The sequence below is a fragment of the Sphingomonas sp. PAMC 26621 genome (genome assembly GCF_000251145.1).
GTDB lineage: Bacteria > Pseudomonadota > Alphaproteobacteria > Sphingomonadales > Sphingomonadaceae > Sphingomonas.
The window spans coordinates 1-56,046 of the sequence record NZ_AIDW01000037.1 but is presented as its reverse complement, the minus strand read 5'-3'; the positions used below and the strand labels follow the sequence as shown (position 1 = coordinate 56,046).

56 protein-coding genes (1 of these 56 only partly in view) are annotated in these 56,046 nt (G+C 63.0%); 37 read left to right on the top strand and 19 right to left on the bottom strand.

From position 1 onward, the window contains the following. Both RI03_RS17925 and RI03_RS17920 read left to right on the top strand, forming a co-directional pair. On the top strand, positions 1-175 hold the end of the coding sequence (locus RI03_RS17925) for an ABC transporter ATP-binding protein (protein WP_010219021.1). 488 nt of this gene lie to the left of the window's left edge; the window shows 175 of its 663 coding nt (coding positions 489-663); its start codon lies beyond the left edge, outside the window; the stop codon is at positions 173-175. Positions 176-384: 209 nt separating this feature from the next. After that, complete coding sequence (locus RI03_RS17920) at positions 385-1,488, top strand: polysaccharide biosynthesis/export family protein (RefSeq protein ID WP_138995720.1); 1,104 nt, start codon at positions 385-387, stop codon at positions 1,486-1,488. A 60-nt stretch (positions 1,489-1,548) separates the two neighbouring features. On the opposite strand, the gene RI03_RS22365 is transcribed toward RI03_RS17920, so the two are convergent. Continuing rightward, entirely contained in the window at positions 1,549-3,675 is a 2,127-nt protein-coding gene (locus RI03_RS22365; protein ID WP_010219019.1) for a glycosyltransferase, read from the bottom strand. 85 nt (positions 3,676-3,760) lie between these two features. Here RI03_RS22365 and RI03_RS22360 point away from each other — a divergent pair, with 85 nt between their 5' ends. From RI03_RS22360 to RI03_RS17900, 4 genes are all read left to right on the top strand, one after another. Beyond that, positions 3,761-5,722, top strand: coding sequence for a glycosyltransferase (locus RI03_RS22360; RefSeq protein ID WP_170318410.1), 1,962 nt, complete (start codon positions 3,761-3,763; stop codon positions 5,720-5,722). Then, on the top strand, positions 5,662-6,528 hold the full coding sequence (locus tag RI03_RS22355; protein ID WP_238542448.1) for a glycosyltransferase family 2 protein: 867 nt from the start codon (positions 5,662-5,664) through the stop codon (positions 6,526-6,528). The genes RI03_RS22360 and RI03_RS22355 overlap by 61 nt, the downstream gene beginning before the upstream one ends. 14 nt (positions 6,529-6,542) lie before the next feature. After that, on the top strand, positions 6,543-7,769 hold the full coding sequence (locus tag RI03_RS17905) for a glycosyltransferase family 61 protein (RefSeq protein WP_170318409.1): 1,227 nt from the start codon (positions 6,543-6,545) through the stop codon (positions 7,767-7,769). 202 nt (positions 7,770-7,971) lie between these two features. Further along, the gene (locus tag RI03_RS17900; protein WP_010219017.1) at positions 7,972-10,167 is read left to right on the top strand and encodes a TonB-dependent receptor; all 2,196 of its coding nucleotides are present in this window, start codon (positions 7,972-7,974) and stop codon (positions 10,165-10,167) included. A 328-nt stretch (positions 10,168-10,495) separates the two neighbouring features. Here RI03_RS17900 and galE read toward each other — a convergent pair whose 3' ends face one another. Further along, entirely contained in the window at positions 10,496-11,491 is a 996-nt protein-coding gene (gene galE / locus RI03_RS17895) for a UDP-glucose 4-epimerase GalE (RefSeq protein ID WP_010219016.1), read from the bottom strand. Positions 11,492-11,554: 63 nt separating this feature from the next. Here galE and msrA point away from each other — a divergent pair, with 63 nt between their 5' ends. Next, positions 11,555-12,097 carry a peptide-methionine (S)-S-oxide reductase MsrA gene (gene msrA, locus RI03_RS17890; RefSeq protein WP_010161860.1) on the top strand — a complete coding sequence of 181 codons (543 nt, stop codon included), beginning with the start codon at positions 11,555-11,557 and terminating at the stop codon, positions 12,095-12,097. Positions 12,098-12,341: 244 nt separating this feature from the next. Here msrA and RI03_RS17885 read toward each other — a convergent pair whose 3' ends face one another. Beyond that, positions 12,342-13,415 carry an L-threonylcarbamoyladenylate synthase gene (locus tag RI03_RS17885; RefSeq protein WP_010219014.1) on the bottom strand — a complete coding sequence of 358 codons (1,074 nt, stop codon included), beginning with the start codon at positions 13,413-13,415 and terminating at the stop codon, positions 12,342-12,344. 38 nt (positions 13,416-13,453) lie between these two features. Between RI03_RS17885 and RI03_RS17880 the strand changes: the two genes are divergently transcribed. From RI03_RS17880 to RI03_RS17870, 3 genes are all read left to right on the top strand, one after another. Further along, complete coding sequence (locus tag RI03_RS17880; protein ID WP_010219013.1) at positions 13,454-15,184, top strand: acyl-CoA dehydrogenase; 1,731 nt, start codon at positions 13,454-13,456, stop codon at positions 15,182-15,184. Beyond that, positions 15,181-16,017 carry an arylamine N-acetyltransferase family protein gene (locus RI03_RS17875; protein WP_010219012.1) on the top strand — a complete coding sequence of 279 codons (837 nt, stop codon included), beginning with the start codon at positions 15,181-15,183 and terminating at the stop codon, positions 16,015-16,017. Before RI03_RS17880 ends, RI03_RS17875 begins: the two co-directional genes overlap by 4 nt. 126 nt (positions 16,018-16,143) lie before the next feature. Further along, positions 16,144-16,551, top strand: coding sequence for a hypothetical protein (locus RI03_RS17870; protein ID WP_010219011.1), 408 nt, complete (start codon positions 16,144-16,146; stop codon positions 16,549-16,551). 27 nt (positions 16,552-16,578) lie between these two features. Here the strand turns inward: RI03_RS17870 and RI03_RS17865 are convergent, their stop codons facing one another. Further along, entirely contained in the window at positions 16,579-16,935 is a 357-nt protein-coding gene (locus RI03_RS17865) for a GntR family transcriptional regulator (protein WP_010219001.1), read from the bottom strand. 39 nt (positions 16,936-16,974) lie between these two features. Beyond that, the gene (locus RI03_RS17860; protein ID WP_010219000.1) at positions 16,975-17,553 is read right to left on the bottom strand and encodes a nitroreductase family protein; all 579 of its coding nucleotides are present in this window, start codon (positions 17,551-17,553) and stop codon (positions 16,975-16,977) included. A 117-nt stretch (positions 17,554-17,670) separates the two neighbouring features. Between RI03_RS17860 and RI03_RS17855 the strand changes: the two genes are divergently transcribed. Both RI03_RS17855 and RI03_RS17850 read left to right on the top strand, forming a co-directional pair. Then, the gene (locus tag RI03_RS17855) at positions 17,671-19,464 is read left to right on the top strand and encodes a peptide MFS transporter (RefSeq protein ID WP_010218999.1); all 1,794 of its coding nucleotides are present in this window, start codon (positions 17,671-17,673) and stop codon (positions 19,462-19,464) included. Between the two features lie 13 nt (positions 19,465-19,477). Then, positions 19,478-20,173 carry an NnrU family protein gene (locus RI03_RS17850; protein ID WP_010218998.1) on the top strand — a complete coding sequence of 232 codons (696 nt, stop codon included), beginning with the start codon at positions 19,478-19,480 and terminating at the stop codon, positions 20,171-20,173. 99 nt (positions 20,174-20,272) lie between these two features. Here RI03_RS17850 and RI03_RS17845 read toward each other — a convergent pair whose 3' ends face one another. Next, complete coding sequence (locus tag RI03_RS17845) at positions 20,273-21,544, bottom strand: dicarboxylate/amino acid:cation symporter (protein WP_026046837.1); 1,272 nt, start codon at positions 21,542-21,544, stop codon at positions 20,273-20,275. 78 nt (positions 21,545-21,622) lie between these two features. Between RI03_RS17845 and glmM the strand changes: the two genes are divergently transcribed. The 7 genes from glmM to folP all read left to right on the top strand — a co-directional run bounded on the left by glmM (position 21,623) and on the right by folP (position 28,026). Next, positions 21,623-22,963: a phosphoglucosamine mutase gene (gene glmM / locus RI03_RS17840; RefSeq protein ID WP_010218996.1), complete on the top strand. Its 1,341-nt coding sequence runs from the start codon at positions 21,623-21,625 to the stop codon at positions 22,961-22,963. Positions 22,964-23,037: 74 nt separating this feature from the next. Continuing rightward, positions 23,038-23,490 carry a nuclear transport factor 2 family protein gene (locus tag RI03_RS17835; RefSeq protein ID WP_010161870.1) on the top strand — a complete coding sequence of 151 codons (453 nt, stop codon included), beginning with the start codon at positions 23,038-23,040 and terminating at the stop codon, positions 23,488-23,490. A gap of 123 nt (positions 23,491-23,613) precedes the next feature. Next, the gene (locus tag RI03_RS17830; RefSeq protein ID WP_010161871.1) at positions 23,614-23,844 is read left to right on the top strand and encodes a DUF1272 domain-containing protein; all 231 of its coding nucleotides are present in this window, start codon (positions 23,614-23,616) and stop codon (positions 23,842-23,844) included. Then, a complete protein-coding gene (gene thiD, locus RI03_RS17825; protein ID WP_010218994.1) occupies positions 23,841-24,962 on the top strand; it encodes a bifunctional hydroxymethylpyrimidine kinase/phosphomethylpyrimidine kinase in 1,122 nt (373 codons plus the stop codon). The genes RI03_RS17830 and thiD overlap by 4 nt, the downstream gene beginning before the upstream one ends. Next, complete coding sequence (locus RI03_RS17820) at positions 24,955-25,551, top strand: ribonuclease HII (protein ID WP_010218992.1); 597 nt, start codon at positions 24,955-24,957, stop codon at positions 25,549-25,551. Before thiD ends, RI03_RS17820 begins: the two co-directional genes overlap by 8 nt. A gap of 182 nt (positions 25,552-25,733) precedes the next feature. Next, positions 25,734-26,864, top strand: coding sequence for a site-specific DNA-methyltransferase (locus RI03_RS17815; RefSeq protein WP_026046836.1), 1,131 nt, complete (start codon positions 25,734-25,736; stop codon positions 26,862-26,864). A 103-nt stretch (positions 26,865-26,967) separates the two neighbouring features. Next, positions 26,968-28,026 carry a dihydropteroate synthase gene (folP, locus tag RI03_RS17810; protein ID WP_010218990.1) on the top strand — a complete coding sequence of 353 codons (1,059 nt, stop codon included), beginning with the start codon at positions 26,968-26,970 and terminating at the stop codon, positions 28,024-28,026. Positions 28,027-28,181: 155 nt separating this feature from the next. Here the strand turns inward: folP and RI03_RS17805 are convergent, their stop codons facing one another. Continuing rightward, positions 28,182-29,639, bottom strand: coding sequence for an aminotransferase class I/II-fold pyridoxal phosphate-dependent enzyme (locus tag RI03_RS17805; protein ID WP_010218989.1), 1,458 nt, complete (start codon positions 29,637-29,639; stop codon positions 28,182-28,184). A gap of 193 nt (positions 29,640-29,832) precedes the next feature. Here RI03_RS17805 and RI03_RS17800 point away from each other — a divergent pair, with 193 nt between their 5' ends. After that, positions 29,833-30,717, top strand: a complete 885-nt coding sequence (locus tag RI03_RS17800) for a bestrophin family protein (protein ID WP_010218988.1) — start codon at positions 29,833-29,835, stop codon at positions 30,715-30,717. A 22-nt stretch (positions 30,718-30,739) separates the two neighbouring features. Here the strand turns inward: RI03_RS17800 and RI03_RS17795 are convergent, their stop codons facing one another. Beyond that, positions 30,740-32,164, bottom strand: a complete 1,425-nt coding sequence (locus RI03_RS17795) for a sigma-54-dependent transcriptional regulator (protein ID WP_010161879.1) — start codon at positions 32,162-32,164, stop codon at positions 30,740-30,742. Positions 32,165-32,338: 174 nt separating this feature from the next. Here RI03_RS17795 and RI03_RS23350 point away from each other — a divergent pair, with 174 nt between their 5' ends. The 10 genes from RI03_RS23350 (at position 32,339) to RI03_RS24175 (ending at position 40,340) form a co-directional block, all read left to right on the top strand. Beyond that, positions 32,339-32,467 (top strand): aa3-type cytochrome c oxidase subunit IV, encoded by a 129-nt coding sequence (locus RI03_RS23350; RefSeq protein WP_170318408.1) that lies wholly within the window; start codon positions 32,339-32,341, stop codon positions 32,465-32,467. 1 nt (position 32,468) lies between these two features. Beyond that, positions 32,469-33,590 carry an NAD(P) transhydrogenase subunit alpha gene (locus tag RI03_RS17790; RefSeq protein ID WP_010218987.1) on the top strand — a complete coding sequence of 374 codons (1,122 nt, stop codon included), beginning with the start codon at positions 32,469-32,471 and terminating at the stop codon, positions 33,588-33,590. Positions 33,591-33,661: 71 nt separating this feature from the next. Further along, positions 33,662-34,069 (top strand): endonuclease domain-containing protein, encoded by a 408-nt coding sequence (locus tag RI03_RS17785; RefSeq protein WP_051007289.1) that lies wholly within the window; start codon positions 33,662-33,664, stop codon positions 34,067-34,069. 9 nt (positions 34,070-34,078) lie between these two features. Continuing rightward, positions 34,079-34,372: an NAD(P) transhydrogenase subunit alpha gene (locus RI03_RS17780; protein ID WP_010218984.1), complete on the top strand. Its 294-nt coding sequence runs from the start codon at positions 34,079-34,081 to the stop codon at positions 34,370-34,372. A 41-nt stretch (positions 34,373-34,413) separates the two neighbouring features. Next, entirely contained in the window at positions 34,414-35,826 is a 1,413-nt protein-coding gene (locus tag RI03_RS17775; RefSeq protein ID WP_010218983.1) for an NAD(P)(+) transhydrogenase (Re/Si-specific) subunit beta, read from the top strand. Between the two features lie 191 nt (positions 35,827-36,017). Further along, entirely contained in the window at positions 36,018-36,311 is a 294-nt protein-coding gene (locus tag RI03_RS24795) for a hypothetical protein (protein ID WP_010218981.1), read from the top strand. A gap of 51 nt (positions 36,312-36,362) precedes the next feature. Further along, positions 36,363-36,980, top strand: coding sequence for a hypothetical protein (locus tag RI03_RS24790; RefSeq protein ID WP_010218980.1), 618 nt, complete (start codon positions 36,363-36,365; stop codon positions 36,978-36,980). A 1,210-nt stretch (positions 36,981-38,190) separates the two neighbouring features. Next, positions 38,191-38,370, top strand: a complete 180-nt coding sequence (locus RI03_RS17760; protein WP_026046834.1) for a hypothetical protein — start codon at positions 38,191-38,193, stop codon at positions 38,368-38,370. Between the two features lie 300 nt (positions 38,371-38,670). Beyond that, the gene (locus RI03_RS23720; RefSeq protein WP_138995718.1) at positions 38,671-39,309 is read left to right on the top strand and encodes a hypothetical protein; all 639 of its coding nucleotides are present in this window, start codon (positions 38,671-38,673) and stop codon (positions 39,307-39,309) included. 827 nt (positions 39,310-40,136) lie between these two features. Further along, complete coding sequence (locus RI03_RS24175; RefSeq protein WP_170318407.1) at positions 40,137-40,340, top strand: hypothetical protein; 204 nt, start codon at positions 40,137-40,139, stop codon at positions 40,338-40,340. Between the two features lie 91 nt (positions 40,341-40,431). Here RI03_RS24175 and RI03_RS17745 read toward each other — a convergent pair whose 3' ends face one another. Then, positions 40,432-41,253, bottom strand: a complete 822-nt coding sequence (locus RI03_RS17745; protein ID WP_010218975.1) for a DNA adenine methylase — start codon at positions 41,251-41,253, stop codon at positions 40,432-40,434. 437 nt (positions 41,254-41,690) lie between these two features. After that, positions 41,691-42,035 (bottom strand): energy transducer TonB family protein, encoded by a 345-nt coding sequence (locus tag RI03_RS23715; protein ID WP_138995717.1) that lies wholly within the window; start codon positions 42,033-42,035, stop codon positions 41,691-41,693. Positions 42,036-42,209: 174 nt separating this feature from the next. Here RI03_RS23715 and RI03_RS22895 point away from each other — a divergent pair, with 174 nt between their 5' ends. Both RI03_RS22895 and RI03_RS17740 read left to right on the top strand, forming a co-directional pair. Next, entirely contained in the window at positions 42,210-42,530 is a 321-nt protein-coding gene (locus RI03_RS22895) for a hypothetical protein (RefSeq protein WP_081504260.1), read from the top strand. A gap of 40 nt (positions 42,531-42,570) precedes the next feature. Next, a complete protein-coding gene (locus RI03_RS17740) occupies positions 42,571-42,966 on the top strand; it encodes a hypothetical protein (protein WP_010218974.1) in 396 nt (131 codons plus the stop codon). Positions 42,967-43,207: 241 nt separating this feature from the next. Here RI03_RS17740 and RI03_RS17735 read toward each other — a convergent pair whose 3' ends face one another. From RI03_RS17735 to RI03_RS23710, 3 genes are all read right to left on the bottom strand, one after another. Further along, on the bottom strand, positions 43,208-43,747 hold the full coding sequence (locus tag RI03_RS17735; RefSeq protein WP_010218973.1) for a DedA family protein: 540 nt from the start codon (positions 43,745-43,747) through the stop codon (positions 43,208-43,210). Between the two features lie 738 nt (positions 43,748-44,485). Continuing rightward, positions 44,486-45,121 carry an SOS response-associated peptidase family protein gene (locus RI03_RS17730; protein ID WP_010218972.1) on the bottom strand — a complete coding sequence of 212 codons (636 nt, stop codon included), beginning with the start codon at positions 45,119-45,121 and terminating at the stop codon, positions 44,486-44,488. Between the two features lie 75 nt (positions 45,122-45,196). Further along, positions 45,197-45,394: a hypothetical protein gene (locus RI03_RS23710; RefSeq protein WP_138995716.1), complete on the bottom strand. Its 198-nt coding sequence runs from the start codon at positions 45,392-45,394 to the stop codon at positions 45,197-45,199. A 144-nt stretch (positions 45,395-45,538) separates the two neighbouring features. On the opposite strand from RI03_RS23710, the gene RI03_RS17725 reads away from it, so the two are divergent. The 5 genes from RI03_RS17725 (at position 45,539) to RI03_RS17710 (ending at position 49,990) form a co-directional block, all read left to right on the top strand. After that, on the top strand, positions 45,539-45,763 hold the full coding sequence (locus RI03_RS17725; protein WP_026046832.1) for a hypothetical protein: 225 nt from the start codon (positions 45,539-45,541) through the stop codon (positions 45,761-45,763). A 217-nt stretch (positions 45,764-45,980) separates the two neighbouring features. After that, positions 45,981-47,012, top strand: coding sequence for a ParA family protein (locus RI03_RS22890; RefSeq protein WP_010218971.1), 1,032 nt, complete (start codon positions 45,981-45,983; stop codon positions 47,010-47,012). A gap of 208 nt (positions 47,013-47,220) precedes the next feature. Then, positions 47,221-47,469 carry a hypothetical protein gene (locus RI03_RS17720; protein WP_010218970.1) on the top strand — a complete coding sequence of 83 codons (249 nt, stop codon included), beginning with the start codon at positions 47,221-47,223 and terminating at the stop codon, positions 47,467-47,469. A gap of 1,041 nt (positions 47,470-48,510) precedes the next feature. Next, positions 48,511-48,795, top strand: a complete 285-nt coding sequence (locus RI03_RS22885; RefSeq protein ID WP_010218968.1) for an HU family DNA-binding protein — start codon at positions 48,511-48,513, stop codon at positions 48,793-48,795. Between the two features lie 919 nt (positions 48,796-49,714). Then, positions 49,715-49,990, top strand: coding sequence for a hypothetical protein (locus RI03_RS17710; RefSeq protein ID WP_010218967.1), 276 nt, complete (start codon positions 49,715-49,717; stop codon positions 49,988-49,990). A 13-nt stretch (positions 49,991-50,003) separates the two neighbouring features. Here the strand turns inward: RI03_RS17710 and RI03_RS17705 are convergent, their stop codons facing one another. The 6 genes from RI03_RS17705 to RI03_RS17695 all read right to left on the bottom strand — a co-directional run. Next, the gene (locus tag RI03_RS17705; RefSeq protein ID WP_010218966.1) at positions 50,004-50,288 is read right to left on the bottom strand and encodes a hypothetical protein; all 285 of its coding nucleotides are present in this window, start codon (positions 50,286-50,288) and stop codon (positions 50,004-50,006) included. A 113-nt stretch (positions 50,289-50,401) separates the two neighbouring features. Continuing rightward, positions 50,402-51,031, bottom strand: a complete 630-nt coding sequence (locus tag RI03_RS22875; protein WP_170318406.1) for a PEPxxWA-CTERM sorting domain-containing protein — start codon at positions 51,029-51,031, stop codon at positions 50,402-50,404. Between the two features lie 114 nt (positions 51,032-51,145). Further along, positions 51,146-53,884 (bottom strand): hypothetical protein, encoded by a 2,739-nt coding sequence (locus RI03_RS17700; RefSeq protein ID WP_010218965.1) that lies wholly within the window; start codon positions 53,882-53,884, stop codon positions 51,146-51,148. Positions 53,885-54,011: 127 nt separating this feature from the next. Beyond that, entirely contained in the window at positions 54,012-55,127 is a 1,116-nt protein-coding gene (locus tag RI03_RS22870) for an acyltransferase family protein (RefSeq protein WP_238542437.1), read from the bottom strand. Positions 55,128-55,273: 146 nt separating this feature from the next. After that, positions 55,274-55,483: a hypothetical protein gene (locus RI03_RS24170; protein ID WP_170318404.1), complete on the bottom strand. Its 210-nt coding sequence runs from the start codon at positions 55,481-55,483 to the stop codon at positions 55,274-55,276. A gap of 271 nt (positions 55,484-55,754) precedes the next feature. Next, positions 55,755-56,046, bottom strand: a 292-nt coding sequence (locus RI03_RS17695) for an IS5/IS1182 family transposase (protein WP_026046831.1), incomplete at its 5' end; no start/stop codon positions are given.

The window sequence follows — 56,046 nt, the reverse complement described above, 5'->3', positions numbered from 1 at the left end:
TGCGCTGATCTCGCGCCGAGACAATGCGACTTTGGTTATGATTTCGCATGATCCAAATACGTTACAGGCATATTGTCGACGGGGTGCGGTGCTTTACGGCGGCGCGCTGGTGCATTATGATACGATTGCCGAAGCGTGCGAAGTCCACCACCGTCTGCAGACTCGTGGAATGTGATGTGGCGTGTACGCAGCACGAAGCGCGGAGTGGTTGCGCTGGCCGGGCCGCGCGACCGGCAACATAAGCCATGGCAATCGTCCGCGTTGCCTCCTAATGGACAGCGGTTTCCGCACGTCGCCTGCACCAACCGGGCTCGAAATATTCAGGACTGTTGCTCGATGTCGTTAAGTTTTGTGGGTCGACGCTTGCCGGGTCTGGTCGGATCGATGGCGATGCTTCTGATTGCCGGTTGCTCGACGCTGCCCTCGAACGGGCCAACCGCGCGCGCGATCGTAAAGCATTCGAAGGCATCCGATGGCAGCGTCCGGTTCCGCATCATCGATCTCGATCTCCATGCGGTCGATTCGATGAACAGCGCCGAACGCGAGCGATTCACGACGCTTCCCGCGCTCGCGCCGTTGGCAATAGACCAGCGAGTCGATCTGATCGGTCCGGGCGACGTATTGACCATCTCGGTCTATGAAGTCGGCGTTTCGCTGTTCGGCGGGGGCGTGCGGTCGGCCCCAGGCGGGTTTGACCCCTCGGCGCATGGCGAGTCTTTCCCCGATACGGTCGTGGATGCAGAGGGGCGCGTCAATTTGCCCTATCTCGGGGCGATCACGGTCGGAGGCCTGACCGCGGACGCGGCGCAGAAGCGCATCGCGGCGGGGTTGCGCGGCAAGTCGCAGGACCCGCGCGTCCTGGTCGCGATCAAACAGAATGTCGCTAATACCATTTATGTGTCGGGTGCGGTGAACAAGCCCGGTCGGCTTGCGCTAACGCTGGGGCGCGAACATCTCCTCGACGCGATCGCGAGTGCCGGGGGCAGCGCGAGTACCTCGGACGATACGATAGTTCGGTTTGTCCGTGGCGGGCGTACCGTCGACCAGCGGTTGGGCACGATCCGCGCCAGCACGCAGGACGATCTGATCCTTATTCCTGGCGACCGGATCGAACTGATTCGCCGCCCGCGTACCTACACCGTATTTGGCGCGGTGACCCGAATTTCGCAGGTCGCGTTCGAAACCGGCGAGGTTTCGCTCGCCGAGGCGCTCGCGCGCGCAGGCGGGCCGAACGATGCGGTGGCGGATCCGTCGGCGATCTTCCTGTTCCGCTACGGCGTGCACGTTGGCACGGAGACCGAGGAGCCGGTAATTTACCGGCTCAACCTGCTCCGGCCCGAAAGCTATTTCCTCGCGCAGCGCTTTGCGATGCACGACAAGGACGTTCTGTACATCGCGAATGCCCGCGCCAATCAGCCAGCCAAGCTGTTCGGGATCATCAACCAGTTGTTCGCGCCGTTCATTACCGCGCGGCAGATCGCGAACTAATCGGTCATCCGCTGGCCGCGCTCTGGTAGGGACGCGGTCAGCAGGTGGACGCGGACGCCGTTACCACCAGACGGCTTCGTCCCGCGTGACGTGCGGCGCCCATGGGTCGGCGCGGGCGCCGAGGTCGATCCTGCGGATTACTTCGGGCAAGGATGGCATCCGATAGCCGTCGAACGGTTGCCCGGTCCGGGTCCAGTGCAAGTTGTACGCCGGATCGTCGAACAGGGCGTTTCCCCAACGTGCGTACAGCCGCCCCAGCTCGTCGAGGTCCCACGCGATCTGCGAGCGGGTGACGTTCATCCCGCGCGTCTTCGATTCGTGGTGCGTGACGCGGATATCGGCGCCTATCACCACCCTGAAGCCCGCTGCACGCACGCGCATGCACAGGTCAATATCGTTGAAGGCGATCGCGAAGTTGAGCGCGTCGAAACCTGCCACGGTATCGAACACGTCGCGCCGCATCGCCAAGAATGCACCGGTGACTGCCGCCGCGCTGCGGGGCTTGCGCCATCGGTCGTTGGGTCCGGTGTCAACCGCGCGACCGATACCTTCGTGGACCGGTCCGCCGCTGCCCATTCCCATGATGATCCCGGCATGCTGAATCGTGCCGTCGGGATACAGCAGTGTCGCCCCGACAATTCCGACATCGCGCGGAGACAGCGCTACGCGCAACGCATCGTCCCAGCCCGTGCTCAGCATCTCGGTATCGTTGTTGAGGAACAGCAGTAGCGGTGCGTCGCCGATATCCGCGGCAAGGTTGTTAGCGCGCGACCAGTTGAATGGCTCGTCTAACGCCAGGGTTGTTGCGATGTTCTTGCGGCGATAGCCATCCAGCAGGCGTTCAGTGGCGGGCTCGATGCTGCGGTTGTCGACGATCGTGATGTCGAGCAGTTCCGCGCGGGTTGCCTTCTGCCGGATGCTGTCGACACAGGCTCGCAGCATCGCAGGCTCGTCGCGCGTCTGAATGACGATCTGGATCCGTGCGGCGGGCGGAAGGGGGGTGGTCGTTTTGTCTGGGGAGGACAAGGACGAGGGTGGCACGGGATCCGCCACCTGACGGTCGGGCGGGGCCAGTTCGGCCTCTTCCGGCAAACTCTGCCGGCTGGCCAGCAGGAGCGGCACGTGAACGACCGCGCCCGTAGCCGCAGCGTTTCGCAACACCTTCCAGGTCCCGCCGGTTCGCCCTTCCGCATCGGGGAGGCGTGCGCGATCAATGAGCACTGCTGCCGGTTCCTCCTGCGGATCGGGGGTCCACTGCGGATCGAACATCGGAAAGAAGACGGGGGCCGCGGACGATCGGCCGTGCCGCCAGTCGGTGACCGATCGGTCGTGATCGCAATACGCGGCAACACATCCCGTCCGCGCCAACGTGAATGCGAACCACCCGATCGCCTGCCGGTCAAGCATCGTTCCGGCCGCAATCAGCAGGACGTGGGGAGATGCGTCGATCGACGGGGCCGCAGCGTCGGTCGCCGCGAAGCGGATCCGGGGTTCGAGCATCGCCAGGCTCGCCACCGAATGACGGAGGATTGCCGGCGGTGCTTGCACGATCGCGCACCAGCGGCGGTCGTGCTGGTCGAGCAGGCTCGACAATGTCGCGCGGATCTCGACTGGAAGCGCTGACGTCGCATCAATCAGCACGGTCAGTGGCAGCGCAAGGGGCGCAAACTCCGGCGGTGGTGCAAGTGCAAGCTGCCGTCGGAATGAGTCGTAGCGCGATGGGGCAAAGACGGGCCCGTCCAGCGTGGGGGCGGGCTGCACTTGAGGATTGTGCGGGCGGGGTACTGCGTCGCTGCCGGTGGGGAGCGACTGCGCTGGAATGCGATCGCGCGCACCCAGCGCAATTAGTTCCTCGGCCGCTCGGGAAAAGCCCGGGTCCAGCAACGCTGCGCGCGTGCAGCAATCGATTGCCGCAGCCCTGTCCCCGATCCGCTTGCAGGCGTGCGAAAGATGGAACCAGGTTTCGGGGGCATCTGGCGCGGCGTCCAACGCGCGGCCGTAGGCGGACACCGCCAGTTCCAGGTCACCCGCTTCCTTGGCGACATGGCCATATTGCACCCATGCCTTGGAGTCCTGCGGGCAGCGATCGAGGTAGGCGCGATATGCTGTGCTTGCGCCAGTCCAGTCACGATGGCGTGCGGCCTGTCGCGCGGCAGTACGCAGCCGGGCGGCTGCAAAACTCAGCATTATCGTATCCCAGACCCCGCCGGTACATTCCAATCTAGTCTAGTGAAGGTTGCGAGCTTGCGCTAGCGCGAGATTTCCGGGCACTTTGAATTCGTACAATCCGGGGAAAGAGGTTCCAGTGAAATGGCCTAATCTGCTGTCTCGTCCGTTTGGTACGAAGCAACTGCGGGGCTCGACGCCATCTTTGCGCGCGCAGGGGGATCGGGCGCGCGATGCGCACGACTGGGCGGAAGCGGCAACGCTGTACAAGGCGCATTTGCGCAGCAAGCCGCACGACAGGGCGATTCGGGTCCAGCTTGGGCATGTCCTTAAGGAGTCCGGGTCGCTCGACGAGGCTCTCGCAGCCTATCATGTTGCACTGACGCGCATGCCACGCGACGCCGACCTTCTGCTCAGCATCGGCCATCTCTACAAGCGGATGGGCGACGAGGAGCAAGCGCTTCGGTTCTATCGGCAGAGCGCGGACCAGAATGGCAATAGCGATGCGCTTCGTGAGATCGATTATCTGCAGCACGGCAGTCCCGCGTTCGCGCCGAAGATGGCGGTTCCGGAGGTAGTGGCGGCGCTTGCGCGATGCAGCGTCGGGCTGGTGCCGATCGAGGCAAGCGATGTCGCGCTCGCGGCTAAGGGGCAACGGTTGCAATTCTCGTCGCTCGATCCCTGGGTGGTGTTCGAGCTGGACGAACGTGTCGCCAGCGCTGGCGGGCTTGCAATCCTGACGATCGACGCGCGCCCGCTCGAAGAGGGCAATCTTCTAAACGGGCAGCTGTATCTCGATTATGGCGATGGCTTCGAGGAGCGGATGGGTCTCCCCTTCCTTTCGGGCTCGGCGCCGACGCCGCTCTTGCTGGTGAATCCGGAACAGATCCTGCGGGTGCGGTGGGACCCTGATCGGAAATCGAACGTCATCTACCAGCCGACGTTAACATTCCGGTCGGTCGCCACCTTTGCCGAGGCAGAAGCGATCATCCGCGACCTCGCATCGGCAGACCTCGACATAACCCCGCTGCTCGAACTTGCGCAAACGTGTTTTGAGCGCGCGCCAATGACGCCGCGCGAATCCGCTCAGGCTTCGCGGACGTTGATGGTGTCGGAATTCGATCTCGATTCCCACTATCGTCGCTGGTTCTACAAGTACGAGCGTCCACTCGCCGAAGATTATGCGGTGATCGACCGGATGACCGCTGCAATGGCGGTGCGACCGACGTTTTCGTTCGTGATGCCAACCTACAACACGCCGCTGCCGTTGCTGCGCTCGTGCCTTGATGCGATGCTAAAGCAAACGTACTCGGATTTCGAGATTTGCATCGCGGATGATCATTCGCCTGATACCGCGGTGGTCGACGTACTCGCCGAATATGCTGCGCGCGATCAACGCGTCAAATATGTCCAATCTCCGAAAAACGGTCACATCTCCGATGCGAGCAACCGCGCACTGAAGCTCGCAAGCGGGGATTTCGTCGTGCTGATCGACCATGACGATGTCATCCCAGACTATACTTTATTTGTAGTTGCTTACTACATAAACAAGCATCCTGATGCCGACGTCTTGTATTCGGACGAAGACAAGATCGACGTGCACAATAATCGGTCCGCTCCGTACTTTAAGGGCGACTTCAGCAAGTTCCTGATGTACGGCCATAACATGGTCAGCCATCTCGGAGTCTACCGCCGTGCGCTGGTACAGGAAATCGGCGGATTTCGGCTGGGACTCGAAGGGAGCCAGGATTACGATCTGCTGTTGCGCTGCTTCGAGCGAAGCAGCGATTCTCGTATCGTCCATATCCCACACGTGCTGTATCATTGGCGCACCACGCCAGGATCACTGCCATTTCGCCCGACCAGAAGGGTTACGCGATTGTCGCCGCGCAATTGGCGATCAACGGCCATTTCGAGCGGACCGGAATGCCGTTCCGCTCAGGGGAAGGGTTCGCCCCCGGATGTACCGGGGTCCGTCCGTCGCGGGCGTTCGATACATCAGTTTCGATCATCATCCCGACTCGCAACGGACTCGACGTACTCAAGCCCTGCATCGATTCGATCGTGAAGACCGTGCCCGAACATGCCGAAATCCTGATCGTCGATAACGGATCGGACGATCCTGCTACGCTGTCCTATCTCGAAAGCCTCTCGGAACAGGGGATCGCGCGAGTTTTGCGTTATGATGAACCCTTCAACTTTTCGCTAATCAACAATTTCGCCGCCGAACACGCGACCGGCGACATCCTGTGCTTCCTCAACAACGATACAGAAATCTTATCTGGAGATTGGCTCGCCCGTGCGCGCGCGTTGTTGTCAATGGACGACGTCGGCGTCGTTGGCGCGCGACTGTTGTACCCGGATGGAACGCTTCAGCATTTCGGAATCGCGCTTGGCATGGGCGATCACCGCGTTGCTGGCACGCCGCATGGCGGCATGAACGGAAATGACCCGGGCTATTTCGGCAAAGCCAGACTAATGCAGGAATTTTCAGCGGTGACCGCGGCTTGCCTGTTTATCCGGCGGTCCGATTTCACCACGGTCGGCGGGTTCGCCCCCGAATTCCGCGTTGCCTATAACGACATCGACCTGTGCCTCCGGATCCGGGCGCTGGGCTTCAAGGTCGTCGGCGATCCGGAAATTCTGCTGATCCACAAGGAAAGCCGGACGCGCGGTAGCGATAAGACGGGCGAGCGCGCGCGGCGGCTCGCCGCGGAGGCCGCCCGGATGCACGATCGGTGGGGTGACCTGCTGCGGAACGATCCTTTTTATTCGCCCAACCTTTCGCTCGACCGTCTCGACTTCGCGCCTGCGGTACCTCCGCGCGTTCCGATGCCGTGGCGGCAAGGCGAGCCGGCCGCAGGCGCCCCATGATTGACGGAGCAAGCGTGGCAGAGCCGATCGACATTGAGCCTGACGTGGGATCAGGCTCGCTACCCTCGATCTGCTGCGCGGCGGACCGGACCTATGGAGCGGGCGCGGTCGCGCCCGGGCTAAGCGAGGATGCGCCTGGTGCGGCAACGACCGACCCGGCCACCTACGGAATCCATTGGGTCGACGAACTGTACGAGACCGCGCGCTACCATTGGCGGTTCCCGGACTCCGGATTCGTTCAACCCAGTCCGTTTACCGAGGATCTGCAAGGCTTTTATGCGTCGATCGCGACGCAGAACTGCCCCGCCTCCGGTTTGGTGAGGTTGGCCGATGCGGTCCTTGCGGGAAGTGTACTCTATGCCAACGCGGCTACCGACCCCGCAATCGTTTATGAAACCTACCGGCCAAACGACCGCGCCGCCGTCCAGATCGCGACGCGCGACCTGATTCTCAACGCCGACCGGACGCGCTTTACGGATCCGGCATGGCGGTGCCTGTTCATTGGCTCGGCGGGATCGTTCAACTACGGTCACTGGCTCGTCGACGACCTGCCGCGCCTGCGTGCGGTGATGGCGCTGATGCAGCACGATGATCGTCCGGTACGCGTCGTGATCCACAGCTATGGCGATGCGATCGACAGCGTCCGGATCGATTCGATCCGCACGTTTCTCGATTCCTCGATTCATATCGATCTGGTCGATCGATCGATTCCATATCATTTCGTCGAACTCTATTACGCCACGCCCGTTACCCGTCACCCGGTGCAGAAGTCTCCGGTCGCGATCGATTTCGCGGTACGTCAGACGCTCGCGCGTATTGCGGTGGACGCAGCCCCTTTGACCGGACCCACGTTGCTGTTTGTCGATCGTGCGGCGCAGCACGGCAGGACCCTGTCGAATCATGCGGATGTTCTTCGACTTGTCGAGCAGCGCGGGTTCACGGTCGTTGATCCGGCCAGCCTGAGCTTCGTTGAGCAGGTCCGCCTGTTCAGCGGTGCCCAGGTCGTCATCGGGCAGATGGGGGCGGCAATGACCAATACGATGTTCTGTCGTCCCTCCACGACCGTGATTTATCTCGCGCCGTCGGGATGGATCGAGCCATTCTATTGGGATCTGGCAGTGGTGCGTGGGCAATATTATCGGGTTCTGTATGGTGATGTCGCAGACCCTACGGTGCCGGCGCACCGCAGCGATTTTTCGATCGTTCCGGCGGCGCTGCAAATGGCGCTCGACGCGCTTTGAGGGCCGCGATGCCATCTGTGTAAGTTGCGGCGACCCGTTCATCTCCCCGCAAGGTAGCGGCCGCCACGCAGGCAAGCGCGTGGCGGGAGCGTCAGGGCCGAATCGTTCCGGGAGACGATGACTCGGCCTTGATACTTTATCTCATCACATGTAGGGCCGCCATCGCACCCGACCAAGCTGTTCTAAAAAGGCCGTCTCCCGCATGATCCGATCCTTTCTGCTGTCCGGCGTCGCTGCGTCTTTCGCCTTGCCCGTCGCTGCCTTCGCCGCCGAGCCTGCGCAGCAGGTCGATCCCGCCCCTGCCACGACGACCGCCGCGTCGCCCGCCGCCTCGCCCGCCGACGCCGCCGCCAGCAAGGGCGCGGGCCCGGACATCGTCGTCACCGGCCGCCTCGATGCGGCGCGCGCGTCGATCCAGCCGAGCCTTGGTGCTACGACCTATTCGATCACCGCGACGCAGATCAAGGCGCTCCCCGGCGGCGACAATCTCCAGCTCAATCAGATCCTGCTGCAGTTGCCGGGGGTGGTGCAGGATGGCGGCGGCCAGTTCCACGTGCGCGACGACCACAACAACCTGCAATATCGCATCAACGGGACAATCCTGCCCGAAGGCGTCTCGGTGTTCGGCCAGACGCTCAGCCCGCGGATCGTCGAGCGGTTCGACCTGCGCACCGGCGCGCTCCCCGCGCAATATGGCCTGCGCACGGCGGGCATCATCGACATCACCACCAAGAGCCATTTCGACAATAGCGGCACCGCGCAAATCTATGGCGGGACCAACGACACGATCCAGCCGAGCATCGAATATGGCGGCTCGACCGGGCAGACGAACTACTTCGTCACCGGCAGCTACAAGCACAGCAACAACGGGATCGACCCGGTCGATTCCGGGCGCACCCCGCTCCACGACAGGACCGACCAATATCAGGGCTTCGTCTATCTCGACCACACGCTGGATGCGAACAACCGCGTCTCGCTGATCGGTGGCTATGCCGACCAGCGCTACCAGATCCCGAACCCGCGCGGGCTGCGCCCCGACAGTGGCTACAGCGTCGGCGGCGTCAGCGATGTCCTGAGCGACGACCTCGACGAGCGGCAGCACGAGCAGACCGCCTTCGCGCTGGCCAGCCTGTTGCACGACGCGGGCCCGCTGACGTTGCAGGCCTCGCTGTTCGCCCGCTATTCTGCGCTGCGCTACACCCCTGACGTGCTCGGCGAACTGCTGTTCAACGGGCTCGCGCAGAACGCCTTCAAGCGCGACTTCACCTTCGGCGGGCAGATCGAGGGCGCGTATCGCCTGGGCGCGGCGCACACGCTGCGTGGTGGCGTGATCATCTCGCGCGACCGCAACAACAGCCGCACCTCTACCCAAGTGTTCCAGGTCGACGATGCGGGCGCGCAGCTTGGCGAGCCGGTCACGGTGATCGACAATGGCGCCCGGACCGAGATGACCTACAGCGTCTATCTTCAGGACGAATGGAAGATCGCCGAGCCGCTGATCGTCAATTTCGGCGGCCGGTTCGATCACTATAACGGCTATCGCGCCGAGAGCGCCTTCTCGCCGCGCGTCAACGCGGTGCTGACCCCGCTCGAGGGGCTCGCGCTCCACGCCGGTTACTCGCGTTATTTTTCGCCGCCGCCGTTCAGCAACGTCGCGACCACCAGCGTGCTCAAGTTCCGCGGCACCAGCGCCCAGGCCCCCGGCGACGACGGCGTCGCCACCCCGCTCGCGGACACGCCCTATGCCGAGAAGCAGGACTATTTCGACGTCGGCGGGCAGTGGAAGCTGTCGCCTGCGGTGACGGTCGGGCTCGATGGCTATTATCGCAAGTCGTACAACCTGCTCGACGAAGGCCAGTTCGGCGCGCCGATCATCCTGACGCCGTTCAATTATGCGCGCGGGACGATCAAGGGCGTCGAGGGCAACATCAGCTACGCCGCGCACGGCCTCTCCCTTTACGGCAACCTCGCCTATGCCAAGGCGCAGGGGACCAACATCGTCTCGTCGCAGTTCAACTTCGACCCCGCCGATATCGCGACGATCGCGCGCCAGGCGATCTATCTCGACCATGACCAGACTTGGACCGCCTCGGCAGGTGCCTCCTACCGGATCGAGCAGGGCTTCCTGCGCGATACGCGAGTCGGCGCGTCGATGCTGTACGGCTCCGGGCTGCGCCGCGACGGCGACGTTCCGAACGGTGGCAAGCTCCCGCCCTATGCGGTGGTCAACCTGACCGCGAGCCACAATTTCGCCGGGCCGGGAATCGAAATCCGCGCGGACATCATCAACGTCGGCGACCATGTCTACGAGATCCGCGACGGCTCCGGCGTCGGGGTCGGCGCGCCGCAGTTCGGCGCGCGGCGCGGGTTCCTGTTCGGGATCAGCAAGACGATCTGAGGGGCGTCACACCAACTTTACCTCCCCGGCGAAGGCCGGGGCCCAGGAGCGATGGCCGACGTCATCGGGCGCGACACCCGCCATCAACCGCTTGCTGCCAGGCCCCGGTTTTCGCGAGACCTCTGCGTAAAGGCAATCGTAGGTTTTATCGTCACCCCCGGCCCCAAAGGCCGCCGTCATGCTGAACTTGTTTCAGCATCCACCGCGCAGCAGGCATCGTCCGGACTCGCGGAGGGCTGGATCCTGAAACAAGTTCAGGATGACGGATGGTTTCGCAGAGGCCATGTCTTCGCCGGGGAAGAGGCAGCCAAGGGCGCGGTAACGCTGCCTACTCCCGCTCGCCCAACTTGCGCTCCCACGCCAGCGCGTCGCGCACGATCAGGTCGAGGTCGGCGCGCTGCGGCGTCCAGTCGAGCGTTTCGAGGATCGCTCGGTTATCCGCGACCAGTTCGCCCGCATCGCCCGCGCGGCGTCCCTCGATCACGCGTTCAAGCTTGCGATTGGTCACGCGGTCGACTGCGTCGAGCACTTCGAGCACCGAGAACCCCTTGCCGTACCCCGCATTGAGCGTGTGGCTGCGGGTCGGCTCTGTGATCAGCACGTCGAGCGCCGCGACATGTGCCGCGGCCAGATCGCTGACATGGATATAGTCGCGCACGCCCGTGCCATCGGGGGTCGCATAATCGGTGCCATAGACGCCGACGGTCTCGCGCTTGCCCAGCGCCGCCTCGACCGCGATCTTGATGAGATGCGTCGCGCCGACGGTCGACTGCCCGCTGCGGCCCGCCGGGTCAGCCCCCGCGACGTTGAAATAGCGTAGCGCCGCATAATTCATCGGATGCGCCGCCGCGACGTCGCGCAGCATCGCCTCGGTCATCAGCTTGGAGGTGCCGTACGGGTTGATCGGCACGGTCGGTTCGCCCTCCGCGACGGGGACCTTTTCGGGCGTGCCATAGGTCGCGGCGGTGGACGAGAAGATGAAGTGCTTCACCCCCGACACCACCGCGCTCTCGATCAGCGCGCGGCTCGCGGCGGTGTTGTTGCGATAATATTTGAGCGGATTGCTCACCGATTCGGGTACGATGATCGACCCGGCGAAATGCAGGATCGCCCGCACTTCATGATCGCGCAGCGTCGCGCGGACCAGATCATCATCCTCGATCTCGCCGCGCACCAGCGTCGCGCGCGGGTCGACCAGCCAGTCGAATCCGGTGGTCAGATTGTCATAGACGACGACCCTGTGCCCGGCATCGAGCAACGCGAGCACCGCATGGCTCCCGATATAGCCCGCGCCGCCCGTCACCAGCACCGATCCGTCCAGCATTGCCGTCCCCCTTTTGTCGCTTCCCGCCGTACCTATCTTAAAGACCTAAACAAGGAGCGTATCATGGCAAGCGAAGTCGCAACGCTGGCGGGCGGGTGTTTCTGGTGCACCGAAGCGGTGTTCAAGGATGTGATCGGCGTCGAAAGCGTCGAGAGCGGGTATATCGGCGGGAGCGTCCCCAACCCGACCTACAAGCAGGTCTGCGGTGGCGACACCGGGCATGCCGAGGCGATCCGCGTGACCTTCGACAGCGATCAGGTGCGCTATGGCGACATCCTCGACATGTTCTTCGCGACGCACGACCCGACGACGCTCAACCGTCAGGGCAATGACGTCGGCACGCAATATCGCTCGGCGATCTTCCCGCATTCGGAAGAGCAGGCGACCGAAGCGCGCGCCGCGATGGAACGGGCGGCATCGGGCTGGCCCGCGCCGATCGTCACGACGATCGAGCCGCTGACCGACTGGTATTCCGCGGAGGACTATCATCAGGATTATTGGGACAGCGAAGGCCAGCGCAATCCGTACTGCATGGCAGTGATCCCGCCCAAGCTGGCGAAGCTCCGCAAGAGCTTTGCGGAACGGTCGAAGACGGTTTCGGCGTAACGCGGACTGTGGGCGGGGGCAGGACGCTCCCGCCGGCTTGGCGTGTGGCGAAGGTGATAAGTGCTCGCCGCGCCCCCTTCTTTTCTTGCTTCCCCGGCGAAGGCCGGGGCCCAGGAGCGAGCCGGTTGGAAGAGAGCGCAGCCCCCGCTTGCAGATCGCCCTCTCCTGGGCCCCGGCCTTCGCCGGGGAAGCGCACGGAGGTATTGCGGCACTCCCCCCCAAACCGGCCTGCAGCGGGCGACGGCTAGTCCCGATGCGCTGCGCGACGCAGGCGATCGTTGATCGCCGTGCCGATCCCGTCGAGCGGGATCGCAGCAATCGCGATCCGCACACGGTCAGAACCATCGGCAAGGTGCAACGCATCGAACAGCTTTGCAGCCGCCTCGGTCATATCGCCGTGCGCCGATAGCGACGTGTCGCCGTCAATCGCGCCGAACCCGATGAGATATTCGTCTGCCTCGGCTTCGGTCGCGTTCAACCGGAGCGGCTTGTTCGGCGCATAATGACTTGCAAGCTGGCCCGGTGCGGTGATGATTGCCGCCTCCCCCTCTTTTCCTTGCTTCCCCGGCGAAGGCCGGGGCCCAGGACTGGCCGGGTCGGAAGAGAGCGCGGCACTCGCTTGCAGATCGCCCTCGACTGGGCCCCGGCCTTCGCCGGGGAAGTGCAATGGGGGTGCGGGGGGATTATCCCCGAACCGCGCAAGATCCTCCGCCGTCACCGGCCCCGGCCGCAACACCTGCAATCCCGCAATAATCGTCGACTCAACCCCAGCCGCCGTCGCGCCATCATCCACCACCAGCGCGATCCGTCCGCCCAGCGACGCCACAACATGCGCCGCGCGCGTCGGGCTGATCGCACCGCTCGCATTGGCCGAGGGCGCAGCCAGCGGCACCCCCGCCGCCGCGATCAGCGCGCGCATCGCGCGGTGCGCAGGGACACGGATCGCGATCGTGTCCAGCCCCGCGGTCACCAGCGATGCGATCCCTCCATCAGGCCGCACCGGCAACACCAACGTCAGCGGCCCCGGCCAGAACGCCGCCGCCAAAGCCCGCGCGGTCGCATCGAACACCGCGATCCGCTCCGCCGCCGCCAGATCGAGCACATGGACGATCAGCGGGTTGAAGCTCGGCCGCCCCTTGGCCGCATAGATTCGCGCGACCGCGCCCGAGTCGGTCGCGTCGGCGGCGAGTCCGTAGACCGTCTCGCTCGGGATCGCGACCGGTTGCCCGGCGCGAATCAGCGCGGCGGCCTCCGCGATCGCTACGGCACCGTAGGGTAAGGTTCGCGTCTGCATCGGCGGGTTTGGCGCGGTCATCATGCGGCGCTATAGCCGCCACAAACCTGCGCGATAAGAGGATGCCGCCCGTGTTCACTCCAGCCACCGCCGACCAGCGTTTCGTGCTCGACCATATCGTCGGGATTGCCGATCTCGCCGCGACCGAACGGTTCGCCGCCGCCAGCGACGACGTCGTCGATGCGGTGCTCGAAGGCGTCGGGCAACTGGCGGTGGGCGAATGGGCGCCGCTGCTCCGGACCGGCGACACGGTCGGCGCGAAATGGACCCCCGAAGGCGTCGTCATGCCCGATGGCTTCATCAAGGCGTATCACGATTACGTCGAGGGCGGCTGGGGCACGATCGGCGTTCCGGAAGAATTCGGCGGGCAGGGGCTTCCGTTCGCAATCCAGACCGCGGTGCTCGATACGCTGGGCGCGGCCAACATGGGCTTCGCGCTCGCGCCTACGCTGACGGTCGGCGCAATCGAGGCGCTCGCGCATCACGGCTCGCCCGAGCAGCAGGCGCTGTACCTCCCGCACCTCGCGACCGGCGAATGGACCGGCACGATGAACCTGACCGAGCCGCAGGCGGGCTCCGACGTCGGGGCCTTGCGGACCACCGCCACCCCGCACGGCGACGGGAAATTCCTGATCAAGGGCACCAAGATCTACATCTCGTTCGGCGATCACGACATGGCGCCCAACATCGTCCACCTCGTCCTCGCGCGCACCCCCGGCGCGCCCGCCGGGACCAAGGGCATCTCGCTGTTCCTGGTCCCCAAATTCCGCCTCGATGCGGACGGAAACCCCGGCGACTTCAACGACGTCCGCGTCGTCTCGATCGAGCATAAGATGGGCCTCCACGCGTCCCCGACCTGCGTTCTCAGCTTCGGCGACCAGGACGATTGCGTCGGCGAGCTGATCGGGGCCGAGTTCGGCGGCATCCGGGCGATGTTCACGATGATGAACAACGCGCGGCTCAACGTCGGCCTCCAGGGCGTCCAGGTCGCCGAGGCGGCGACGCAGGCGGCGGTCGGCTATGCGCTCGACCGGGTCCAGTCGGCGCGCGCGGGGTCGGGCAATGCCGAACCCGTCCGCATCGTCGAGCATCCCGACGTCCGCCGCATGCTGCTCCGCATGAAGGCGCAGACCCAGGCGGCGCGTGCACTCGTCTATTACGCCGCGTCGCAGGTCGACCGCGCGACTCTGAACGAAGCGGGCGGGCAGGAGCGGCTCGATATCCTGACCCCGCTCGCCAAGGCGCACGGCACCGATCTCGGCAACGAGGTCGCGAGCCTCGGGATTCAGATCCACGGCGGGATGGGCTATGTCGAGGAAACCGGCGCGGCGCAGTTCTTCCGCGATGCGCGCATCACCCCGATCTACGAGGGCACCAACGGGATTCAGGCGGCGGATCTGGTCGGGCGCAAGCTTTCGATGGACAATGGCGGCGTGTTCGCCCGCCTCATTGCCGACATGCGCGCCGAGGCGCAGGACAGCGGGCTCAACGCGCTAATCGACGTGTGCGACGAAGTCGGGCGGCGCTTGGCCACACTCGACGCCGACGACAAGCTCGCCGCGAGCTATCCGTTCCTGACGATGCTGTCGGTCGCAGTGTGTGGCTGGCTGATGGAACGGCAGGGCCGGATCGCGGTGGACGCCGAGGGCGACCGTGATTTCCTGAGCATGAAGGTCGCCGCCGCGCGCTTCTACGTCGCGCAGATCGTCCCCGAGGCAATGGGGCTCAAGGCCGCCGCGATGGCGGATGCGAGCGTGCTGTACTCGATCGCGCCCGAAGCGTTCGCGGCATGAGTGACGCCGCGTTCGACCTCGACGCCTATTTCGCCCGCGTTCATCTCCCCGCGCGGCCCTCCGTCGACCCTCTCGGGCTGGGCGCACTCCAGCGCGCGCACCGGCTGGCGATCCCGTTCGAGAATCTCGACATACTGCTCGGCCGCGGAATCGCGATCGACAGTGCGAGCGTCTTCGCCAAGCTCGTCACCGCGGGCCGCGGCGGCTATTGTTTCGAGCATAACCGGCTGTTCCTCGATGCGCTGCACGCGCTCGGGTTCGACGCGCGACCGCTGCTCGCGCGCGTCTGGATCGCTGCGAGCGACGTGCCGCCGCTGACGCACACGTTCAGCCTGGTGACGCTCGGCGAGGAACAGTGGATCGCCGATACAGGCTTCGGTGGCAGCTACACCCCGCCGATGCCGCTGATCGACGGCGCGCAAGTCACTGCGCCCGACGGCGCGCTGTTCCGGCTCGACCGGGCAGGCGACCATGGCTGGATGCTGCTGCGCGACGGCGATGCCGCGACCACCGACGGGCGCGGGACGGGGACGGGCTTCCAGACACAATACAGCTTCGACACGCGGCTGGTGTTTGACGCCGATCTAGGGCTGAGCAACCACTGGACCTCGACCGCGCCGGTCAGCCGGTTTCGCCATGCGGGGATCGTCAGCATCGTGTTGCCGAAGGGGTTTGCGTCCTTGACCGACGCGACCTATCGCGGGCGCGCCGGTGCTCACGAGACCAATGCGGTGATCACCGATCCGCGGGTTTACCGTTTGCGGCTGAGCATGATGTTCGGGATCACGCTGTCGGCGGAAGAGGTTGCGGCGCTCGGGGTGATGGAACGCTAATAGGCTCGGTCGCGTTCGCGGCCTCGGGCAAGAGAATGTTACGATTTCGATATGACTTGCGGCAAGCCTTCCGGACGCGGTAACACGCGCCCGCCGGACTAGCCGGTCCATGGGAGGATCGTTTCGATGAACGTGTCTTTGACGCTGGTCGCGCTTGCCATTGCCATCGTGGGGGACAGCCCCGCGCTCGCCCAGACCGCCAATCCCTGCCCGACCGGAAGCCCCGCGATCGTTCGCACCAGCAAGATCAAGCCGGGGGGCTCGATCGCCGGGTTCCAGAAGGCCGTGGCGGATCACGCCCGCTGGTATGCGTCGCACGGCTACACGGCGGACGCCTTCAGTTCCGGGCGCGTCCTGACGATGAACCCACTGACTCGCGCGATTGCCCCGACGCCGGACATGATCCTGACGCTCCACACCAAGGCGGTCGACGTGCCGGCGGCCAAGCATGATGCCGCCTGGAATGCCTATGTTGCGGAATATAATGCCAATGCTGACATCGTCAGCACGACCTACGTCTGCCTGTCGAAGTAAGCGGAACCGGCTGGATCGCGGGGAGGGTCAGGCCTTCTCGCGCTCCAGCAGATCCGCGACATCGAGCCCGAGCAAATCGATATGCGCCGCGATCCGCGGCCAGCTCGTGTCAAGGAAATGCGCGCGTTCGGCAGCGCGCAGTTTCTCCGCGGCGCCCGGCAGCACGAACATCCCGACGCCACGCCGCACCTCGACATAGCCGTCGTCCTGGAAACTCTGATACGCCTTGGCCACGGTGAGCGGATTTGCGCCATGTTCGGCGGCGAGCGCGCGGACCGACGGCAGCTGGTCGCCCGCCCGAAACTCCCCGCGCAGGATGGCGGCGGAGATCGTCCCGCGCAGCTTGATGTAAACGGGCGAGTCTTCGCTGTTCAGGGCTGTCATGCTGCTTTAATACACCACTAGTGCGAAATGTCCAGTCTCTCAACCGCCCCAATTTGTAACAATGTTTTGCCGATCGGGACGTGGACGCTCGTCTAATTGCCGAGACGGCGTCCCGAGGAACATGAACCCGGCGATCCGTTCGGGATCCGCGCCGAACGCATCGCGCACCGCGGTCGAATAGCTCGGCCAGCCTGTGAGCCACCCGCCGGCATAGCCGAGCGCATGCGTCGCGTGGAGCAGGTTCATGCACGAGGCACCTGCCGACAATTCCTGTTCCCACAAAGGAATATGGCTTTCGGTCTTGGGCGACGAGAGCACGACGACGAGCGTCGGCGCCTGTTCGGCGAACTGCACCAGCGCCGCGATCTCGGTCGCGCCGGCCTGCGGGCGTTCGGCGCGATAGGCGGTGGTGATGACCTCGGCCAGCGCCGCGCGCTGCTCCGGCGCGACCACGACGAAGCGCCACGGCGCGAGCTTGCCATGATCGGGCGTGCGTGCCGCGATCGTCAGGATCGTCTCGAGCTCGGCGGCGTCGGGGCCCGGCGCGACCAGGTCGCGTGGCTTGCCCGAGCGGCGCGTGGCGAGGAGCGAGAGCGGGGTTGTGCGGTCATTGAACATGGATTGCCCTTTAGCGGGACACGGCGGATATTTACACACCCGCGATTGGCGTTAGTCTCGCCCGCAACCAACCGCGCCGCATCCGTCGGCGCCCCGACCGTTTTCAGGAGTTTGTACATGGTGGACACCCCGACCGCGGATACTCCGCGCGAGCCGGATATCACGCATGTCAATCCGGCGGCGGGCGAGACGTGGTTCGGCCACCCGCGCCAGCTCGCGCGGCTGTTCACCACCGAGATGTGGGAGCGCTTTGGCTATTACGGCATGCGTGCGTTGCTCACGCTGTATCTCACCAAGCATTTTGTTTTCGGCGATCGCGCCGCAACGGGGCTCTACGGCGGGTTCACCGCGCTGGTGTATCTGACCCCGCTGGTCGGCGGGTATCTCGCCGACCAGTATCTCGGCTCCAAGCGCTCGGTAAAGTTCGGCGCGATCATGATGGCGGTCGGCTATTTTACGCTCTGCTTCGGCGGGCAGACCGCGGTGCCGTTCGCGACGATCGACGGGCAGCGCTACACTGTCACGGTCGAATCAAAGGCCGGGACCGAGCAGCGCTTCATCACCGACCAGGGCAAGCGCCTGCAGGTGAAGGGCAATGACGACGGCACCGTCTCGCTGCTCGCCCCCGACGGCAGCACCGCGCGGACGATCGCCAAGGACGGCTTCAAGTCGGATGCCGAGCGCAGCCCGCTGTTCGTCACGATCATGCTGATCGCGCTCAGCCTCGTCTCGGTCGGCAACGGCTTCTTCAAGCCCAACATCTCGACAATGGTCGGCGAACTCTACGCGCAGGGCGACCGACGCCGCGATTCCGGCTTCACCATCTTCTACATGGGGATCAACCTCGGGTCGCTCGGCTCGCAGATCCTGTGCCCGATCCTCGCCGAGACGATCGGCTGGTGGGCGGGCTTCGGCCTCGCCGCAATCGGCATGCTGATCTCGTTCACGCTGATCCAGTTCGATGGCGGCAAGCTCAACGGCTATGGCGAGCCCCCGGTCCGCAGCGGACCGGACCGCACGATCCCGATCTTCATCGGCGCGCTGATCGCGGTGCCGGTGCTGTACTTCCTGTTCGTCAACCTCATGAACTCGGTGCCGCCGGTGCCGGGGTCGGGCTTCGTCGGTTATCTCGCGTCGCTCTCGCTGATGGGCAAGCTGCTGTTCGGCACGTTCCTCATCGCGATCCCGGGCATCCTGATCTGGTCGTTCGTGATCGGCGACAAGCGCGAGTTCCAGATGATGCTCGCGGCGATGGTGTTGATCGTCTTCAACGTCGTGTTCTGGACGCTGTTCGAGCAGGCAGGCTCGTCGCTGACGCTGTTCGCGGATCGCAACACCGACCTGCGCCTGTTCGGCAATTTCGCGATCTCCGCGCCGCAGACGCAGTTCTTCAACGCCTTCTTCATCGTGACGCTCGCGCCGATCATGAGCATCCTGTGGACCGGTCTCGCCAAGCGCGGGCTCGAGCCATCGATCCCGGTCAAGTTCGGGATTGCGCTGATCGGCGTCGGGGCGGGTTTCCTGTTCCTCGTGCTGGGTGCGGGCTTTGCCGGGCCGGGCTTCCAGGTCGGCATCTGGTGGCTCGCGGGGCTGTACCTGATCCACTCGCTGGCTGAACTGTGCATTTCGCCGGTCGGGCTGTCGATGATCACCAAGCTGTCGATCGCGCGGATCGTCGGGCTGATGATGGGCGTGTGGTTCCTCTCGATCTCCTGCGCGCAATATGTCGCTGGGATCGTCGCGCAGTTCGCCAGCGTCGACACGGTCGGCGGGCAGGTCACCAACCTCAAGGTCAGCCTCGATACCTATACCGGCACGTTCACGACGATTGCGCAGGTCGCGATCGCGCTTGGCGTGCTATTGCTGGTCCTGTCCTGGCCGCTCAAGAAGTGGATGCACGGGGTCAAATAACCGGGGGTACGGGATGGACGGCACGCAATTGGTTCTCGCGAGCGCGGCGGCGTTCGTCGGCTCGCACTTCCTGCTGTCGCATCCGCTCCGCGCGCCGATCGTGCGCGCGGTCGGTGCGAACGGGTTCCTCGGACTCTATTCGCTCGTCGCCTTCGCGACGCTCGGCTGGCTCGCGCACAGCTACCAGACCGCGCCCGCTACCGCGCCGTGGTGGGCGGTGGGCGAGGGGATCTGGGGTCCGGTCACGCTCGTCATGCTGGTCGCGAGCATCCTGCTGATGGGGTCGCTCCTCGGGAATCCCGCGCTCCCCGGCAAACCCGCCACCGCCGCGCCCGCCACGGCGCGGGGCGTGTTCGCGATCACGCGCCATCCGATGATGTGGGCGTTCGCCTTGTGGGGGCTGTGCCATATCGCGGTCTATCCGATCGCGGCGAACATCATCGTCGCGGTCGCGATCATCGTCCTCGCGCTGGTCGGTGCGGCGCTGCAGGACCGCAAGAAGGAATCGCTCCAGCCCGAGCTGTGGCGCGACTGGGAGCGCAAGACGAGCTACTGGCCGTTCGTCGCGATCGCGCAGCGGCGGGCGAAGTTCGGCGGGTTTCGCCCGCATGACATCGCAGGCGGCGTGGTGATCTGGCTTGTCGCGACCTGGGCGCATCTGCCGCTGGCGGGGATCGCGGCGGGGGTGTGGCACTGGGTGTATCGGTAGGCCAATGTGCTCCTGCGCAGGCAGGAGCCCAGAGTTGCACGCGTTCCTGCCCGTTGCCCTGGATTCCCGCCTGCGCGGGAAAACACCTCGGGTAAACCTCTAAGCCGCCCCCTCGTGCAACAGCGCATCCGCGCTGTCCGTCGCCACCGGCGCACTCCGCGCGCCGACGGTCAACGTCACCGCCAGATCCATCACGACATTCCCCATCGTGCGGAAGATGTCCGGGATCGTCTCGACCGCCACCAGCAACCCGAGCGGCGCGATCGGCACGCCCAGCGTCACCGCGATCGGCGAAATCGCGCCGATGAAGCTGATCTGTCCGGGCAGGCTGACCGAGCCGAGCGACGTCAGCACCGCCACCGCCGTCCCCGCGCACAGCGTCGCGAAGCTCATGGGCACGCCGAACCAGTTGGCGACATAGATCGCGACCGCGAGGTTCATCGCCGGCCCGGTCGCGCGCAGCATCGCCACGGCGATGGGGAGCACAACGCCCGAGGTCGCCACGGGGACGCCCATCTCCTCCGAAATGCGCAACATCGCGGGCAGGCTGGCGAGCGAGGACTGTGTGCTCATTGCCACCGCCAGAACGGGCGCGGCCCCGCGCACGAACCGCAGCAGCGCAACGCGCCCGCCCAGCACCGCGAGCGGGAAGGCGAACAGCGAGACGATAACCCCGACGCTCGACACCGTCACGATGTAATGGAGCAGCGCGCCGACCGCGGCGGTCCCGGTCTTGGCGGCGACCGTCACCGCGAGCGCGAACACGCCGATCGGTGCGATCCAGATGATCCACCCGATCACCACAAGCATCGTGTCGCGGATCGCGGCGAAGAAGCTGGTCAGCAGCGCGCGCTGCTCGGGCGCGATCCGCGCGAGCGCGAAGGCGAAGACGAGCGCGAACAGGATCAGCGACAGGAACCCGCCGTTCGCCGCCGCCGCGACGACGTTGCTCGGCACCATGCCCGCAAGGAATTCCCCGAGCGGCGGCACCGCCCCGGCGGGTGCTGCCCCCGCGAGCGCGGCGCGTAGCGCTGTACCCGAGGCGGTCGGCATCGGCGCGAGTTGCAGGAACAGCGGCGTCAGGATCGCCGCCATCACCGCGCTGAACACCATGACGCACAGGATCAGCGCGATCGCGCGCGCCGCGACCGCGCCGCTCCGCGCCGCCTCTGCGGTCGCGGCGATCCCGGTGACGAGCAGCGAGAAGACCAGCGGCAGCACGGTCATTTGCAACGCATTGAGCCACGCGGTCCCGATCGGCCCGGCCACCGCGACCGTCACCGGCACCGCGCCGGGTGCCCAGCCCGCCAGCATGGCGCCGACGGCAAGCCCGAGGACGAGCGACAACAGGATACGGCTGGATTGCGACATGCAGGCCCTTTTGCAGATGCGCGGCCCGTTTTGGCCGCTTATGAGTGCAACGCACATAACCGAACGGATGCGCGCGTAATGGCAAGAAAATATTTCGGTACCGACGGGATTCGCGGCCTCACCAACACCGCGCCGATGACGGCTGCAATGGCGATGCAGGTCGGCATGGCGGCGGGCGCGCACTTCCGGCGCGGCGACCACCGCCACCGCGTCGTGATCGGCAAGGATACCCGCCTGTCGGGCTATATGCTGGAATCCGCGATGGTTGCGGGCTTCACCAGCGTGGGCATGGACGTCGTGCTGCTCGGCCCGATGCCGACGCCAGCGGTCGCGATGTTGACGCAATCGATGCGCGCGGATCTGGGCGTGATGATCTCGGCCAGCCACAATCCCTATTTCGACAATGGCATCAAATTGTTCGGTCCGGACGGCTACAAGCTGTCCGACGATGACGAGGCCGCGATCGAGGCGTTGATCGATGGGGACATCGATCTCAGCCCCGCGACCGAAATCGGGCGCGCGCGGCGAGTCGACGATGCGCAGGGCCGCTACATCCATTTCGCCAAGTCGACCTTCCCCGAGAACCTGCGGCTCGACGGGATGAAGATCGTGGTCGATTGCGCGAATGGCGCAGCCTACCGCGTCGCGCCGACCGCCTTGTGGGAACTCGGCGCGGACGTCGTGTCGATCGGGGTCACCCCCAACGGCAAGAACATCAACGACGGCGTCGGTTCGACCGCGCCCAAGGCGTTGTGCGAGGCGGTGGTGGAGACCGGCGCTCAGCTCGGCATCGCGCTCGATGGCGACGCGGACCGGCTGATCGTGGTCGATGAAAAGGGCCATATCGTCGACGGCGACCAGCTGATGGCGACGATCGCGAGCAGCTGGGCGCGCGCGGGGCGGCTCAAGGGCGGCGGACTGGTCGCGACGGTCATGTCCAACCTCGGGCTCGAGCGGCATCTCGCGACGCAGGGAATCGGGCTGATCCGCACCAAGGTCGGCGACCGCCACGTGCTGGAAGCGATGCGCGCGCAGGGCTATAACGTCGGTGGCGAGCAGTCGGGGCACATCATCCTGTCCGATTATGCGACGACCGGGGACGGGCTGGTCGCAGCACTCCAGATCCTCGCGGAGCTGGCGCGCTCGGGGGTTCCGGCGAGCGAATTGCTCCACCGCTTCGAACCGCTGCCGCAATTGCTCAAGAACGTCCGGTTCGCGGGCGGCAAGCCGCTCGAAGCGGAGTCGGTCCAGGCCGTGATCGCCGATGCGGAAGCCGAGCTGAAGGGCAAGGGCCGGCTCGTCATCCGCCCCTCGGGGACCGAACCCGTCATCCGCGTGATGGCCGAGGGCGACGATGCGGCGCAGGTCGAGGCTGTGGTCGATCGAATTTGCGATGCGGTGCGCGCGGCGGCGGGGTAAACGCGGGCAGGCATTTCTGCTATATCCCCCCGTGCCCGGACTCGTCCGTGAGTCCCGGCGCGGCGGGGGCGAGCATGAGCATAGTCGAACGCGAACTGGCGAACCCGCAGGTCGAGGCGGCGGCTGTCGGTCATCCCGATATCGCGGCGGTACTCGGTGCGTCGGACGCGGCCGACCAGACGCTCGTAAGCGGCGACAAGGCGGCATTTCTCGCGGTGCTGGCACCGGACTGCACGGTCAACACGCCCGGCAACCGGGTAGCCGGCCACGCCCAGATCGCGGCGTTCTTCGACCAGGGGCTGATCCACTATCGGCGGTATCACAAGCGGATCGAGCATCTCGCGCGGTACGGCGACGCCCATGTCGTGATGATGGGCGAGGAAACCTATGTCCCGCACGACGGCACCGCGACTCCGCCGACGGTGTCGCGGCGCTTCACCGACCTGTGGCGTCGCGACGGCGACCGCTGGGTGATAGCGCTTCGCCAGGCGACGATCTACAAGATCGCGTCGACGGACAATCCCTGACCGTCACCCCGGCGCAGGCCGGGGCCGTCACGTTGCAAAGGCGAAACCGCCGTCGCGCGAACAACCGAACGGCCCCGGCCTGCGCCGGGGTGACGGAGGAGGAAACCCGCGTTAAACCGCGCCATGCTTGAAATGCGCCCTGACTGCGAACGCTGCGGTACCGATCTCCCCGCCGACGAGGCCGGCGCGTTCATCTGTTCGTTCGAATGCACGTTTTGCGCGCCTTGTGCCGAGGCGCTCGACGACCGTTGCCCCAATTGCGGCGGCGAACTGATGGACCGCCCCGCACGCGTCGACGAGGCGCTCGCGCGGCATCCGGCCTCGACCGTGCGGTGGTTCAAGCCGCGCGCATGACGCCGCGAATCCTGATCATCGCTGGCTCGGACTCGGGCGGCGGCGCGGGGATCCAGGCGGATATCAAGACCGTCACGATGCTCGGCGGCCACGCGATGACCGCGATCACCGCGATCACCGCGCAGAACACGCTCGGCGTGCAGGCGGTGCTGCCCGTGCCGACCGAAATGGTGCTCGCGCAGATCGACTCGTGCCTGTCCGACATCGGTGTAGATGCAGTGAAGATCGGGATGATCGGTTCGGCCGAGACCGCGCACGCCGTCGCCGACCGGCTCGAGCCGCTCGATGTGCCGATCGTGTTCGATCCCGTGATGATCGCGACCAGCGGTGCGACGCTTGCCGACCCGGCGACGATCGCGGCGTTTGCGCGGCTGATGCGGATCGCCACCGTGGTCACGCCCAACACGCCCGAGCTCGCCGCGCTGGGCGGCGAAGCGGCGGTGCTCGCGCACGACTGCCATGTCCTTGCCAAGGGTGGGCACGTCGACGGTGCCGAGGTGATCGATCGCCTGATCGGAGCCGACGGCGAAGTCGCCCGCTGGTCCGGGCCGCGGATCGCGACTACGAGCGCGCATGGCACCGGCTGTACGCTCGCCTCGGGAATCGCGACGCTGTTGGGGCAGGGGCGCGCGCTGCCGCTGGCGGTCGCGGTTGCGCGGGATTTCGTGCGGCTCGCGTTGTGCGATGCGCCAAGGCTCGGGCAGGGGCACGGCCCGCTGGGGCAGCAGGCGGTGCGGCTCGACCTTGGGGGCGACCTGCGGTTCAACCAGGTCACGCTCGGCAGTACCGACCATGCCGCGTCGCGTGATTTCTACCGCGCACTCGGCCTGCGCCAGATCGTCGAGAGCGCGGATCATTATGCGCGGTTCGAGACGCCGGGTGGCGCCACGCTGTCGATCGAACGGGGTGCGCGGCCAACGGTGTTCCTCGAATGCGACGATCTCGCTGCTACCGTCGCACGGCTGGAGGCGGACGGCATGACGTTCGACCAGCGCCCGACCGACCAGCCGTGGCTGTGGCGCGAGGCGCGGCTGACCGATCCTGCGGGCAATACGGTCTGTCTCTACCATGCTGGCGAGAACCGGCGCTTTCCGCCATGGCGGCTGCCTGATGCCTAGCCTCAAACACGAAAAGCTTTGCCTCGCGCCCGTCGCCGGGGTGGACGAAGCCGGCCGAGGTCCGCTTGCGGGGCCGGTCGTCGCCGCCGCGGTGATCCTGCCGGCCAAGGGCATCCCTCGCGGGATCAACGATTCGAAGAAGCTCTCCGCTGCCGAGCGGTTGCGGCTGCATGACCGGCTGCAAGCATGCGCGACGGTCGGGATCGGGATCGTCGAGGCCGACGAGATCGACGTGCTCAACATCTACTGGGCGACGATGAAGGCGATGACGCTCGCGGTCGAGGCGTTGGGCGTCGCGCCGGGGCATGTGCTGGTCGACGGCAACCGCCTCCCGCGCTGGACGCACGCCGCCACGCCGCTGGTTTCAGGCGATGCGATCAGCACCTCAATCGCCGCCGCGTCGATCATCGCCAAGCACACCCGCGACACGATCATGCTCGCGCATGCCGAATCGCATCCGCACTACGGCTGGGCCTCGAACAAGGGCTATGGCTGCGCCGCGCATCTGGCGGCTTTGCGCGAACATGGGCCGACCCCGCTCCACCGGAGAAGTTTTCGTCCCGTCGCCGATGCGTATCTTCTGCTCTGAGTCTTTTGCGTCACACACCATCGCTTGAGTCCGCCGATCGACGCGGACTCAACATCTAGAGAGCTTCCGGAAATGTTCCGCATGGCTAACGAATCGACCGCGAATCCGGTTAACGCATCGCCCCTTGACGAGAGTCCCCAGATTCGCAGGGATGCGCGCGACAGCGAACAGGGGCGGCAATGATGGGCGTTTTGGAAAAGATCAAAGCGGGGGGCAAGACGACTCTCCCGCCGATGGCGGAGCTTCCGCTCGACCAGATCCTGCGCTCGGATTGCATCGCCGCGATGCGGGCGTTGCCGGCCAAGTCGGTCGACATGATCTTCGCCGACCCGCCCTACAACCTCCAGCTCGGCGGCGACCTCGCGCGGCCCGACGGCAGCCATGTCGATGCGGTGACCGACGCGTGGGACAAGTTCGACAGCCTCGACGCCTATGACGCGTTCACGCGCGCGTGGCTGGCGGAGGCCAAGCGGATCCTCAAGGACAATGGCGCGATCTGGGTGATCGGCAGCTATCACAACATCTTCAAGGTCGGCGCCGCGATCCAGGATCTCGGTTACTGGATCCTCAACGACATCGTGTGGCGCAAGTCGAACCCGATGCCCAATTTCAAGGGCACGCGCTTCACCAACGCGCACGAGACGCTGATCTGGGCGTCGATGGGCGAGAAGGCGCGCTACACGTTCAACTATCGCAGCATGAAGACGCTCAACGACGAGCTCCAGATGCGCAGCGACTGGGAATTCCCGGTCTGCGGCGGGCAGGAGCGGCTGAAGAAGGACGGGATCAAGGTCCATCCGACGCAGAAGCCCGAGGCGCTGCTGTACCGCATCCTGCTCGCGTGCACCAAGCCGGGCGACGTGGTGCTCGACCCGTTCTTCGGGACGGGGACGACGGGTGCGGTCGCCAAGCGGCTCGGCCGACGCTGGATCGGGATCGAGCGCGAGCCTGACTATATCGCTGCCGCCGAGGAGCGGATCGCGGCGGCGCTGCCGCTCGATGAAAGCCTGCTCAAGACGATGCAGAGCCCCAAGGCCGCGCCCAAGGTTGCGTTCGGCGTGCTGGTCGAGAACGGGTTTCTCACCCCCGGCCGGTTCGTGGTCGACGCCAAGCGCAAGCACCGCGCGCTGGTCCGCGCCGACGGCAGCCTTGAGAGCCAGTGCGGCGCGACCGGATCGATCCACAAGCTCGGCGCGACGCTGCAAAACGCGCCGTCGTGCAACGGCTGGACCTACTGGCATTTCGAGACGGGCGAGGGGCTCAAGCCGATCGATTCGCTGCGGCAGGAATATCTGCTCGCGACCCAGCCCTGAGCGCCCCTCTGTCCGTTCGTTTCGAGCGAAGTCCGAGAAACTCGGCACAGCGCAGGTTTCTCGACTTCGCTCGAAATGAACGGATGAGTGACGGGAGAACATCATGACGCTCCACCTCCGTCCAGTCCAGTTCGTCGACACGCCCGTCGGTCGCGACGGCGAAGTCGCGCGGCTGGCGGGGGGGATGCTGTGGTTCGCCGCCTATGAGGTGATCGAGGCGGGGGAGCGTCGCACGGTGCCCGTCACCGCGCTCGAAAGGCTGCTGCAGGACGATCGCGCCGCGCGGGTCCACGCGCGCATTACCGCCCCGCGCCCCGCACTGACGCTCGGCGCGCGCACGCTGCGGTTCGACCAGCCCGCGGTCGCCGCGATCCTCAACGTGACGCCCGACAGCTTTTCGGATGGCGGGACGCATGCCGACGACCCCGCCGCCGCCGCCTCGGCGGGGGTCGCGATGGCGGCGGCGGGCGCTGCACTGATCGACGTCGGCGGCGAATCGACGCGCCCCGGCGCACCGGTCGTCTGGGAAGGCGACGAGATCGCGCGCGTCATCCCCGTCGTCGAGCGGCTCGCGCGGAGCGGGACGCTGGTCTCGGTCGACACGCGCAAGGCAGGCGTGATGGAGGCCGCCCTCGCGGCGGGCGCGGCAATCATCAACGACGTCGCCGCGCTGCTGTGGGATGATCGCGCGCTCGAAGTGGTCGCGCGGGCGGGGTGCCCGGTGGTGCTGATGCATTCGCCCGATCCGGCTGCGGGCGGGCATGGCGGTTCGGGTTATGGCACAGTGCTGACCGACGTGTTCGACTGGCTCGAGACGCGGATCGACGCAGTCGTCGCGGGCGGTGTCGCGCGCGACCGGATCATCCTCGATCCCGGAATCGGCTTCGGCAAGAGCCTGTCGGACAATCTCGCGCTGCTCAACGGGCTGACGCTCTTCCACGGGCTCGGCTGCCCGATCCTGCTGGGTGCGAGCCGCAAGCGGATGATCGGCGCGCTGTCGAACGAGGCCCCCGCCGATGCGCGGCTCGGCGGGTCGCTCGCGCTGGCGCTCAAGGGGATCGAGGCGGGGGTGCAACTGCTGCGCGTCCATGACGTGGCGGAGACGGTGCAGGCGGTGCGTGTCTGGCGCGGGTTGCGCGACCAGGCGCTGGTGGGGCGCTGAAGCGGTCCCTGAACGAGAACCTGTTTGCTTCCCCGGCGGAGGCCGGGGCCCAGTCGGGATGGTCGAGGTTCTGAAGCGCAAGCCTCCGCTTTCGTCTGTTCCGCTCCTGGGCCCCGGCCTTCGCCGGGGAAGTGCTTAGGGACGGAGCGCGCGCCCTAGCGCACCACCCGGATCGTGCGCTCGCTGGGGTCGATCGGATCGAGGAAGAACGCGCCCGCGTCGCGGTTCGCGATCAGCCACGCGACATGCGCCGCCTCGATCCGCTGCCCGGGAACGAGCCGCGGCACGCCCGGCGGCGCTGGCGCGATCACCTCGGCGGCGATCCGGCCTGCCGCGTCCGCGATCGGAACGTGATCGACATCGCCAAAGAACGCTTCCTCGGGGTCCGCCGCCATCGTCACCGACAGCGTCGAAAGCCCCGGAAACACGCCGGCAGGGGGCAGGTCGGCAGTGCCCGCGGCGACCTGCTTCGCCAGATCCTTGAGCCCGCCGACCAGCGCACGAATATCCGCCGCGGTCGTCCCGATCGACACCACCGCGAGCACATGCCGCGCATCCGACAGCCCGACGCTGACGCGGTGATGCTTCACCAGCCAGTCGTCCACCGCATACCCCGTCACGCCGAGCGCGGAGAGGTCGATCAGCACCTTGGTCGTATCGAGCTGCGTCGCCGCGGGGAGGTGTTCCTCGCCGAACACGCGCAGCCCCCGAATCCGCGCCAGACGACGGCGAAGCTTGGCCGCGCGGTCGAGCACCCCGCCCCAGATCCGCTCGCCATTCAGCGCATGATCGCGCCGGGTCGCATCGAGGCTGGCGAGGATCGGGACCGACGGGCTGGTCGTCTCGAACAGTTCGAACGCCATCCACAGCCGTTGCTGGTCGACCAGCGTCCCCTTGGCGAGCAGCGCCGACCCTTGCGCGAGCGACCCCATCGTCTTGTGGAGGCTGTACACCGCGATATCCGCGCCCTTGGTCAGCGCATCGTCGGGCAGCCGCTCGCAAAAGGCGAACGCCCCGCCCCAGGCGGCGTCGCAGATCAGCGGGATGCCGTGGTCGTGACAGATAGTGGAGAGCGCGCCGATGTCGCTCGTCACGCCGTAATAGGTCGGGCTGACCACGACGAACGCCTTGGCGTCCGGATGCGCGGCCAGCGCCGCCGACAGCGCGGCGGGGGTGACGCCGTGGTCGATATCCCACGCGTCGTCGATCAGCACCGGCACGAGCACCGCATCGAGCCCGGTCGCGAGCGCGTGCGAGCGTTCGGCCTTGTGGACGTTGGTGGCGAACAGCACGGTGTCACCGGGGCCTGCGACCGCCGCGAGCGCGGTGTGGAGGCTTTGCGTCGACCCGCCGGTGACGAAGCGGCAGAAATCCGACTGCCACGCTTCCGCGGCGAGCTCGTGCGCGCGCTGGACGACGTGCCCGCCCTCGGTCCGGTCGTCGAGGCCCTTGGGGGTCAGCAGGTCGGCGGCAAAGATCCGTTTGCCAAGCAGGCGGCGCAGGTCGGCGGGAATCGCGGCACCCTGGTTGTGGCCGGGCGCGCCGAAGCCGTGGATCGGTCGCCGCTCCACTTGCGCCAGGGCTTCGACGATGGGCGCGTGTTTCTGATCCATATCGGATCAAGCCTCCTGCGGCGTCGTCCGTTCCCGGTGGAGAAAAATAACATAATTGTCATTCGCGCGACACGCGGGCTGGGGTAACGGACGTTGCCCGCGCGATCGGCGGGCGTCGTGCCGGAGGTCTCGCCTCTGGACCGAACCGCGCGCATCCGTATCGCGCACCCTGTAGAGTATCCGGAGGAAGTTCATGATCATCGATGCAGTGCCGCGCTACCGGCAGATCGCCGCCGAGGTATGGCGGCCCCTGCTGGTGCTGTTCGTCTGGGACGTGATCGTCACGGTCACTTATTACGTCCTGCCGTTCAAGGCGCCCTCGCTGCCGCTGACGCTGTTCGGCTCCGCGCTTGCGCTGTTTCTCGGGTTCCGCAGCACCTCGGCGTACGAACGCTGGTGGGAAGGACGCGGCCTGTGGGGGTTGATGATCAACGCCTCGCGCAGCCTGTCGCGCGCGGCGCGGAGCTTCCTCCCCGACGAGGAAGCGCGCGATCTCCAGCGCGCGATCATTCTGCGGCAGATCACCTACGTCAACGTCCTGCGCTGCCAGTTGCGCAAGCAGGATCCGCGCGCGGAAGCCTTGCGCTATCTGTCCCCCGACGAGGCCGCGCCATCGCTGGAGCGGCTCAACGTGGCGAACGGTATTCTCGACGGGACCGGGCGGCGCGTCGACCAGGCACGGCAGGCGGGGTGGATCGACACGATCCAGCAGGCGTCGATCGAGCGCGTGCTGATCGATATCGCCAACGCGCAGGGCGGGATGGAGCGGTTGAAGAACACCCCGCTCCCCAACCAGTACCGGTTCTTCCCCGAGTTCTTCGCGCGGCTGTTCTGCATCCTGCTCCCGATCGGGCTCGTCGAGACGCTGGGGTTCGCGACGCCGATCGGGTCGACCGTCGCGGGGCTGATGTTCCTCGCGGTGCTCAAGATCGGCGACGATCTGGTCGATCCGTTCGCCAACACCGTGCACGACGTGCCGCTGACCGCGATGTGCCGCACGGTCGAGATCGACCTGTTGCAGGCGCTCGGCGAGCAAGCCCCCGATCCGGTCAAGCCCGAGAAGGGGATCCTCTGGTAAGACCCCGCCGCGCGACAGCGCGTCAGGCGGCCGCGTTGTCGATCCCGAGTTCGCCGAGCTTGCGGTACAGCGTCGAGCGCCCGATCCCGAGCCGTCGGGCGACCTCGGTCATCCGTCCGCGATAATGGCCGATCGCGAGGCGGATGACATCCGCCTCGATCTCCTCGAGCGCGCGCAGATTGCCATCGGCGTGGAACAGCGTGACCCCGCCCGATGTGGCCATCGGCACCGGCGTCACGGTCGTCTGGCGTTTGCCGCCGAGCGCCGCGATCTGCGGGAAATCCGCCTGGGTCAGCGCCGCGCCGTCGCACAGCACGGCCGCGCGGAACAACGCGTTCTGCAACTGGCGGACGTTCCCGGGCCAGTCGTAGCGCCCGAGCAGCGCGAGTGCGTCGTCGGTGATGCCGAGCTGGCGTAGGCCCGGCTGCTGCGCAATCCGGGCCATCAGGTGACGCGCGAGCGCCGGGATATCGCCGGTGCGTTCGCGCAAGGGCGGGATCGTCACCTGGACGACGTTGAGCCGGTAATAGAGATCCTCGCGGAAGCGCCCCGCCTCGACTTCCTCGCTCAACCGCTTGTTGGTCGCGGCGATGACGCGGACGTCGACCTCGCGCATGTGGCGCGCGCCGAGCGGCTGGATCTCGCCCGATTGCAGCACGCGGAGCAGCTTGACCTGCGCTTCCAGCGGCATCTCGCCGATCTCGTCGAGGAACAGCGTGCCGCCGTCCGCCTCCTGGAAGCGCCCGGTCTTGCGTTCGAAGGCGCCGGTGAACGCGCCCTTTTCGTGCCCGAACAATTCGCTTTCGACGAGGTTCGCCGGGATCGCGCCGCAATTGACCGCGATCATTGGCTTCTTGCCGCGCGGCGAGGCCGCGTGGATCGCTTCCGCGACCACTTCCTTGCCGACTCCGCTCTCGCCCTCGAGCAGCACCGGCACGCGCGCACGCGCGGCCTTGGCGGCGATCGCGAGCGCGGCGCGGAAATCGGGCGCGGAGCCGACGATCTCGTCGAACGCGAGGAGGGCGGGGATCTTCTCGGTCAGCGGGCGCAGTTCGCCCGCGGTCTTCTGCGCGACCGCGGCATCGAGCGCGGCGAGCAGGCGTTCGGGGGCGAGCGGCTTGACCAGGAAATCGGTCGCCCCCGTGCGCATCGCGGCGACGGCCTGCGCGACCGATCCGTTCGCGGTCAGCAGCAGGAGCGGCAGCGCGGGGCGGCGAGTGCGAATTTCTGCGATCAGCGCGGTCGAATCCGCCTCGGGCGACCATTGATCGAGCAGGATCGCGTCGAGCTGCATCCCGTCCTGCGAGCCGAGCATCGCGATTGCCATCTCACCATCGTTGGCGAAGATCGCGCGCCAGCCACGCCGCGCGGCGATCGCTGCGATCAGCCGGCGCTGCGCGGGTTCGTCGTCGATCAGCATCAGCAGGCGTTGCCCGTTACGCGTCATGCTCTTCCCCGAGTCTCGTTGTTCGCGATGAACGCATAAAGACAAGGTGTGAAAGCAGCCTTAAACGCCCCGCGACGGGACGGCCGGGACATCGCCGGGACGATATCGCCGGGGGTTGAGGGGTTGCGTGCCGCGGTCTAAGCAGGACGCAACGATATGGCGAGGAGCGAACCGATGGCGACCGAAAGTGATCTGCAAGTCCACCAGGCAACCTATGGAAAGGTCATCGGCGTGCTGAAATACGGTGCGATCGCGTGCTTCGTCATCGCGTTCGCGGTGGTGTGGCTGATCTCGGGCAAATAGGATGAAGATCGCCGTCCTGCGCGAGACCGCCGAGGGCGAGCGTCGCGTCGCCGCGACCGCCGAGACGGTCAAGAAATTCATCGCCCTGGGGGCGAGCGTCGCGGTGGAAGCGGGCGCAGGTGCCACTGCCTCGATCGCGGATGCCGATTATGCCGCCGCGGGTGCGACCGTCGCGGATCGCGCGGCGACGCTTGCGGGCGCGGCGATCGTGCTCGGGGTGCAGGGGCCGTCCGCCGATACGCTGGCCGGGGCAGCGCCCGGGGCATGGCTGGTCGCCGCGCTCAACCCGTTCGCGGATCGCGCGCGGATCGACGGCTATGCGTCGGCGGGGATCGAGGCGCTCGCGATGGAATTCATGCCGCGCATCACGCGTGCGCAATCGATGGATATCCTGTCGTCGCAATCGAACCTTGCGGGGTACAAGTCGGTGCTCGATGCGGCGGCGGCTTACGGCCGCGCGTTTCCGATGATGATGACCGCGGCGGGCACCGTGTCCGCCGCCCGCGTGTTCGTGATGGGTGTCGGCGTCGCAGGCCTTCAGGCGATCGCCACCGCGCGGCGGCTCGGCGCGCAGGTCTCCGCCACCGACGTCCGCTCGGCGACGCGCGAGCAGATCCAGAGCCTCGGCGCGAAACCGATCTTCGTCGAGAATGTCGCTGGGATCGAGGGCGAGGGCTCGGGTGGCTATGCCGGCGAGATGAGTGCCGAATATCAGGCGGCGCAGGCCGAGCTGGTATCCGGCCATATCGCCAAGCAGGACATCGTCATCACCACCGCGCTGATCCCGGGGCGCCCCGCGCCACGGCTGATCTCGGCGGCACAGGTCGCGAGCATGCGGCCCGGGTCGGTGATCGTCGATCTCGCGGTCGAGAGCGGCGGCAATGTCGAGGGTTCGGTCGCGGGGGAGGCGGTCGTCGTATCGGGTGTGACGATCGTCGGCCATCGCAACGTCGCGTCGCGGCTGGCGGCGGATGCGTCGGCGCTGTACTCGCGCAACCTGTTCAATTTCCTGAGCGCCTTCTGGGACAAGGAGCAGGGCAAGCCAGTGCTCGACGACGAGATCGGCGACGCGATCCGGCTGACGCGGGACGGCAAGGTCGTCAGCGCGCGGTTGTTGGGATGATGCGGGAAGATCTCGGTCCTCCCCGGAACGGGGAGGGGGACCGTGAGCATTCAGCGAACGGGGGAGGGGGCATGCCGAGAATGCTCCGCCCGGAAGTTGCGGTCGCGCGCAAATTGCGGCGCGATCTCAGCTTGCCTGAAGCCTTGTTGTGGCAGCGGCTGCGCGGAAAACAAGCCGGCCTAAAGTTTCGGCGACAGCATCCGGTCGGCCCTTACGTCGTCGATTTCTACTGCCCGTCGCTAAAAACGATCATCGAGATCGATGGCGAAGCGCATAATCGCGAAGATCGGCCCATCAGAGACGCAGCGCGCGCCTTCTTTATCAAGGAAAACGGCTTCCAGATTGTGCACGTTTCGGCGCTGCGGGTTCTGAAAGACCCGGACGCGGCGGCCGAAGCGATCGTCGCTTACGTCGCCCGCCCCCTCCACCATTTGCCGGAAGAGGCAAATGGTCCCCCTCCCCGTTCCGGGGAGGATTAAGGACAGCATATGGACTTCATCTCGATCCTGTCGATCTTCGTCATGGCCTGCTTTGTCGGCTATTATGTCGTATGGTCGGTCACGCCTGCGCTTCACACGCCGCTGATGGCGGTGACCAACGCGATCTCCTCGGTCATCATCGTCGGCGCGCTGATCGCATCGGCGGCGGAAGGGTCGGTCTGGTCGAAATGGCTCGGGCTGCTCGCGGTGGTGCTCGCGAGCGTCAACATCTTCGGCGGCTTCGCGGTGACGCAGCGGATGCTCGCGATGTACAAGAAAAAAGAGCGGCCGGTCGCGAAGTGATGCGGCATGGACGGCATATCGGGCGGGTAGGGGCTTAAGCGATGGAACATACGGCACCGGTCAATCCCTGGGTCGCGCTTGCGTATCTCGTCGCAGGCGTATGCTTCATCCTCGCGCTCCGCGGCTTGTCGTCGCCCGCTACCGCGCAGCGCGGCAACCGGCTCGGCATGATCGGCATGGCGCTCGCGGTCGGGACGACGCTGTTCGCGCATCATCTCGCCTCGCCATTCGAGATCGGGATTGCGATGGCGATCGGCGCCGCGATCGGAATCGTCACCGCACGCAGGATCGCGATGACTGACATGCCGCAGCTCGTCGCGGCGTTCCATTCGCTCGTCGGCATGGCGGCGGTGCTGGTCGCGGCGGCGGCGTATCTCAACCCCGGCGCGTTCGGGATCCTCGGCGACGACGGGCAGATCCTGACTGTTTCGCGGATCGAGATGGGGCTGGGCATTGCGATCGGTGCGATCACCTTCTCAGGGAGCGTGATCGCGTTCCTCAAGCTCAACGGCAACATGTCGGGCAAGCCGATCCTGCTGCCCGGACGCCACGTCATCAACATCGCGGTGCTGGTCGCGATCCTCGGCCTCGTCGGCTATTTCACGCAGGACCAGAGCGCGTGGGTGTTCTGGACGATCACGGCGCTCAGCTTCGTCATCGGCTTCCTGCTGATCGTGCCGATCGGCGGCGCGGACATGCCGGTCGTCGTCTCGATGCTCAACAGCTATTCGGGCTGGGCGGCCGCGGCGATGGGATTCACGCTCCACAACAGCGCGATGATCATCACCGGCGCGCTGGTCGGATCGTCCGGCGCGATCCTCAGCTACATCATGTGCAAGGCGATGAACCGCAGCTTCATCAGCGTCATCGCGGGCGGCTTTGGCGGCGACGCGGCGGCGGCGGGTGGGGAGGCGAAGGAACAGCGCCCGTGGAAGCGTGGTTCGGCCGACGACGCGGCGTTCCTGCTCGGCCAGGCGGAGCAGGTCATCATCGTCCCCGGCTACGGCATGGCGGTGAGCCAGGCGCAGCATGCCTTGCGCGAAATGGGCGACAAGCTGAAGGAACACGGCGTCCGCGTGAAATATGCGATCCATCCGGTGGCGGGGCGCATGCCGGGGCATATGAACGTGCTGCTCGCGGAAGCGAACGTGCCGTATGACGACGTGTTCGAACTGGAGGACATCAACAGCGAGTTCGCACAGACCGACATCGCCTTCGTCATCGGTGCGAACGACGTGACCAACCCCGCCGCCAAGACCGACAAGACCTCGCCGATCTACGGCATGCCGGTGCTCGACGTTGAAAAAGCCAAGACGGTACTGTTCATCAAGCGCTCGATGGGCGGGGTCGGCTATGCCGGCGTCGACAACGATGTGTTCTACATGGACAATACGATGATGCTGCTTGGCGATGCCAAAAAGATGGTCGAGGAAATCGTCAAGTCGCTCGACTGAGCAAGACGACCCGGAGATCCTTGGTCCAGAGTTGGCATGCATCGCTCCGAACTGGAGGGAAGCGGCGGCGTCTTTTCGTAAATTGACTGTGCATGCCACCATAATGGTGCAATCATGACTGTCGGTCCGCTCGATATTGCGTAATTTACACATAAATCGGCTGGACAATACCGCATCTGGGGGGAGCGGGGATGATGCAGGCGCTTACCGCACTCGAAGCTTCCGCCACGGCCGGCGCGGATCCTCTGCGCAGGAGCGACCCGTCGATCCTGCTGATCGCGGACGCGGACGGGGGTGCCGATGGCCGCGCCGCCGCGATCGCGACCGGCGCCCGCTGGCTCGGCGAGGTTGCGTGGGCGGATGCGCGCGCGCGGCTCGAGCAGCAGGGGCTGGTCAGCGTCGTGCTGGCCGAGACGCAGGGCGTGTCGGACGACCTGCTCGAACAGATGCTTCCGGCCTTGCTGGCCTTTGCGGAAAGCGGGTAGACCAGGCTGGTCATTGTACTTGAGCCAGCGCAGATCGATCTGGTCAGCGCAATGCTCGGAATGGCCCCGGTCGACCTGTTGTGCGCCGCATCGATCGGCGACCGGATCGCCGCGCTTTCGATCGCGCTTCATCAGGCGCTGCCGCGGCTGCACGATGTCGGCGGGACGAGCGAGACCGCCCGCCTGCTGCGGCTGAACGAGGAGATCGCGCGCATCGCCGAGACGCTGACGCGGCTGATCCGCGGCGACGATGACGTCGGCGTTCGCGGCGTGGGCGAACCGGGTTCGAGCTATCGAGCCGCGAGCACTCCCGCCCGTGCCGAAATCCGCGTGCGCGACGTGCGCGACGCGATCCGGGCGCGACGGTTGCGGGACCAGGTGTTCGGCACCGGTCTGTTTGAGGATCCGGCGTGGGACATGCTGCTCGACCTGTTCGCGGCGGAGCTCGAGCGGGTTCAGGTGTCGGTGTCGAGCCTGTGCATCGCCGCAGCCGTCGCGCCGACCACCGCGCTGCGCTGGATCGCGCGGATGACCGAGGCGGGGCTGTTCGAGCGCCGCCCCGACCCGTTCGACCGCCGTCGCGCGTTCATGGCGCTATCCGCGCGGGCTAGCGCGGGCATGCGCTCTTATGTGGAGGCAGTGCGCCAGGCGGGGACCGGAATCGCGTGATCCGCTGATCTTCCGCCCGACCGTCGCAGAACAATGGCGTAGTCGCGGCTGATGGGGGCGGTCCCGAGTGCGCTACGGCACCGCGGTTGCGCAAATCGACCCTATCAGAACGACTGCGCCAACTGCGGACACGATGCCCAGAGCTGCGCCCAACCGGTCATTGCCTGATACCAAGCTACTGGCCGCAGCAGCAATAACGATCACGGCGAAAGCCATTGCCGGGACTGCCCATATTAGAGTTTCAGCGCCCACTTCTGTTTCTCCCCCACTTCGATACTTATCACGAAGTTGCGTTCTGAAGAGCGATTTTACAGCGCCGTTACGGACCGCGGTGGGACAGGGAATTCGATGCGATCATCTCGCCCCCCGCCTCGACCGCCAGCGGACCATGCGCGTCGCGTTTGCCGCGGAATGAAGCGAGTTCTTTTATTTGCGTTGAGAGCCGCGCTGGCGAAGCACCTGAGAGTCACCCCGATGGACTTCAGCCACGCCGTGCCGAGCGTTACGCCGTGCTCGACAACCGGTGATTGCAGCGTCTCGAGCCTCTGGTCGGACGGGCCTGGTTCATCACCCCATAAGTACCGGCAAAAACAAACGGGCCCGGTAACGCTATGGCATCGCCTCCGCTGTGACCATTACGGGGTTCGGGAACAGCTCGGGACTGCTATCTCCGCACCCCTCCGCTCGTTTCCGTTTGGCTCCTGGCCGTTTGCAAAATCGCAAGCTTGCTCGCAGCGAAAAGCGCGCTATTACGCGGGTTCCCTGTCCGGGGGGCGATTAGCTCAGTTGGTAGAGCGTCTCGTTTACACCGAGACAATACGCCCCTTTTTCGGCGGATTCTCGTCGTTAAGGGGCGTGAACAACCGCAGAACAGCCCCAGAACATAGCCGGTTTTGCTGTCCATCCGCGGGCCATCTTTTCGGTACAGGCGGCTATTCCAAGCCTAGTCTCCGCGCCCTCACGCCCCTCCCATCCCCAACCGAGGAAACCGGATCATGAGCGAGGGAGATTGGATCGAATGGAACGGCGGCAGATGCCCTGTGTCGTTGCGAGCGTCCGTCGAAGTCCGGTTGCGGAATGGGCGTGTCATGGGTCCCAAGCAAGCGGGGCGCGTCGATTGGGAGCATCGGATAGACGAGTCACCTACGATTGGGCACTTAGACAGTGTTGCCTACCGTGTGGTGACCCCATGAATGCCGAGGCCAGGGACATGACCCCGGTCGAGATCGTCACGCTGCTACGCCGAAAGCGGCTGCGGGTGCTGCGCCGACCATCGGGCTATCTTGCGCGGTTCGCGCGCGGCGCGGGGCTGGCGCGGCTGCCGGTCGACGAGCAGCGGCTGCTGGCGCAATATTTCCGCGTCGATCCGCGGCTGTTCGGCGAACGGTAAGATTGGGAGCAGTAAGGCGTCGGGGGGACTGGTCAGCGGTTTTGCTTGCGACAGCAGCATTGCTTTTGACTTTCTGCGCATGCGCTGCTGCCCTTCTGGCCACCCAACCCGCAGCCGGTGGTGTGGTAGACGCGTCACCATTCGCTGCGCCGGCGGAACCACCATAGCCCCCCGACGAAATATTGCACGACGCAGTCACATCGCCGTGGCGGCAGAGATAAAAACTGTTGAGTTTGTTGGAAAAACTATCAGTCTTGCGAAAGGCGGAAAAGGTCCGACGGCCTGAGGTGGAGAGAACAGATGCCCTTTACGGTTCACGATGCGGACTTTCACCGAAACCCAGCTGGCGATGGGCCCCTTGATCCAGATGGACCCGAAGGTTACCAAAGTCAGGATGTCCCTATACCCGAGCCGCATTGCCAAGCAATCGGGCGATTCGTGGCAGCCTGCTGCACGATCGAAAAGCGGTTTTATTACTTGGTTCAAGGTTTGCTGGGCTTAGAACCAGAGTTGTCACGCGCCGTATTTGGGCAGCCAAGCTATAGTCAGCTTATAAGTAGACTTACGACGATCTTAGAGATTAAAAGTCCAGAAAAGCTCAAAAGTGAATCTGGGCAATATATTTTAAGCAGCGTTAGATATATTATGAGTGTTAGAAATATCGTAGTTCATCAGGATCTCGCTTACCGAACCGGGTGGATTAGATATTTCAAAGATAATGCTAAAGACTTTAGCTATCCAAATAATCTAATTTACCCAATTAAATTAGTTGAGCTTGATAACCTTTCCAAGTTCGCTGGATGGGTTCAAATCGCTCTTGGATTCTTTTCTGGTTCTCAACAAGAGTTGGATGAGTGGTCGAGGCGTTCGAAAGAATTTTTCGACAATAACGATTTGCCTGAACCCCCTGAAAAGAGAGTAAATCGCCTCAAGGCTTGAGCAAGTGGGCGGTGCCAAAACCGTCTACAGGCAAGAGATTGTTGCCAAGATTTTTTCAGCCAAATCGCCGCCGCCCGTGCTTCATCGCGCGGATGACGAAGCGCGACACGACCCTGATCACCGCAGTCCAGCGATGTCCCCGTGACATGTTTGGCGACATCGACTGGTCACGGCAGGGCCTACTATCAAATCGTCGGTCGCCGGCACCGCCTGAGACAGCTGGGCAGCTCACCGCCCGCTATCTCCACATCGACGAGGGCAGCGATCGCGTCCTGCTTGAGACGTTCGGGATCAAGTTCGATCAGTCTCGCGGCATCAATGATCCGGTATCGCTCAGCCTGCTAGGTGTCCGACGACAGCAGGATCAAGCGGCTTGCCCAGCATGTCTTAGCAGCATCGCAGGTCGGCACAAAGGCGCTGGCAGCTTAAGCTTTCCCACTTGGTACTGCACCCCTCGTAAAGTGCGACACAAGACGCATTCAGCAATTCGGTATAGCATTACGCTATGATCGAAACGCGGCGGAAAACTCTTAATTCGTTATTTACCATAGAAACTATCAAATCTCATACACGCCTTGGTTTACATAAAGTTAATCACGCCGACAGACCCGCTTGGCGACTCTTGCGAGTCCGGTTACGTGATGAACTGATTGTCCCTGAGACGACGAAACCCCAGCGCCTGGCAGCGCCGGGGTTTCTGATCGGGGGCAACTCTCGCGGGCTTCTGGTCCGGACGCGGGAGCGGGATAAACCCCGGGGTAGGCGGCTACGTCTATACCTTGGACGACTCCCGTCAATACCGGTCGTTTGCCAACAAAGGATTAATCATGGCAAACAATCTCCCCCAGCGGCCGCAGCGCCGCCCTCGCTTCCCCTTGTCCGATGAGGCTATCGCTGACATCTGGGCCCGCCTCCGGGCGGGTGATCACCAGCATGACATCGCAGCTGATTACGGTACCAATCCGGGCCGTGTGTCCGAGATCAACACCGGGCGGCGAGGCAATCATGTGACCGGATTGCCTCAGCGCTAATCCGTTAGACCGGTGAAACTCAATGGGGTCGGGCGCGCAAGCGGCCGACCCCCTCTTTCTCTCCGCTAAAAAAGCCTTCACCCGCGGACAATCAGTTCCTTCGCTCGCTTGCCGCCGCCGGTCGATGCGGTTGAATGGTGTAGGTCGTTTCGGCCTCGGCGAGGTCAAAACGACTGAACACTTCGCGCGCGCCATCCATAGCATTGATTGTCAGAATGAAGCGCCCAGCGATTCCAGCCAACTGCTCTGCCAGACGCTCAAAGTCGGACCGTTCGAACACGCCCGGACCATAATCGCCCTCGCACCCCCAGTAGGGCGGGTCGAGGAAGAACAGCGTTTCCGGGCCGTCATAGCGCCGGATCAGATCTGCATAGGGCAGGCGCTCGATCACAACGCCGGTCAGCCGCTGGTGAAGCTCGTCGAGCATTGGTGCGAGCTTGGTCACGTCGAAGCGTGCCGGCGTCCGTCGATCAATGCCGAACGATCGCCCGTCGACTTTCCCGCCGAACGACAGCCGCTGGAGATAGAGGAACCGCGCGGCGCGCTCGAGGTCGGTCAGCGTTTCTGGCGCGGCCGCGCGCAGCCGGTCAAACTCGGCCCGGCTGGTGATCTGCCGTTTCAGCACATCCATGAACTGGGGGTAGTGCCGCTGCAGGATCCGGAAGAGTGTGGTGACGTCTGCGGAGATATCGTTGATCACCTCTGCTCGGGGCTGGCGCGTGCGCTTGAGAAACACCCCGCCCATGCCGACGAACGGCTCGACATAGGTGTCGTGCGGTGTCGCATCGATCAGGGCGCAGAGGCGGCGCGAGAGATTGCGCTTGCCACCGATATAGGGGGCAGGGGGAGAGACAGGTCGAACCGCCTTCGACGGCAGATCGACAGTTAGCGTTTTTGAACGTTCGTGGCCCATCTATGAGGCTGGACCACATACGCTATCTTGTAGGAAAGGGCTTTCTTGACGGACGGAAAATTCCGCGTTGAAGCTGCGTAGGGAAGACGGAACGTCCTATTTTGTTGGTTAGCTGCCGTCACCGGTCGGATCGTCGTTGCCTCCAACACGGACCAAGAATGAAACCAGCCAACCAGCGACAGCGCAAACAGCGGCTATAGCCAAACCGTTGAGCAGCTTTAGCCAGCCCCAGCTTATCGCGCACGGCGGACCGATATGCATGTCGCAAGAACGCTCGCCGAGTAGCAATACGGCCCATATCGGCAGCCCGACTAAGACAGACAGCGCGAGTGAAACGAAGCATCCCGCTCGGTTTGGTTTTCGGTGCGCCATGCCGCGATTATGCGTCGTCTAAGGCGATTATCAATGTCCGAAACTGGGCGCTTTCGGTAGGGCAGCTATGCTGGGGCTGAACAACTTGCCGGTGTATTGATCGACTTGGCGTCACCGAAGGACACCGGCATTGGGAACCATGTGTCCCGCAATTGCTCGGCGGGCGTTGATACTGGCCAATGCAACTGGCGCACCCAATCTAACATATCCCGGTCAGCTTGCGGATCGCCCATGCTCTTGAGGAGGTAAGCCCCACTGACGCTCCCTTGTTTAGAAATGCTGACGCAGACGATGCCCGATCTGTTCAGCAGTGTTGCAGGTACGGGTGGCAGTTCTTCAGCCGTGGCGGGACAAGCGGACAGCCCGAGAGATGCGGCAACGATGACGAGTGCGGGGATACGAACGACCATTACCGGACCCTGGCATGACGCGTGAAATGACTGCAAGTGGGCGTCTCCGATCCGTCCGCTTAGCCCCCCGAAAGCTGCCAGTCGCCTTTAAGGAACAGCCGGCGCGCCGGCGGTTCCTGAACGTCGCGACCTGGTTGGATTGCGGATATAGCTGTCGCGCGCCAAAAGGCTCCGATGCTTCACACTCGCGATCTTGCCGACACCATTGAAGTCGATGGTTTGACCTATGAGTGGGCGGTCCAGCGGGAGCCGCAATGGTGCACGGCGGATGGCTGGCGGGGGTTAGTGTTATCCATTCGCCAGAAGGGCGGGCAACGCGAAGCGTTGCTGGAGTTTCCAATGCCCAAGTCTGGAAATGGATCGCCGCACCGCAGGCGACCACCTATCAGCAAGTCGGTAGTTGCCAACAGCGTCAGCGCTGCCTTGGCGGCAGGCTGGGAACCGACTTCACGCGGTAAACCTGAAACCTACATGGTCGATGCCAACGGCTGCTAATTGTGGAAAGCGGACATGGCTTCATATATCGAATTCGGTTATGGCTGCATCGGTGAGACGAGCTAATATCGTAGCGGCGGTCATCGCCATATTCGCTTTGGCTGCGGGCATGGCCTGGCTCGCAAGTCCTTTTCAAAGCATTGGGCAACTCGGGTTCGTCGGTGGAGTGTTTCTTTTCAACGCAAGCCCCGTGTTGGTCGCTTGCTCCTGGGCGGTAATAGCGCGCGACGGTTTGATCCCGCCTCTGGCGCTGCTGTTTATAATTGGCTGGTCGTTCTACGAAGCTCACGCAGTATACTGGAATTTCGCGGAGCCAGATTCGCAGAGCGGGTTAGTCTTCCTCGCATTGCCCGGCATCGGGCTCATGACGCTGTTCGTGGCAGCCTTGATCGGAGCGGTCGCAATACAAATGCGTAGACGTTCAAACGTCCGCTAATGGGCGGAAGACGACCGACTGAAGACCGTCAATCAACCGTGTATCAACCGCAGCGCGATTACGACTACACCTGCCATCAACAGCATGATTAGCGAAACCGCGGCAAACCAAGCTCCCACCGTACCGAAACAGTCTTCAACCCAGGGAATCAGGGTCTCGGTAAGGGCGTAGTAAGCTTGGTCCATCCGTCGAGCCTAGCACGCAGGCCAGTGACCGCAACTGAGCGTTAGCGACCGAGCAATCACGCCCGCCCGCGACGTAGCGCCACAATCAGTACCAGCGCTGAAACGCCGACCATGCTAACAGCGATGCCCGTTCCATATCGCGCCTCAATCGCTTCGAATTGTGGTCCGACCCAATAGCCCAGGGCCGTAAACAGGGTGCCCCAGCCGATCGCGGCGACGACATTCAAGGGAATGAACACGCGGCTCGATAGGCGCGAAGCCCCGATCGCGACCGGCGCCACCGCGCGCAAACCATAGGCAAAGCGGAACAGCAACACAAACCACACCGGGTGGCGCTCGATCAGGAGAAGCGAGCGGGCAAAGGCGGGACGCTGCGCCACACGCTGGACGAGCCTACCCTGCCGATAATGTCGACTGAGGTGAAACCAGAGCTGGTCAACAAAACAAGACCCCCCGATTGACGCCAACGCAGCGGCATACGGCGAAAGCCAATGCCGGTGGGTAAGCACACCGCCGGCCAGCGCAAACGGTTCGCCCTCAATGCCCGCCCCCAAAAAGATGGCGATGACGCCATAGTGCAAGATCAAGTGTTCCAAGGCAATTGTCCTCGCAGACGTCTTAGCGGAGCCGAAAGCTCCGATGCCGCGCTACTGAGGCTTAACGTCCAAGCCAAGCGCCTTGGGACGGCGAGGGGCGTTACGCTGGAGTACTCACCGTTTCCCGCTGTAAGTCAGCCGCATAGGCATCGCCGATATCTGAAGTCCGCTCTTGTGGCGGGCAAAAGCAAGTGTATAGCCCGCGTCAACCGCTTCGCTTCCCCAAAGACTGCTGCGGCCAGGGCTGCGATTCCGGTACCATCCGAACCGCAGCCCGCCTTCATCCTATTCGTACAATGTTCTAGTCGGATCGCCGCGCACCGTGCTGCACCGCCTGTACGGCGAAGCGCGACACGGCCCTGATCAAGGCGGCCCTTCAGCTGCTTGCCGATGCAGTTTCGTGCCACCCGACTTACGATTTGCCTTCTCAATGCGCCAGCGGATCGACGCCCCGATCGCAGAGGGGGATCAGATCACCACTTGTCGTCGTTCGCGGCAGCATTCCGAAACAACCTGCTTTCCCAAGTCGTCTGCGTACAGACGCAGCGCCTGCTGTGATCGTCTATCGTAGATGTGATCTGCGGTGCGCCTGACGCGCTCGAGCTCAATGAGCAATTCGTCACTATGTGACATCGGTAATCTCCGGCCCCCGCCTTCGATCGCGAGAGGATGCTCCTTTTTGGTTAACGATTCGTAAACGACACGCCACTTGGTATCGGCGTACGTGCGGTCACGCAGTCACCTTTCGCTCCGTCGGGTTGGGAACAGCGGGCCTCTGACAGCCATCAGTTCAGCAGGGTAAGGCTGTTGCAACGCGACCACATCGTCGTAGCTGCCGCGCAGCCAGCGCTCATGGTCAGCTTGTTCGAGAACCGTGATCATCGCTTTCGGATGGATCGGTGCGACAAGCTCATTCGGGTTGCAGGTCACCATCGTGAAGCCATTGCCCTTCGCGGTCGGCTGCCAAAAGCCGGCGACTGCAAAGAGGGGCTGGTCGGTCACCTGAAACCACATCTCACCCTTCAGTGGCTTCTTGCCGTCGCCCAGGTCGTGTGTCTCTGGCGTCCATTCGCAGAACTCGCTGAGCGGCACGAGGCAGCGGTTCTCCGGCCGCGCGGCAAGCGCACGCCACTGGGGCAGGGCGAGGTTGCGCACGTTTGTCATTGGCCACGCCGCGCCACCGCCGAGTACGTCCCAACTCATGACGTCCAGGCATCGGCCGCGGTCAGTTTCTCGGATCACGTATGCCCGGCTACGCGGCATCAGTTCGCTTGGATTGAAGCGGTTGTCCATCGGCCGATCGGGGGTGAAGATCGTGCCGAAGTGCGCATGGAGCGTCTCCGGCTCGTGGCTATTGCGGGCGCGGTTACACATTGCGCGAGCCTGTAGCAGGACGTGATAAGTGTCGAGGTAAACCGGTGATCAGTCAACTGACCGAAGCGCTCGCGCCTACTTCTCGACGGGTTCGTCCGTGGCACTGCTCGGCGCCAGTAGCGCCGCCTTGGCAGCAATGCGTTCATCGCGCGTAGCTAGTGCGGCATACGCTTCTGCCGATCTCTGTTCTCGGATCCGGACGTTTTCAAGCGTGGCTGAGTTCGCTGCCGCTTGTGCCAGCTCTGCATTTTCGCGGTTGGATTTGAAAGTCATTCTAATTTTCCCCTTCCTCAGTTGAAGGGGCGTACACGTCAACGGTGTCGGGCTCCAGCAGCGTCCTTTCAACGTGTTCTGCGAAATCGATGGTGGCTGCCGGTCCACCATTGTGTCATTGGCCGCGTGCAGCGGTTAAGACAATTGAAGCAGGTGACTGCCGACTATCTCCACACCAACGAGGGTAGCGATCCCGTCCTGCTCGAGACGCTGGGCATCAAGTCCGATCAGTCTCGAGGAATAAACGACCCCGGCGTTGCGCAGGCAGCCAAGGTATCGAACGACAGCAGTATCACGAGGCCTGCCCACCTTGCCATTTCAAATGCGCAGGCGTGGAATAGTCTGGCGCAACCTGCGGGGGCAGCATGATGGCATGTGGCGAACGAATGGCGATGACGATGCCGAATTCGGTCGCGCCCCCCCGCTCCGTAGGGTATCTATTCGACAGGTCTACCGCCGCAATTAGGCGCCCTCAGTCACCGCTATTGCCAAACCCCTCGGATGATTGGACGTTGCTATGATGCCGAATCGATCGGGCAATCGGCGAGCACCCAACGGGATGCCGCTAAAATATGGGGGGGGCTTCATGATCCCAATAATCTCGTTGTTTAACCACAAAGGCGGCGTCAGCAAAACGACGACCGCGTTCAATCTTGGCTGGGCTATGGCCGAGCGTGGAAAGCGGGTGCTGATCGTCGACGGGGACCCTCAGTGCAATTTGACTGGAACGGTCTTGGGATTTGACGGCACCGACGACTTCAGTACGTTCTACGACGCACGGCCGAACGCAAACATCAGTGATGCTCTCAGACCGATATTCCAGGCTACCGGTCAGCCACTCGTCCCGGCCGAAATCACGGCCACGGGTAACCCTAATCTTTTTCTGCTGGCCGGCAATATCGATTTAGCGGAGAACGAAACACAGATCTCGGTTGCGTTGTCCACCAGTGCTGCCATCCCAGCGTTGCAAAATATTCCTGGTTCTATAGGCGCTTTGCTTCGTATGACGGCGCAGGAAAACAACATCGATGTCGTAATAGTAGATATGAGTCCTAGCGTCGGAGCATTGAACCAATGCTTTCTGATGAGCAGCGACTATTTTATAGTTCCGACGTCGCCGGACTATTATTGCCTTCAGGCAATGTCATCATTAGCAAGAGTTCTTCCTCGATGGAACTTTGAGGTTGCCGCGTTTCGCAATCAGAGCTTCCTATACCCATTCCCAGTAGAGCCCCCAAAGTTTTGTGGAATTGTTTCGCAGCGCTACCGCCCAAGACTTGGAAATCCTGCAGTGTCTTTTCAACAATGGATCGATAAGATTAAAATTGCAGTAAATAATCATTTGGTTCCTGCTTTAAGAGCAAACGGAATGTCAATCTCTGAAGCTCTTTTTCTCGCTGCAAAGCCTTCCGATACTCCGTATAATCTAATAAATATTGCTGACTTCAACTCCCTGATAGCTCAATCTCAGAAGTTTAGCACACCGGTATTTGCTTTGTCCGATGCTCAGATTGAACAAGCAGGAGTAATCTTAAAGACCATGAAAGAAAGCCGAGACGGCTTTAAAAGGTCTTTCACAGCCTTGGCAGAAACAGTTGAAACTATCGTCGGAGTCTGACTTTATTGCCTCAGAGTATACGCAAGTATTTAACATTCGTATCCTGCCAACGTAAAATAGTCTATAGTTCAATTAGGTCGTTAGTCTAGCGGGGGTGGCGTGGTGACCCACGGCACCCGCGCTTGCCGCTATGGCTGATGCCGTCGCGGTAGCGGACGTGTTCTTGATTTCGTAGGCGCTCGTGGAATGATGAAACGAGGATGGCGGAATGAATCCTATCGTCGCCGCCACACCCGACCAGGTGCACGAGACGCTGCGATCGCTGGCCGTAGAGCACCGCGTGACTCTCGCCGCGCTGTCGCGCATGCTGCGCCGGCTGTCCGGTTATCTGTCGCAGTTCGCGCGCGGTGCTGGTCCGACGCGGCTGCCGGTCGACGAGCAGCAGCTGCTGACGCAGTATTTCCGGGTCGACCCCCGGCTGTTCGGGGAACGCGAGGACTGGGAACCCGACCGGTAGCGCCCGGCTGGTCCTACATAATAGCTGCGGTAATCATCCTTTTTTGCGGTGCCGCTTTGGGCGGCGCGGCTTGCGCTATGTTGTTGTGATCCGCAGGCAAAGTCGTACCCATGACATCAACAGCTGGCCCCCAAAGAACGCGCGGCTTGGGCTGCAGCATGGGCCCTCCCGCTGCAGCCCGCTCCTATTGAACCAGTAGCTTCCGCCACGGCTGATCAGGTGCGAAACAATCGGTCTCAAACGTCATAAACTCGTAGCGTTTGAGCCTCACAGGACACCACTTAGACAATTGTTACGCAGACCGTTGTATTGGTCGCGCTGGAGACCCCGTGTGAGTATGTTGGAGCGTATCGCGCGAGCGTTGCGAGAGAGAGACGAGCGGGCGGTTCAATTCTGGGACTTTGAAAGGCCAGTCTGGACCCAGTACGTTGAAGACGCCCGAGGGCTTCTCTCCGTCATGCGCGGCCCGACGGAGGCCATGCTCGAAGCCGTCAGACCGGTCCCAGCACATTGGTTAAAGGAGGGGCCTCTGAACGATTCTCAGAAAACGGCGGTCCTTTCTATACGCGTCGATCTATGGAGCGATTGGAATGACTTGCTCGATGCAGCGATCGATGAGCAGATCGGTCCGCAGTCGGACTGATATGCCAGGTCCGATTCTTCCTTTCAAAACCGGTCCCGAATTGGACATTCGTGTTGCGAATTCGTGAACTTACCGTAAACAAAATTGCCAAGCTCCGACGAGGGGAGGGGCGTGGTAGGGACTGCGCAATTGCCTCCGTTCGTTGCGCAGTCCCGATCAACAAAGGCATGGGGACGAAATATGGTGTCCCTAAAGTTGGTGCCCGATTTCAAGACCTTAGCTGAAGCACATCTGAGTTGTCTTCAAGCAGGCTGTAATTTCTAGGTTCATCTCGGTAAGGGCAGTGACGACGCAGACCTTTTCACCTTGCATGATCAAAGAGATCCCATACCGTGATTCAACGTTGATTGATTACGGTCAAAAAACGCCCCTAGCGGCCTGGCATCGGAGGACGTGTTATGAACCGACACGATCTAGTTTCAGCGATTGTCGAAGGGAACCCAAGTTTGCCAATTCGAGAGGTTGAAGGACTCGTTACTGCATTCTTTGAAACCATCACGTCGCGACTGGAAAACGGTGGACGTGTCGAGCTCCGCAGATTTGGTGTGTTCGAAACGCGAAACAGGGACGAGCGTAAGGGTCGCAACCCACGTACTGGGGAAGCCGTCGAAGTCAAAGCCAAGCGTGTACCGTACTTCAAACCTGCAAAAGAATTGCGAAAACGGGTAGCGGCTGACGCATAACGGTCACGGCGCTGTTGCGAATGCTGCGCCGCCCATCGAGCTATCTGTTGCGGTTCGCGCGCGGCGCGGGCCCGGCGCGGCTGCCGGTCAACGAGCAGCAGAGGCTGGCGCAAGATTTTCGGGACGATCCGCGGCTGATCGGGAACGCGAGGACTGGGAGCCAGGAGGGTAGCGCCTTGCTCGTCTTTAATAATAGCTCCGGCACTCATCGTTTTTTGCGTTGCCGCTTTGGGCGGCGCGGCTTGCGCTATGTTATTGTGATTTGCCGACCAAAGCGTACCCATCATCTCAACCGCGTTGTCCTCCCCCAAAAGAACGCGCGGCCAGGGCTGCGTCTTCGGTTCCCTCCGAGATGCAGCCCGCTCCCACCCTACGAAGAAGGTCTAACACGCCCAATCAATCGCGTGGAACGCCATTCCCTTCCCGACAAACCGCCTGACTTGGGGTCCTGTGTGGAGGTGCCCCTCCGACGACTCTCGCTGATCGGAACGATCATCTTTCGCCATGAACGTTCAAAGTGTTCTGAAATGATGCAATGCTGTGGACATACGTGTTGTTGTGTCGTTAATCTTTCATAAAGCATCGTTGCCGGGCTTTTCATGGGGGGGGCGGCCTGGCGGGACTGCGGCACGCCCTACGTGCGTGACGCAGTCCCATACCTGCAATCGGAAGGGGTGGAGGATGACGGTCGTTCTGACAATATCTCGCATAGTCGTGCTGGCGCTGTTCGGTATCGTCCTCCTCGCCTTTGCCCTGATGTTGATTACAGACGAAATGGCCCCTGGCGCCGCTCTGAAGTAATTTGCGATATTACCAAGCTTAGGCAGTAATACCCTCTCTTCCCGCCACACGCCGACTTGATCCCGATGTTCCGATAATGTTCTAGCCGAATCGCCGTGGCCCGTGCTTCACAGCGGTCATGGCGAAGCGCGACACAGCCCTCATCAACCTTGCCCTACAGGTGTTGGCCGAGGCGGTTGCGCGGCACCCAGCCGACCCGATCACCACACATCCGGTGCAGCTAGCGCTCCGCACGCTGTACCCGTACCTCCGCGATCCGAAGGACCTCACCCGCTTCTGGCAGGATGCTGGTCGGACCGATCCGATATCGCTCAGCAGCCGGCGCGGGGATTACGCGGCGATCGCGACGCGGCTGGTGGCACTGGGGTTCGAGGTGGATGCGCGGCTGCGGTGACGGTACAGTTTGGCTAGGCAGTAACCGCACCGCCGCTTCTCGGCCAGAACCCAAAGTTGGTCGGGTCATCGTCCAGCGAACCAAACTCAAATCCGGGAGGCGCGTACTCACGTAACGCATCGAAAAGTTCGTTCACCAGATCATCGGCGCGTGCTGCGGTCACAGGTTGCAGCGCTTCTACGACGAGAAACTTTATGCGCGAGTCCTCTTCCGTCATGCCATCGAGCTTGCGCGCGAATGGCCGTAATAACTTCTTCGGGTTCAGCGTTCCGGAGGAGACTGAGCCAACTGTGAACATCCTAACCACTCCTCGAACGAACGGTCCGGTCGCAGGGTGTGACGGCAGAGTTTAACGGGATACTGCGGCAGTTGAAGTGGGCGGGGCTGACAATGTAGCCAGCCCCGGAACAATTAGGCACAGGCAGAGCCACTAAATGTGGCTGTCCCGAACGGCGTACGACGGCGACGCATGACATAACCGACCATGCCGAAACCGGCGATCATCAGGAGCCAGGTTGCCGGCTCTGGAACAGCAGCAGGGATATAGTCGTACGTAACAGTGTATCTGTCGCGCGATCGAGCTGGAAAGGGGTTGGCAGCCATTTCGATAGCCACGCCATTTATTGAATACGATGAGGAAAAATACAGGCTTGGGGCTAATACAACAAGTCCATTCCCGATATAAGACTCGAGATTGCTGAATGTCGTACCCGCTGCCGTGCCGGTAATAGTAATTCCGATAAGATCGGGGTTTACTTGGTATGATTGATAAGTTCCTGTTATGTCGTATTTAACTGTATCATTGGCCGCATACGAACCCGACGCCTGGATAACTGGTGTCCCCGCTTGAAACGGATAGTTAAAGTACGCGTCTACTGAGTACGAAGCAGCTATGGATACGCTGGTAAGCGTGCCCACCGCTAGGTCGAATTTGTTGACGTACGCCGGTCCGCCGTTCGCAGTTTGAACAATTGTCGCCGCGCTGACTGGCGCTGCACACAACAAACTCGAGGCGCAAAGCGCCATGCAGATGGTACGCATTTTGTATTTCCCCTTGGCTGCACACGATTCGTGGAGCCAAGGGGATGGTAAATATGCGTTAAGATGAGTCAATCTCGCTCGTGAGCGCATATTCCGGAGCGATGCCCCGTCGGATCAGGTCAAGGTGATCTTGTTACTGTGCTGGAAGGTGAAGCCATCGCCCAGTTTGACGAACTCGACATACTCGATCGTATTGCCCCCAACGAACCCCTGTCGGTCGCTCGCGGTGCCCGTGATCTTCCTCCAGTTGCTGCCATTGCCGACGATCGCCCGAGTGATGACCTGCGTACCTGCGGGCCATGTCGGCGGGGTGATCGTGAAGGCGCTGCCAGCGGCGTTGCCCGATAGCACGCCTGCGGTAAGTGCTGCCGGCCCGTGTGCGTAGTTGCGGCTCGTCGGCTTGCCCAAATATGCGCGCATGCCGTCGATGAGGGCATTGGCCGCCGAACCCGGCCCGGTGTCGACGTCCCATGCCTGCCCATTGTTGTAGCAGCCAGTATCGCTGTAGACACAAGTTGCCCCACCAACCGAGGCGATGAACGGCATGAACCGGTCCCGCATGAAGGCGAAGAACTCAGGGCTGGTGAGCCAGATGAACTCGTCCTCCTTCGTGCGCGGAAAGCTGACCCGAGAGATATTCCACTCGTAGATATTGAGTGGCTTCCCCGTCGATTTTACCTGCTGACGATCTTGAGCAAAACTGATGATCTTGTCGTTCAGTGCCGCATCAAGGTAGGCGACGACATCAGTAGGAGAATAGCTGGCTGGCGGCGTTGCCGACTGCGATACGTTTGGATCGTTCGGCAGATATGGCGCCTTACAGATCGCATCGACGTAGGGCAGCGCGTCAATCCAAAATTGGCCCTGCCCAAGCAGGTTGCCCAGATCGCTCGTGCCCATTTGCACATTCAGCTCATTGATGACGCGCGACTGCCATGTCGGCACAGCATCGCGAATTTTCTGGCCGAAAATCTTCTGCGAGATCAAGCGACCTGCCAGCATGGAGCCATGGCGAGCGGCGCGGTCGGCATCGCTTTGGGTGTCGCCATAAGTGGGAACGAAGGGCCGCCCGACATCCGCCTGCCAAAAATAGTTGGGGTTGCCTGCGCTCCAGTTCTCGTCACCGAGTTCCATGTGAATTTTGCACTGTGCGGGAATGCCCCCGGTGACGCCCTCGGCACCGGCCCCCGTATCCATCATCTGAGCTACGCGGAAAAGCTCGTCCAGACCTTCGGGGCTGCTCGGCATCGACGAAGGCAGGCAGAGCCAGACGTCGCGGCCAGTAAGCTGGCTGAGCTCCAGCATGTCCTCATAGGCAAGCCCGCGCGGCCCCTTGCCAAGAACGCTGCGGCGCGTGCGCTTCGCCCAGCCCCTTTTGGTGTTGTAGCCATAGGGATCGAGCGCCTGCCCCCAGTCGAGGAAGCGCATCGGGCCGTCTAGCTCGCTGACGAACGCCAGATAGTTGGGGTCGAACCGCTTTGTCAGATCTGCGCCGACGACATGAATGCTGAGGTTCTTCGGCGGGTTGGTCTCGTCGATGCTTTGCAGAACGAGGCTTTGAATCGCGTTCGCCTCCGCAGGGTCGTTGTGATCGCGCACCACGTCCCAGTGGATCGTGTTGGCATTCACGTTTACCTGATTGGAGAAAGTCCAGCTGCCCTCGAGCGGACGGATCCACAGGTTGATCGGCCCGCCCGTCCAGGTCATTTCCATGTGGACGACCTGGCCTGGGTTGGCCGGGGCAAATCCAGTCTGCATCACTAGCCCGCTTTTGAGCGGCATGCCGTCGGCATCAAGGAAAGCTGGGTCGTCAATGGCGTTCCGCCGTGCGTATCCGTTGAACGTGTCCTGCCAGTGCCCGGAGAAACCGAGGTTGGTAAAGGCGGAGCGGTTGGTCTGGTAGTCGGTAGCTGGCTGCACATTGCTGCCCCAACTCGACTTGGTGGGGTAGTTGGTGGCGATAGCTCCTCTAACCGTTGGGTAGTTTTGGAACACGAAACGAACGTTGAAATCGCTGCCGAGCATATTGTCCATGGCAGAGCAGTTTGTTTCGACCACAGCGGTTCCAGCCGTGTCGTTGCTGATGACCTTGACCGGCAATGCCGCGATAAGCACGTTACCGGCGGAGTCTTCGATCTGCGCCATGAGCGTGTCAGCAACAGGAATATAATATTTCACAGTTGCTCGAACCGTCTTCGACGCAAGCAGGAACTGCGCATTGCTCGCCACCAGCGGGTTAGTGGCGGATCCGATCGGGCCCGCCTTGGCACTGTTGATGAGAGTGCCGCTAGGCGCATTGGACAGGGCAGTTTTGGTGTATGTCCCAACCGGCTTGTTCATGCGCGCGGTGAAACCAGATAGAAGTGTGAAGTCCAAATCGGCAGCACGCTTGGCATAAAGCCGCATGCGATTCGCAAGAGTGAACTCGAAGTGGAATGTGGTGCCCGGAACCGAGAATGAACTATCGAAGGCGTAGTAGTCTCCGGTATTGGTATCGACACCATTAACGACGTTATAGCCGATAAGGTGGTTATTGTTGATATCCACTCGGCAGCCGTTTTGTCCGTCAGCCGTCATGCCAAGATAATAGCTTACGTTGTTAAAGTTCTGAAGGTTGACCTCTACATAGTGGTCGATTTTGTGCGCGTCGAGCAAGTCCCAGCCCCGCGTCGAGTTCGGCACGGTGGGGTCGGGTTCCGCCGGCTGCGGGTTGGCGATCAGCTTCGCCAAGGTCGGCGTGGGCATGACGGCAATGGCAAGCGCATCGACCCGAAGGCCGAGCTTCGCCACGGCATCCGGGAATAGGTCGCCTGTGGAGGTGTCAAGCCCAATGCCGAAGTCGATGTTTGCCATACGAACGTTCCAGACTTGCAGACGGAAGGATATTGAATCCTAGGTCTAGGTTGGCGCTATGGAATAGACAGGAAAGTTTCTTAATTCCCTGCAATCAGTTGCCATCTACAAGTCTGTTGGTCGCTTCCTAAAACCTTAGGAGATTACGGCCAAGCCTTACAGACGGTTTCTCAACTGATACGTGCAAACCCCATGCTACTAGGAATAGTATTGCTATTAATATCAGGTAGCACAATTGGAATGCCACGGCGGAAAGAGCATTCGACTGTGCGTAGAATGCGAACATCGCAAGTGGCATTAGATGGATAAGGTACAGCGGAAACGAGATGTCGCCTAAGAAGACAACCGGTGCGGAAGCAAGAAACCGATTGATTGGACCAACGCTGAAAAATAATGATGCAATAAGTGTAGCAAAAAATATCGGCATCAACCCCCGTGTCACCATCGCGAGGGAGAGGGCCGCTATAGCGACGGACGATATGATGCTCGCTGCTGCTGCCCAGCGAAGACCAAAACTATGAGGCATAATCTCTAATGACCGCCGCAGTGCAATTCCTGCGGTGAAAAACCCGCCCATTCTTAAAAGGCAGTCCCTCTGGGTGACGTTGTTCAATCCAAGAGTGCCAGAGGCATACTGCATGGCCATAGTGAAGCCGATAGCTAATACCGCTATCGCTATAGCGAAGTAGGCCGACCTACATTTTAGTATGGAATAGGCCAGGATCGGGAATGCCGCATAGCCCACCAGTTCGACGCTCAGCGACCAAACTGGCTCATTCCACTCTGATTTCATTGGAAGCCATCGCGTCGCTAGGGCTGCCGTTTTAATAAAAGATACGAGCGAAAAGCAGTCCGAATTGTTCCACTTACACGCCTCGACGTATGCCGGGTTTGCGAATGATAGAATGAGGACAATCAGAAGGGCCGCACTTGCCAACGGGTAAACCCGAAAAACCCGGTTCACAAAAAAGTTGTAAGTGCGATTTGCACGAATTTGTACAAAATCTTGTCCGTTACTATGCATAAGCATAAAGCCAGATAGCATAAAAAACAGATCTACCCCAGTCCAACCTGCATCAAGTAGTCTATGCCCTGGGTGCCCCAATTTGTACCCGTGGGTCTCAGCTACAATCTGGATATGGAATAATAGCACCCATAGAGCCGCAATGCCTCGTATGCCGGTCAAGCTCAGGATTTTTCTAGGTCGCGCGACAGCGCATGAGGGGGAAGCTAAATCAAGCATTCGGCCTTTAGGCATTTTAGCGGTTTACGAGCAAGCCGCTCAGATCGTCGGACTGCGGATGCAGCGCGTTCCAAGTGGGGTAGGATCCGCACTCAGGGAACCGGGGGTCTGACGATCCCCTGAGTGCAAAGTGATGGCCTGCTCGATTAGCTCGCCACCAAGTTTGCCCAAGCCGCATCGAACGATGCGTCTTCAACCAGATTTGGGACACCGATCTGGAAGATCGCTTTCGACGATGCCGGGACGGTTCCAGCAACGGAATATTTTACCCAACTTGTCGTAAGAGTGATCTGCTTAGCAGCAACATCCGGGGTATGATTGTTATTTCCGGAGGTTACAGTTCCGAACATTTTCAACTGAAGAACTTCACCACCTGCCTTTCCTCGCAGATATACCGAGGCCGTGACCAGTATATTCCCCGTGTTTGCGCTCGTTGCGCACTCCACGGACGGGAAGCCGCTAGATGCACTGGTGCAGTTAAGGCGGATCGTCGATGCGTCGAGCGTCGAGCCATCGGGCCCAGCGACCGTATTGTGAGCCGTGACTGTCGACGTAGCCGGACTGTATGTGAACGAGGTATTTGACCAACCTGCCGCTGGCACCGAGCCTAGGGTCACGACTCATTGATCAGAGCCAGAAGATGACGGTGGCGGCGAGCGCGATAGCGGAAAAGAAGACGGTCGGGCATCGATCGTAGCGGGTAGCGACGCGGCGCCAGTCCTTCAGACGACCGAACATAATCTCGATACGGCTCCGGCTTCGGTAGCGGCGCTTGTCATATTTGACGGGGATGATCCGGGACTTTCGCCCCGGAATGCAAGGTGTTATGCCCTTTGCCTGAAGGGCGTCCCTGTACCAGTCTGCGTCATAGCCGCGGTCGCCCAGCATCCACTGCGCCTTGGGTAGATCGTCGAGCAGC

What these genes read in the sequence shown, in the direction of transcription:
- galE (WP_010219016.1), bottom strand. Translation starts at nt 11,491, where the DNA reads ATGCTGGACGGATCGGTGCTGGTGACGGGCGGCGCGGGCTATATCGGG.
- RI03_RS22885 (WP_010218968.1), top strand. Translation starts at nt 48,511, where the DNA reads ATGAACCGACACGATCTAGTTTCAGCGATTGTCGAAGGGAACCCAAGT.
- RI03_RS17705 (WP_010218966.1), bottom strand. Translation starts at nt 50,288, where the DNA reads ATGTTCACAGTTGGCTCAGTCTCCTCCGGAACGCTGAACCCGAAGAAG.
- RI03_RS17805 (WP_010218989.1), bottom strand. Translation starts at nt 29,639, where the DNA reads ATGGATCAGAAACACGCGCCCATCGTCGAAGCCCTGGCGCAAGTGGAG.
- RI03_RS23720 (WP_138995718.1), top strand. Translation starts at nt 38,671, where the DNA reads ATGCCCTTTACGGTTCACGATGCGGACTTTCACCGAAACCCAGCTGGC.
- RI03_RS17865 (WP_010219001.1), bottom strand. Translation starts at nt 16,935, where the DNA reads ATGACAGCCCTGAACAGCGAAGACTCGCCCGTTTACATCAAGCTGCGC.
- RI03_RS17835 (WP_010161870.1), top strand. Translation starts at nt 23,038, where the DNA reads ATGAGCATAGTCGAACGCGAACTGGCGAACCCGCAGGTCGAGGCGGCG.
- RI03_RS17875 (WP_010219012.1), top strand. Translation starts at nt 15,181, where the DNA reads ATGAGTGACGCCGCGTTCGACCTCGACGCCTATTTCGCCCGCGTTCAT.
- RI03_RS17845 (WP_026046837.1), bottom strand. Translation starts at nt 21,544, where the DNA reads ATGTCGCAATCCAGCCGTATCCTGTTGTCGCTCGTCCTCGGGCTTGCC.
- RI03_RS17860 (WP_010219000.1), bottom strand. Translation starts at nt 17,553, where the DNA reads ATGTTCAATGACCGCACAACCCCGCTCTCGCTCCTCGCCACGCGCCGC.
- RI03_RS17900 (WP_010219017.1), top strand. Translation starts at nt 7,972, where the DNA reads ATGATCCGATCCTTTCTGCTGTCCGGCGTCGCTGCGTCTTTCGCCTTG.
- RI03_RS17800 (WP_010218988.1), top strand. Translation starts at nt 29,833, where the DNA reads ATGATCATCGATGCAGTGCCGCGCTACCGGCAGATCGCCGCCGAGGTA.
- RI03_RS17880 (WP_010219013.1), top strand. Translation starts at nt 13,454, where the DNA reads ATGCCGCCCGTGTTCACTCCAGCCACCGCCGACCAGCGTTTCGTGCTC.
- RI03_RS22895 (WP_081504260.1), top strand. Translation starts at nt 42,210, where the DNA reads ATGCTTCACACTCGCGATCTTGCCGACACCATTGAAGTCGATGGTTTG.
- RI03_RS17850 (WP_010218998.1), top strand. Translation starts at nt 19,478, where the DNA reads ATGGACGGCACGCAATTGGTTCTCGCGAGCGCGGCGGCGTTCGTCGGC.
- RI03_RS17780 (WP_010218984.1), top strand. Translation starts at nt 34,079, where the DNA reads ATGGACTTCATCTCGATCCTGTCGATCTTCGTCATGGCCTGCTTTGTC.
- RI03_RS22365 (WP_010219019.1), bottom strand. Translation starts at nt 3,675, where the DNA reads ATGCTGAGTTTTGCAGCCGCCCGGCTGCGTACTGCCGCGCGACAGGCC.
- RI03_RS17720 (WP_010218970.1), top strand. Translation starts at nt 47,221, where the DNA reads ATGAATCCTATCGTCGCCGCCACACCCGACCAGGTGCACGAGACGCTG.
- thiD (WP_010218994.1), top strand. Translation starts at nt 23,841, where the DNA reads ATGACGCCGCGAATCCTGATCATCGCTGGCTCGGACTCGGGCGGCGGC.
- RI03_RS17745 (WP_010218975.1), bottom strand. Translation starts at nt 41,253, where the DNA reads ATGGGCCACGAACGTTCAAAAACGCTAACTGTCGATCTGCCGTCGAAG.
- RI03_RS17790 (WP_010218987.1), top strand. Translation starts at nt 32,469, where the DNA reads ATGAAGATCGCCGTCCTGCGCGAGACCGCCGAGGGCGAGCGTCGCGTC.
- msrA (WP_010161860.1), top strand. Translation starts at nt 11,555, where the DNA reads ATGGCAAGCGAAGTCGCAACGCTGGCGGGCGGGTGTTTCTGGTGCACC.
- RI03_RS17795 (WP_010161879.1), bottom strand. Translation starts at nt 32,164, where the DNA reads ATGACGCGTAACGGGCAACGCCTGCTGATGCTGATCGACGACGAACCC.
- RI03_RS23715 (WP_138995717.1), bottom strand. Translation starts at nt 42,035, where the DNA reads ATGGTCGTTCGTATCCCCGCACTCGTCATCGTTGCCGCATCTCTCGGG.
- folP (WP_010218990.1), top strand. Translation starts at nt 26,968, where the DNA reads ATGACGCTCCACCTCCGTCCAGTCCAGTTCGTCGACACGCCCGTCGGT.
- RI03_RS24175 (WP_170318407.1), top strand. Translation starts at nt 40,137, where the DNA reads ATGGCAAACAATCTCCCCCAGCGGCCGCAGCGCCGCCCTCGCTTCCCC.
- RI03_RS17830 (WP_010161871.1), top strand. Translation starts at nt 23,614, where the DNA reads ATGCTTGAAATGCGCCCTGACTGCGAACGCTGCGGTACCGATCTCCCC.
- RI03_RS22875 (WP_170318406.1), bottom strand. Translation starts at nt 51,031, where the DNA reads ATGCGTACCATCTGCATGGCGCTTTGCGCCTCGAGTTTGTTGTGTGCA.
- glmM (WP_010218996.1), top strand. Translation starts at nt 21,623, where the DNA reads ATGGCAAGAAAATATTTCGGTACCGACGGGATTCGCGGCCTCACCAAC.
- RI03_RS17855 (WP_010218999.1), top strand. Translation starts at nt 17,671, where the DNA reads ATGGTGGACACCCCGACCGCGGATACTCCGCGCGAGCCGGATATCACG.
- RI03_RS17785 (WP_051007289.1), top strand. Translation starts at nt 33,662, where the DNA reads ATGCCGAGAATGCTCCGCCCGGAAGTTGCGGTCGCGCGCAAATTGCGG.
- RI03_RS17700 (WP_010218965.1), bottom strand. Translation starts at nt 53,884, where the DNA reads ATGGCAAACATCGACTTCGGCATTGGGCTTGACACCTCCACAGGCGAC.
- RI03_RS17885 (WP_010219014.1), bottom strand. Translation starts at nt 13,415, where the DNA reads ATGATGACCGCGCCAAACCCGCCGATGCAGACGCGAACCTTACCCTAC.
- RI03_RS22890 (WP_010218971.1), top strand. Translation starts at nt 45,981, where the DNA reads ATGATCCCAATAATCTCGTTGTTTAACCACAAAGGCGGCGTCAGCAAA.
- RI03_RS17775 (WP_010218983.1), top strand. Translation starts at nt 34,414, where the DNA reads ATGGAACATACGGCACCGGTCAATCCCTGGGTCGCGCTTGCGTATCTC.
- RI03_RS24790 (WP_010218980.1), top strand. Translation starts at nt 36,363, where the DNA reads ATGCTCGGAATGGCCCCGGTCGACCTGTTGTGCGCCGCATCGATCGGC.
- RI03_RS17760 (WP_026046834.1), top strand. Translation starts at nt 38,191, where the DNA reads ATGACCCCGGTCGAGATCGTCACGCTGCTACGCCGAAAGCGGCTGCGG.
- RI03_RS17730 (WP_010218972.1), bottom strand. Translation starts at nt 45,121, where the DNA reads ATGTGTAACCGCGCCCGCAATAGCCACGAGCCGGAGACGCTCCATGCG.
- RI03_RS23350 (WP_170318408.1), top strand. Translation starts at nt 32,339, where the DNA reads ATGGCGACCGAAAGTGATCTGCAAGTCCACCAGGCAACCTATGGAAAG.
- RI03_RS17740 (WP_010218974.1), top strand. Translation starts at nt 42,571, where the DNA reads ATGGCTGCATCGGTGAGACGAGCTAATATCGTAGCGGCGGTCATCGCC.
- RI03_RS22870 (WP_238542437.1), bottom strand. Translation starts at nt 55,127, where the DNA reads ATGCTTGATTTAGCTTCCCCCTCATGCGCTGTCGCGCGACCTAGAAAA.
- RI03_RS24795 (WP_010218981.1), top strand. Translation starts at nt 36,018, where the DNA reads ATGATGCAGGCGCTTACCGCACTCGAAGCTTCCGCCACGGCCGGCGCG.
- RI03_RS23710 (WP_138995716.1), bottom strand. Translation starts at nt 45,394, where the DNA reads ATGACTTTCAAATCCAACCGCGAAAATGCAGAGCTGGCACAAGCGGCA.
- RI03_RS17710 (WP_010218967.1), top strand. Translation starts at nt 49,715, where the DNA reads ATGGCGAAGCGCGACACAGCCCTCATCAACCTTGCCCTACAGGTGTTG.
- RI03_RS17820 (WP_010218992.1), top strand. Translation starts at nt 24,955, where the DNA reads ATGCCTAGCCTCAAACACGAAAAGCTTTGCCTCGCGCCCGTCGCCGGG.
- RI03_RS17920 (WP_138995720.1), top strand. Translation starts at nt 385, where the DNA reads ATGGCGATGCTTCTGATTGCCGGTTGCTCGACGCTGCCCTCGAACGGG.
- RI03_RS17815 (WP_026046836.1), top strand. Translation starts at nt 25,734, where the DNA reads ATGGGCGTTTTGGAAAAGATCAAAGCGGGGGGCAAGACGACTCTCCCG.
- RI03_RS17870 (WP_010219011.1), top strand. Translation starts at nt 16,144, where the DNA reads ATGAACGTGTCTTTGACGCTGGTCGCGCTTGCCATTGCCATCGTGGGG.